At 70.7% G+C, this 57,307-nt stretch carries 48 protein-coding genes (2 of these 48 cut by a window edge); 8 read left to right on the top strand and 40 right to left on the bottom strand.

Annotated elements, in window-relative coordinates; all coding sequences use genetic code 11:
• The 4 genes from ABD169_RS12410 to ABD169_RS12395 all read right to left on the bottom strand — a co-directional run.
• Positions 1–1,889, bottom strand: partial view of a glycoside hydrolase family 3 N-terminal domain-containing protein gene (locus ABD169_RS12410; protein ID WP_344032647.1) — the 5' portion only. The gene continues 547 nt to the left of window position 1, outside the view; 1,889 of the gene's 2,436 nt are visible here — the first part of the coding sequence; the start codon lies at positions 1,887–1,889; its stop codon lies off the left edge, out of view.
• Positions 1,886–2,713 carry a carbohydrate ABC transporter permease gene (locus ABD169_RS12405; RefSeq protein WP_344032645.1) on the bottom strand — a complete coding sequence of 276 codons (828 nt, stop codon included), beginning with the start codon at positions 2,711–2,713 and terminating at the stop codon, positions 1,886–1,888. Before ABD169_RS12405 ends, ABD169_RS12410 begins: the two co-directional genes overlap by 4 nt.
• Positions 2,710–3,603, bottom strand: a complete 894-nt coding sequence (locus ABD169_RS12400) for a carbohydrate ABC transporter permease (RefSeq protein WP_344032897.1) — start codon at positions 3,601–3,603, stop codon at positions 2,710–2,712. The genes ABD169_RS12405 and ABD169_RS12400 overlap by 4 nt, the downstream gene beginning before the upstream one ends.
• 95 nt (positions 3,604–3,698) lie before the next feature.
• A complete protein-coding gene (locus ABD169_RS12395; protein WP_344032643.1) occupies positions 3,699–4,979 on the bottom strand; it encodes a sugar ABC transporter substrate-binding protein in 1,281 nt (426 codons plus the stop codon).
• Positions 4,980–5,125: 146 nt separating this feature from the next.
• Between ABD169_RS12395 and ABD169_RS12390 the strand changes: the two genes are divergently transcribed.
• Entirely contained in the window at positions 5,126–7,915 is a 2,790-nt protein-coding gene (locus ABD169_RS12390; protein ID WP_344032641.1) for an FAD-binding and (Fe-S)-binding domain-containing protein, read from the top strand.
• 23 nt (positions 7,916–7,938) lie between these two features.
• Here the strand turns inward: ABD169_RS12390 and ABD169_RS12385 are convergent, their stop codons facing one another.
• From ABD169_RS12385 to ABD169_RS12360, 6 genes are all read right to left on the bottom strand, one after another.
• Complete coding sequence (locus ABD169_RS12385) at positions 7,939–9,714, bottom strand: glycoside hydrolase family 10-like protein (RefSeq protein ID WP_344032639.1); 1,776 nt, start codon at positions 9,712–9,714, stop codon at positions 7,939–7,941.
• 109 nt (positions 9,715–9,823) lie between these two features.
• The gene (locus ABD169_RS12380; RefSeq protein WP_344032637.1) at positions 9,824–11,248 is read right to left on the bottom strand and encodes a serine hydrolase domain-containing protein; all 1,425 of its coding nucleotides are present in this window, start codon (positions 11,246–11,248) and stop codon (positions 9,824–9,826) included.
• On the bottom strand, positions 11,245–12,696 hold the full coding sequence (locus ABD169_RS12375) for a xylulokinase (protein ID WP_344032635.1): 1,452 nt from the start codon (positions 12,694–12,696) through the stop codon (positions 11,245–11,247). Before ABD169_RS12375 ends, ABD169_RS12380 begins: the two co-directional genes overlap by 4 nt.
• An 18-nt stretch (positions 12,697–12,714) precedes the next feature.
• Complete coding sequence (locus ABD169_RS12370; protein WP_344032633.1) at positions 12,715–14,127, bottom strand: aspartate aminotransferase family protein; 1,413 nt, start codon at positions 14,125–14,127, stop codon at positions 12,715–12,717.
• Positions 14,128–14,163: 36 nt separating this feature from the next.
• Complete coding sequence (locus tag ABD169_RS12365) at positions 14,164–15,615, bottom strand: M17 family metallopeptidase (RefSeq protein WP_344032631.1); 1,452 nt, start codon at positions 15,613–15,615, stop codon at positions 14,164–14,166.
• A 3-nt stretch (positions 15,616–15,618) separates the two neighbouring features.
• Positions 15,619–17,262, bottom strand: coding sequence for an ABC transporter substrate-binding protein (locus ABD169_RS12360; RefSeq protein ID WP_344032629.1), 1,644 nt, complete (start codon positions 17,260–17,262; stop codon positions 15,619–15,621).
• A gap of 145 nt (positions 17,263–17,407) precedes the next feature.
• Between ABD169_RS12360 and ABD169_RS12355 the strand changes: the two genes are divergently transcribed.
• Genes ABD169_RS12355 through ABD169_RS12345 form a run of 3 tightly spaced genes read left to right on the top strand, consistent with a single transcriptional unit; the run spans position 17,408 to position 21,030 of the window.
• Positions 17,408–18,370: an ABC transporter permease gene (locus tag ABD169_RS12355; RefSeq protein ID WP_046454603.1), complete on the top strand. Its 963-nt coding sequence runs from the start codon at positions 17,408–17,410 to the stop codon at positions 18,368–18,370.
• Between the two features lie 18 nt (positions 18,371–18,388).
• Complete coding sequence (locus tag ABD169_RS12350) at positions 18,389–19,411, top strand: ABC transporter permease (RefSeq protein ID WP_344032626.1); 1,023 nt, start codon at positions 18,389–18,391, stop codon at positions 19,409–19,411.
• Positions 19,408–21,030 (top strand): dipeptide ABC transporter ATP-binding protein, encoded by a 1,623-nt coding sequence (locus ABD169_RS12345; protein ID WP_344032625.1) that lies wholly within the window; start codon positions 19,408–19,410, stop codon positions 21,028–21,030. The genes ABD169_RS12350 and ABD169_RS12345 overlap by 4 nt, the downstream gene beginning before the upstream one ends.
• 27 nt (positions 21,031–21,057) lie before the next feature.
• Here ABD169_RS12345 and ABD169_RS12340 read toward each other — a convergent pair whose 3' ends face one another.
• Together ABD169_RS12340 and ABD169_RS12335 are read right to left on the bottom strand one after the other, a co-directional pair.
• Positions 21,058–21,909: a GntR family transcriptional regulator gene (locus ABD169_RS12340; RefSeq protein WP_084820990.1), complete on the bottom strand. Its 852-nt coding sequence runs from the start codon at positions 21,907–21,909 to the stop codon at positions 21,058–21,060.
• Positions 21,910–22,001: 92 nt separating this feature from the next.
• The gene (locus ABD169_RS12335; protein WP_046454606.1) at positions 22,002–22,472 is read right to left on the bottom strand and encodes an OsmC family protein; all 471 of its coding nucleotides are present in this window, start codon (positions 22,470–22,472) and stop codon (positions 22,002–22,004) included.
• Positions 22,473–22,544: 72 nt separating this feature from the next.
• Between ABD169_RS12335 and gabT the strand changes: the two genes are divergently transcribed.
• Positions 22,545–23,876, top strand: coding sequence for a 4-aminobutyrate--2-oxoglutarate transaminase (gene gabT, locus ABD169_RS12330; protein WP_344032622.1), 1,332 nt, complete (start codon positions 22,545–22,547; stop codon positions 23,874–23,876).
• 1,081 nt (positions 23,877–24,957) lie between these two features.
• Here the strand turns inward: gabT and ABD169_RS12325 are convergent.
• The 14 genes from ABD169_RS12325 to prmC all read right to left on the bottom strand — a co-directional run bounded on the left by ABD169_RS12325 (position 24,958) and on the right by prmC (position 37,227).
• Entirely contained in the window at positions 24,958–25,995 is a 1,038-nt protein-coding gene (locus ABD169_RS12325; protein WP_344032619.1) for a PP2C family protein-serine/threonine phosphatase, read from the bottom strand.
• A 29-nt stretch (positions 25,996–26,024) separates the two neighbouring features.
• On the bottom strand, positions 26,025–26,831 hold the full coding sequence (locus ABD169_RS12320; RefSeq protein WP_344032618.1) for a YaaA family protein: 807 nt from the start codon (positions 26,829–26,831) through the stop codon (positions 26,025–26,027).
• A 97-nt stretch (positions 26,832–26,928) separates the two neighbouring features.
• A complete protein-coding gene (locus ABD169_RS12315; RefSeq protein ID WP_046454610.1) occupies positions 26,929–27,192 on the bottom strand; it encodes a F0F1 ATP synthase subunit epsilon in 264 nt (87 codons plus the stop codon).
• Positions 27,193–27,194: 2 nt separating this feature from the next.
• A complete protein-coding gene (atpD, locus tag ABD169_RS12310) occupies positions 27,195–28,658 on the bottom strand; it encodes a F0F1 ATP synthase subunit beta (protein ID WP_046454611.1) in 1,464 nt (487 codons plus the stop codon).
• A 21-nt stretch (positions 28,659–28,679) separates the two neighbouring features.
• Positions 28,680–29,570: a F0F1 ATP synthase subunit gamma gene (locus tag ABD169_RS12305; protein WP_046454612.1), complete on the bottom strand. Its 891-nt coding sequence runs from the start codon at positions 29,568–29,570 to the stop codon at positions 28,680–28,682.
• A gap of 81 nt (positions 29,571–29,651) precedes the next feature.
• The gene (gene atpA, locus ABD169_RS12300) at positions 29,652–31,277 is read right to left on the bottom strand and encodes a F0F1 ATP synthase subunit alpha (RefSeq protein ID WP_344032616.1); all 1,626 of its coding nucleotides are present in this window, start codon (positions 31,275–31,277) and stop codon (positions 29,652–29,654) included.
• A 54-nt stretch (positions 31,278–31,331) separates the two neighbouring features.
• Positions 31,332–32,108 carry a F0F1 ATP synthase subunit delta gene (locus ABD169_RS12295; protein ID WP_046454614.1) on the bottom strand — a complete coding sequence of 259 codons (777 nt, stop codon included), beginning with the start codon at positions 32,106–32,108 and terminating at the stop codon, positions 31,332–31,334.
• Positions 32,108–32,653: a F0F1 ATP synthase subunit B gene (locus ABD169_RS12290; protein ID WP_046454615.1), complete on the bottom strand. Its 546-nt coding sequence runs from the start codon at positions 32,651–32,653 to the stop codon at positions 32,108–32,110. The genes ABD169_RS12295 and ABD169_RS12290 overlap by 1 nt, the downstream gene beginning before the upstream one ends.
• A gap of 33 nt (positions 32,654–32,686) precedes the next feature.
• A complete protein-coding gene (gene atpE, locus ABD169_RS12285) occupies positions 32,687–32,914 on the bottom strand; it encodes an ATP synthase F0 subunit C (RefSeq protein ID WP_046454616.1) in 228 nt (75 codons plus the stop codon).
• A gap of 54 nt (positions 32,915–32,968) precedes the next feature.
• Positions 32,969–33,775, bottom strand: a complete 807-nt coding sequence (gene atpB, locus ABD169_RS12280; protein ID WP_046454617.1) for a F0F1 ATP synthase subunit A — start codon at positions 33,773–33,775, stop codon at positions 32,969–32,971.
• 190 nt (positions 33,776–33,965) lie between these two features.
• Entirely contained in the window at positions 33,966–34,436 is a 471-nt protein-coding gene (locus ABD169_RS12275) for a Cg1360 family ATP-synthase-associated protein (protein ID WP_052961293.1), read from the bottom strand.
• The gene (locus tag ABD169_RS12270) at positions 34,433–35,599 is read right to left on the bottom strand and encodes an MraY family glycosyltransferase (protein ID WP_046454618.1); all 1,167 of its coding nucleotides are present in this window, start codon (positions 35,597–35,599) and stop codon (positions 34,433–34,435) included. The genes ABD169_RS12275 and ABD169_RS12270 overlap by 4 nt, the downstream gene beginning before the upstream one ends.
• Before the next feature lies 1 nt (position 35,600).
• Complete coding sequence (locus ABD169_RS12265) at positions 35,601–36,266, bottom strand: L-threonylcarbamoyladenylate synthase (RefSeq protein ID WP_344032612.1); 666 nt, start codon at positions 36,264–36,266, stop codon at positions 35,601–35,603.
• A 55-nt stretch (positions 36,267–36,321) separates the two neighbouring features.
• Entirely contained in the window at positions 36,322–37,227 is a 906-nt protein-coding gene (gene prmC, locus ABD169_RS12260) for a peptide chain release factor N(5)-glutamine methyltransferase (protein WP_344032611.1), read from the bottom strand.
• 231 nt (positions 37,228–37,458) lie between these two features.
• Here prmC and cysK point away from each other — a divergent pair, with 231 nt between their 5' ends.
• Entirely contained in the window at positions 37,459–38,394 is a 936-nt protein-coding gene (cysK, locus tag ABD169_RS12255) for a cysteine synthase A (protein ID WP_344032609.1), read from the top strand.
• A gap of 73 nt (positions 38,395–38,467) precedes the next feature.
• The gene (gene epsC / locus ABD169_RS12250) at positions 38,468–39,034 is read left to right on the top strand and encodes a serine O-acetyltransferase EpsC (protein ID WP_344032607.1); all 567 of its coding nucleotides are present in this window, start codon (positions 38,468–38,470) and stop codon (positions 39,032–39,034) included.
• A 214-nt stretch (positions 39,035–39,248) separates the two neighbouring features.
• On the opposite strand, the gene ABD169_RS12245 is transcribed toward epsC, so the two are convergent.
• Positions 39,249–40,640, bottom strand: a complete 1,392-nt coding sequence (locus ABD169_RS12245) for an MFS transporter (RefSeq protein WP_344032604.1) — start codon at positions 40,638–40,640, stop codon at positions 39,249–39,251.
• A 91-nt stretch (positions 40,641–40,731) separates the two neighbouring features.
• Positions 40,732–41,271, bottom strand: a complete 540-nt coding sequence (locus ABD169_RS12240; RefSeq protein WP_344032602.1) for a GNAT family N-acetyltransferase — start codon at positions 41,269–41,271, stop codon at positions 40,732–40,734.
• A gap of 80 nt (positions 41,272–41,351) precedes the next feature.
• Here ABD169_RS12240 and ABD169_RS12235 point away from each other — a divergent pair, with 80 nt between their 5' ends.
• Positions 41,352–42,047: a GntR family transcriptional regulator gene (locus ABD169_RS12235; RefSeq protein ID WP_344032600.1), complete on the top strand. Its 696-nt coding sequence runs from the start codon at positions 41,352–41,354 to the stop codon at positions 42,045–42,047.
• A gap of 89 nt (positions 42,048–42,136) precedes the next feature.
• Here the strand turns inward: ABD169_RS12235 and prfA are convergent, their stop codons facing one another.
• The 12 genes from prfA to ABD169_RS12175 all read right to left on the bottom strand — a co-directional run.
• Positions 42,137–43,210, bottom strand: coding sequence for a peptide chain release factor 1 (prfA, locus tag ABD169_RS12230; RefSeq protein WP_046454627.1), 1,074 nt, complete (start codon positions 43,208–43,210; stop codon positions 42,137–42,139).
• A 2-nt stretch (positions 43,211–43,212) separates the two neighbouring features.
• Positions 43,213–45,198: a transcription termination factor Rho gene (rho, locus tag ABD169_RS12225; RefSeq protein WP_344032597.1), complete on the bottom strand. Its 1,986-nt coding sequence runs from the start codon at positions 45,196–45,198 to the stop codon at positions 43,213–43,215.
• Between the two features lie 154 nt (positions 45,199–45,352).
• Positions 45,353–46,303, bottom strand: a complete 951-nt coding sequence (gene thrB, locus ABD169_RS12220; protein WP_046455135.1) for a homoserine kinase — start codon at positions 46,301–46,303, stop codon at positions 45,353–45,355.
• A complete protein-coding gene (locus ABD169_RS12215) occupies positions 46,303–47,610 on the bottom strand; it encodes a homoserine dehydrogenase (protein ID WP_046455134.1) in 1,308 nt (435 codons plus the stop codon). Before ABD169_RS12215 ends, thrB begins: the two co-directional genes overlap by 1 nt.
• Entirely contained in the window at positions 47,607–49,040 is a 1,434-nt protein-coding gene (gene lysA / locus ABD169_RS12210; RefSeq protein ID WP_344032595.1) for a diaminopimelate decarboxylase, read from the bottom strand. Before lysA ends, ABD169_RS12215 begins: the two co-directional genes overlap by 4 nt.
• 177 nt (positions 49,041–49,217) lie before the next feature.
• Positions 49,218–50,486, bottom strand: a complete 1,269-nt coding sequence (locus ABD169_RS12205; RefSeq protein ID WP_344032593.1) for an NAD(P)/FAD-dependent oxidoreductase — start codon at positions 50,484–50,486, stop codon at positions 49,218–49,220.
• Between the two features lie 55 nt (positions 50,487–50,541).
• Positions 50,542–51,720 (bottom strand): serine hydrolase, encoded by a 1,179-nt coding sequence (locus tag ABD169_RS12200; protein ID WP_344032591.1) that lies wholly within the window; start codon positions 51,718–51,720, stop codon positions 50,542–50,544.
• Complete coding sequence (locus ABD169_RS12195; RefSeq protein ID WP_046455131.1) at positions 51,713–52,648, bottom strand: S66 peptidase family protein; 936 nt, start codon at positions 52,646–52,648, stop codon at positions 51,713–51,715. Before ABD169_RS12195 ends, ABD169_RS12200 begins: the two co-directional genes overlap by 8 nt.
• Positions 52,635–54,440 (bottom strand): ATP-binding cassette domain-containing protein, encoded by a 1,806-nt coding sequence (locus ABD169_RS12190; RefSeq protein ID WP_344032589.1) that lies wholly within the window; start codon positions 54,438–54,440, stop codon positions 52,635–52,637. Before ABD169_RS12190 ends, ABD169_RS12195 begins: the two co-directional genes overlap by 14 nt.
• On the bottom strand, positions 54,440–55,357 hold the full coding sequence (locus ABD169_RS12185; protein WP_046455130.1) for an ABC transporter permease: 918 nt from the start codon (positions 55,355–55,357) through the stop codon (positions 54,440–54,442). The genes ABD169_RS12190 and ABD169_RS12185 overlap by 1 nt, the downstream gene beginning before the upstream one ends.
• Positions 55,354–56,415, bottom strand: a complete 1,062-nt coding sequence (locus tag ABD169_RS12180) for an ABC transporter permease (RefSeq protein WP_344032587.1) — start codon at positions 56,413–56,415, stop codon at positions 55,354–55,356. The genes ABD169_RS12185 and ABD169_RS12180 overlap by 4 nt, the downstream gene beginning before the upstream one ends.
• A gap of 4 nt (positions 56,416–56,419) precedes the next feature.
• Positions 56,420–57,307: the 3' portion of an ABC transporter substrate-binding protein gene (locus ABD169_RS12175; protein WP_344032585.1), read on the bottom strand. The gene runs 981 nt beyond the window's last position; the window shows 888 of its 1,869 coding nt (coding positions 982–1,869); its start codon lies off the right edge, out of view — the gene reads right to left on this strand; its stop codon occupies positions 56,420–56,422.

The raw sequence follows: 57,307 nt of genomic DNA, 5'->3' as shown, positions 1-57,307 counted from the left end.
CCCGCGATGATCACGGTGCCCGGCCGCCCGGCGAACGCGCCGGCGTGGGCGGCGTAGGCGTCGGAGATCACCGCGGCGGAGCCGCCGAAGCGCTCGCCGAGGAGCCGCGCGAGGCGCTGCGCGGCCTCGGGCGCGGACTCGGCTCCCGCGGCGCCGACGCCGATCGCGGCCGGCACTGGGTCGGCGTCTTCGTACACCGGGAGCGTCGGGAGGGATGCGACCGCGGCCGTGATCGCGGCGAACGCCCGTTCGACGCCGTCGGTCTCGCCGAGCCCGGGAGCACCGGTGCCCCGCGCCTCGGCAAGGACCCGAGCGCCCCGCCGGAGCTGCACGCGGCAGCTCGTCTTGCCCAGGTCGACCGCGAGAAACGTCCGTTCGCCGGCGGCCGTGCCCGGTTCCGCCTGCTCCGGGTCGAGCCGCGCGGCGAGCGCCCGGGCGACGGCGCGATTGCTGCCGCGGGTGCGGATCACCGGAGCCGGGATATCTCCCGGAGTGCCTGCGTCGAGCACGATCGCGTCCGCCCGGATCGCACGGACGTCCGCGATGAAGCGCCGCTGCGCGTCCGCCGAGGGCAGCGCGTCGCACAGCACGAGCACGGGACCGGGGTGGGCACCGATCCGCGCGAGATCGGCTTCGGAGGGGCCGTCCGCCGGATCGATCGGCAGCCGCTCGGCCCCGAGCTCGACGGAGAACGGTTCGTTGCGCGCGGCGATCGCGCCGTGCGCGGCTCGACGGATATCGAGCAGCAGTCGCGGCTCCCCCGGGCCGGAGGACGGGATCCCCTCGCTCTCGATCGCGCGGTCGGCGATGGCGATGAGTTCGCGATCGTCGAGCGGAGCGATCCCTGCGTCGCGCTCGGCCCGGGCGACCCGGTCGGCCTCGCGCCTCGCCCGGGCGATGCGCTCACCGGCCTCTTCCAGGCGCTCGACCGGCAGCGCGCCGCTGCGCAGCGCCTCCACGATGGCGTCGCGGGTGCTCGTGAAGTCGTGCTCGTCGTCCCCGGCCGATCGGCGGTAGACGGGAGCCGGATTGCCGAGGCAGAGCAGGTCCGCGCCGGCGGCGAGCGAAGCCACGGCGCCCGGTCCGACGCCCATGGTCTGCGAGATGGCCGCCATGTCGAGCGCGTCGCTCACGATCAGGCCGGTGAACCCGAGTTCGCGCAGCCGGCCCAGCACCGCCGGGTTGACCGTCGCGGGCGCCTCGCCGAACTCGGGGAAGATCACGTGAGCGGTCATCACCGCGTCAACGCCGGCCTCGATCGCCGCCAGGAAGGGCGGCAGGTGGATCGCGTCCATCCGTTCGCGCCCCAGCTGCACCCGCGGTGCATCGACGTGCGAATCGGCAATGGTGTCGCCGTGGCCCGGGAAGTGCTTGACGCAGCTCAGCACCCCGCCGGCGCGGAGCCCCTCGACGGCCGCCGCGGTGTGCCGGGAGACCGCCTCGGGATCGGAGCCGAAGGATCGCACCCCGATCACAGGGTTCCGCGGATTCGAGTTCACGTCCGCGACCGGGCCGAGCACCATCGTCGCCCCGCTGCGGCGCACGCGGTCACCGAGAGCGGTGGCGACCGAGCGGGTGAGTCCGGGGTCGCCGATGCGGCCGAGCTGAGCGGCGCCGGGGAACGACGAGCCGGTGGCGGCCTCGAGCCGGGTGACGTTGCCGCCCTCCTCGTCGATGCCGAGCAGCAGCGCGTCGCCGCCGGTGCGGATCGAGGCCGCGAGCCGCGAGGTCCCGTCTGGGTCCTCGGGATCGACGTTGTGCCCGAAGAGGACCGCGCCGGGCAGCCCGTCGTCGAGTCCGCGACGCAGCCAGTCGGGGGCGCGGGTGCCCAGGAAGCCGGGCCACAGCACCCCGCTCGCGAGACGCTGCAGGGTCGGATCGGCGCTCATCCCTTGACCGCCCCCGCGACGAGTCCTTCGGAGAGGCGCCGCTGCACCAGGACGAAGAAGATCATGACGGGGATCGTGATCACGGTGGACGCCGCCATGACCGCGCCCCAGTCGTTCGAGTGCTCGCCGAAGAACTGCTTCAGACCGATCGCGACCGTATAGTTCTGGGTGTTGCCGCCGAGCAGCGTCATCGCGAAGATGAACTCGTTCCAGGCGGTGATGAAGGAGAAGATGCTCGTGGCGACCAGACCGGGCATGACGAGCGGGAACATCACCGAGCGGAACATCCGCCACCAGGAGGCGCCGTCGAGATAGGCGGCCTCCTCGAGCTCGACCGGTACCGCGGCGACGAACCCGCGCAGCATCCAGATGCCGAACGGCAGGGAGATCGCGAGGTAGACCACCACGAGGCCGCTCAGCTGCCCGAGCAGGCCGATGTCGCGCACCTGCACGAAGAGCGGGATCACCAGGACCTCGAGCGGCACCATCTGCACCGCGAGGATCAGGAAGAGCACCGCCGTGCGGAACTTGAATCGGAACCGGGCCACCGCGATGGAGGCGAACAGCGAGAGCGCCCCCGAGGCGAGCACCACGATCACGGCGACGAGCAGCGAGTTCATGAGGAACACCCCGAACCGGCCCTGCTCGAAGATCATGACGAAGTTGTCGAGCGTGAACTCCCGCGGCACGAGCGACTGCCCGCCGCTGGAGGCGCGCTTGTCGACGGCGCTCATGAGCATCCAGTAGACGGGGAAGAGCGTGAACACGGCGAGCAGCGTGCCGAGCACGCCGCGCAGCACGGATCCGCGCAGCTTGCGGCTCATGCGTTCTTCTCCTCTGTGAGGATCGTGCGGACGTAGACGACGGTGATCACCATGAGGAACAGGGTGAGCAGCACCGCGATCGCCGCGCCGAAGCCGTAGCGGTTCTGGCCGAAGGACTCGACGTAGGACCACACGCCCATGTTCAGCACCTGCCGGTTCGAGCCGGCTCCGCCCGGCATCAGGTACACCTGCGCGAAGATCTTGAAGTCCCAGATGGTCGACAGGATGATGACGATCGCGAACACCTGGCGCAGCGAGGGGACGATGACGCTGAAGAAGCGGCGGATCGGGCCCGCGCCGTCCATCTCGGCGGCCTCGAGCATCTCCTTCGGGACGCCGAGCAGCCCCGCGAGCACGGTGACCGCGACGAAGGGGAACCCGTGGTGGATCACGTTCAGCAGGGCGATCGCGTAGAAGGTGACCGGGTTCGTGAACCAGTTGACGGGCTCCTCCATGAGCCCGAGCCCCATCAGCGTGCGGTTCACGATGCCGCCGTCGGCGTCGAAGATCCACACCCAGACGTAGGTGCCCGTGACCGCCGGCATCGCCCAGGCGACCATGATGACGGTGCCGAGCACACCGCGCCAGAATCCACCGAGGCTGCGGAGCAGCAGCGCCACGAACGTGCCGAAGACGACCGTCCCCACTACCGAAGCCGCGGCGAAGAGCACCGTGTTCGGGAGGGCCGCGGTCCAGAGGGTCGGGTCGCCCAGGATCTCGACGTAGTTGTCGAGCCCGATGTAGTTGGACTTGCCGCTCACGATCTCGCGCAGACCGTAGTCTTGCAGCGAGAACAGCACCACGCGGATGAGGGGCCAGAGCAGCAGGCCCGCGAGCAGCAGCAGCGCCGGGGCGAGCAGCAGCCAGGGGCGGAATCGCGACGCGAACATCGCGTTGCCGGGGGTGCCGATGGTTCCCACCCGCTCGGTGCGGGCGGGAACCGTCGGTCGTGTCGTCTGAGTCATGGTTCCTGAACGGTTCGGGACTACTTCTGGTTGAGCAGCTTCTGCATCTCGTCAGCGGCAGTGGTGCTGGCCTTCTCGACCGACTGCTGGCCCGAGAGGATCGACTGGATCATCGCGTTCGTGGTCTGCTTCGCCTGCACCGCTCCGAACTTCGGCGAGACGGGCAGCGCCGAGCCGCCCTCGACGAACTGCTTGGCGAACGGCGCGACGAGCGGATCCGTCGACTTCATGGTCTCTTCGACCAGCGACTTCTGGCCCGGGAAGTACCCGGACTGCGAGGCCCACTCCTTCGCGAACTTGCCCGTGGTCATGAGCTTCACGAACTCCCAGGCGAGCTCGGGCTTCTTGCTCGTGTTGAAGATGCTCAGGTGCGATCCGCCGAGCACGGACGGGCTGATGCCGCCGTCCTTGCCGGGGATCGTCGTCGCCGCGATCTTGCCCTTCAGGTCGGGAGCCTTCTCGATCATCGTCGCCGGGGTCCAGGATCCCTGGATCGCCATCGCGACCTTGCCCTGCACGAAGTTGTCGAGGACGTCGGTCTCCTTCCAGGTGGTGGCACCCGGCGAGGAGAACTGGTGCTGGGTCGCGAGACCCGTGTAGAACGAGAGGCCCTCGCGCGACTTCTCGCTGTCGAGTCCCGAGGTCCACTTGCCGTTCTTCTCGGTCGCGACCTCGCCGCCCGCGCCCCACACCCAGGGGTAGGCCGACATCTCGGCGTTGCCGGGAACCGCGAACGGGATCATGTCGGGCTTTGCCGCCTTGATCTTCTCGCCGGCGGCGACGATCTCGTCCCAGTTCTTCGGGGCCTCGATGCCCAGCTCGGAGAACACGTCGGCTCGGTAGACGAGCCCGCGCACCCCCGCATACCAGGGCATGCCGTAGAGCTCGCCGTCGTAGCTGCCCGACTTCTCGAGCCCCTCGACCAGGTCCTTCTCGAGACCGCTCTTCTCGACGTAGGAGGAGATCGGCAGGAGGCCGCCGGCGTCGGCGAACTCCGCGGTCCAGGTGTTGCCCGTCTCGGCGACGTCGGGGGTCGTGCCGCCCGCGATCGACGTGACGAAGCGGTCGTGGGCATCGGCCCACTGCACGAAGTCGATCTTGAGCTTCGCGCCCGTCTCCTTCTCGAACTCGGACTTCACGTCCGAGAAGAACGCGTCGGAATCGGGGTTCGTCCCCTCCATGATCCAGACGTTCAGCGTTTCGCCCTTCCCCGAGGCGCCATCGGTCTGACCCGATGCGCACGCGGACAGCAGCAGAGCGCCGGCGACCACCGCGGCGCCGGCCAGAACACGCTTTTTCATGGACACTCCTCCAGGGTTCGGATGCGGGGCTGCACTGCCCCGCAGCATTCCGGAAACAGTCTCCAGCATTTCCGACACTTCTGCAAATAATTTCCAGAACGGCTACGCTGGCCGGTATCCAGCCCCGTCCGACGAAGCAGGGAAGCATGCCAGCGCCAGACCCCCAGACCGCGATCGTCTCCCCCGAGATCTCCGAGCGCGCCGCCGACCGGCGGGTCCGAGCACACGATGCCTCCCACTACCTCCTCGTCCCGCAGGCCGTCGCGGAGCCCCGCGACGCGGACGAGGTCGCCGCGCTCTTCGTCGCCGCGCGGGAGCGCGGGACGACCGTCACATTCCGCTCCGGCGGCACGAGCCTGTCGGGCCAGGGCGTCTCCGACGGACTGCTCGTCGACACCCGCAAGCACTTCCGCCGGACGACCGTGGAGGACGAGGGGCGGACGGTGCGCGCCGAGCCCGGGGCCACGGTCCGCCAGGTCAACGCGCGGCTCGCGCGGAGCGGACGCAAGCTCGGCCCGGACCCCGCGAGCGAGATCGCATGCACGGTCGGCGGCGTCGTCGCCAACAACTCGAGCGGCATGGCCTGCGGCATCGTCGATAACGCCTACCGCACGATCGAATCGCTGTCGCTCGTCCTGCCGAGCGGCACGCGGGTCGACACCGAGGACCCCCGCGCGACGGAGCTCCTGGCCGAACGCGAGCCCGGGCTCCTGCCCGGCCTCAGCGCGCTCCGCGAGCGCGTGCTCGCGTCGTCAGCCGCGACCGCGCGGATCCGCCAGCAGTTCTCGATGAAGAACACCATGGGGTACGGCGTCAACGCACTCCTGGACTTCGAGGATCCCTTGGCGATCCTCGAACACCTCATCATCGGCAGCGAGGGGACGCTCGCGTTCGTCGCCGAAGCCCGGTTCCGCACGATCCCCGTGCGCCCGCACGCCGCGACCGCCCTGCTCGTGCTCCCCTCGCTCAGCGCGGCGACCGCGGCGCTCCCGGCCCTCGTCGCCACGGGCGCGGCCACGATCGAGCTGCTCGACGCGACCTCGCTCCGAGTCGCGCAGCGCTCCCCAGAGGCACCCCGGCAGATCGCCGCGCTCGACGTCGAGGCGCACACGGCCCTGCTCGTCGAGTTCCAGGCCGACACCGCGGAGGCCCTGGGCAGCGCGCTGGTCGCGGCCGAGCCCGTGCTCGCCGAGCTCCCGCTCACGACGCCCGCCGCGTTCACCCGCGACGGCGCGGAGCGCTCGGCCCTGTGGCAGGTCCGCAAGGGCCTCTACACCGCCGTCGCGGGCGCCCGACCCGCCGGGACGACCGGGCTGCTGGAGGACATCGTGGTCCCGGTCGAGCGGCTGCTGGACACCTGCGAGCGCCTGATCGCGCTCTTCGCGGCGCACGGCTACGACGACGCGGTGATCTTCGGGCACGCGAAGGACGGCAACCTGCACTTCATGATCAGCGAGGACTTCGAGGATCCCGCGCAGCTGGCCCGCTACGCGCGGTTCACCGACGACCTCGTCGAGCTGGTGCTCGCGCAGGGCGGATCCCTCAAGGCCGAGCACGGCACGGGTCGCATCATGGCTCCGTTCGTGAGGCGCCAGTACGGCGACGAGCTGTACGGGATCATGCGCGAGCTCAAGGCGCTGTTCGACCCGGACGGGATCCTGAATCCGGGGGTCCTGCTCTCCGACGACCCGGAGTCGTACCTGCGCCACCTCAAGCGCACGCCGAGCGTGCACGAGGCCGTCGACCGCTGCGTCGAGTGCGGCTACTGCGAGCCGGGCTGCCCGAGCCGCGACCTGACCCTCACGCCGCGCCAGCGGATCGTGCTCGAGCGCGAGATCGCGGAGGCGGAAGCGCTCGGCGATCCCGGGCTCGCAGCGGAGCTCGCCGCCGACCGCCGGTACCGCAGCGAGCAGAGCTGCGCGGTCGACGGCATGTGCGCGGTCGCCTGCCCGCTGAGCATCAACACGGGCGACCTCGTCCGGGATCTGCGCTCGCGGCGATCCGGGACGCTGGCGAACGGCGCCTGGGACCTCGCCGCACGGGCGTGGGCGCCCGCGACCCGCGCCGGTGGTGCAGCGCTCTCGGTCGCCGCCGCGCTGCCCGAGGCGCTGCCCCGAGGACTCACCCGGGCCGCCCGTGCGGTGCTCGGCAGCGAGGCCGTGCCCGAGTACGACGGCGCGCTGCCCCGGGGCGGCGCGCGTCGCCTCGCCTCGGGCGGCGATCCGAGCACCGCCGCGGCCCTGTTCTTCCCGGCGTGCATCGGCACCATGTTCGGTCCGGAGAACGGCGGCATCGGCGCGACCGAGGCGCTGCTCCGCCTCGCGGAGCGCGCCGGTGTCGAACTGATCGTCCCGCAGGGCATCGACGGCCTGTGCTGCGGGACTCCGTGGCACTCGAAGGGCATGGAGGCCGGCTACGAGCGGATGTCGGAGCGCGTACTCGGCACCCTGCGCACCGCGGCCCCGCTGCTCCCCATCGTGAGCGATGCGAGCGCCTGCTCCGAGGGGCTGCGCACCCTGATCGCCGAGGCGGGTGACCCCGCCGAGCTCCGCGTGATCGACTCGACCCGGTTCGCGGTGCGCCACCTGCTGCCCCGCCTGACCGTGACCAGCAGGGTCGGCCGCGTAGCCGTGCACCGCACCTGCTCGACGACCCACCTGGGCGCGAACGACGACCTGGACGCGCTGGTCTCGGCCGTGGCCGACGAGACGATCGTGCCCGTCGACTGGGGATGCTGCGCCTTCGCCGGCGATCGCGGACTGCTGCACCCCGAGCTCACCGCCAGCGCGACCGCGCGCGAGGCCGCCGAGGTGATCGCGGCCGACGCCGACTGGCACGTGTCTGCGAACCGCACCTGCGAGATCGGCATGACGCGCGCGACCGGCGCGCCCTATCGGCACGTGCTCGAGCTGCTCGAGTTCGCGACCCGTCCCTGAGGCCGGGCCGCGAACCCATCCCGTCAGCGGGCCGCGACCCGCGAACGCCGGCGCCGCAGCGAGATGAGGAGCAGCGCAGCCCCGGCTCCCAGCCCGAGCGCGGCGAGCGCTCCTCCGAGCGCCGGATCCGGTGCCCCCGTGCTCGCCAGCGCTCCGGTGCCGCGCCCGTCCGGGTGCCCGGCCTCGACCGAACCCGCGCCCGCGGTGCCGCCCGCGCTCCCCGAGTTCGCGCCCCCGGGTGCGGACGGCGTCGCCGTCGGCCGAGCGGTCGGGCTCGGACTCGGCGTGGGGCTCGGACTCGGCGTCGGAGTGGCCCGTTCAGCCTGGGCCGGCGTGGGCACCCGGTCCGCGTAGAAACCGCCGAACACGCGCTCGATGAAGCCGTTCTTGGCCTGCGCGGCGGCGAGCACCGCACCGTCGAGCCCGGTGATGCTGCTCGGGATCAGATCGTTGTAGCCGTAGTAGACGTCACCGCTCACGTTCGGGAGGGTCTGGTTGAACAGCACCTGGTTCGGGATCTCGTCGGGGTTGGTCCAGGAGGGGTCGCTCGGCCCGTTCTGCACGTGCTTGTAGTTCGCGTGCCCGATGTAGAGCCGGACGTCGGTGCCCGCGACCACGCCGTCCCACCAGCGGGCCAGCTCACCGTAGGGAGCTGCCGCCTGGTCGAAGCTCCAGTAGAGCTGCGGCACGATGTAGTCGACGAGCTCCTCCTTCACCCAGCGGTAGGTGTCCGCGAACACGGCCTTCGAATAGGTCGAGGACGAGGACGCCGGAGTGTCCGATCCGCGCGGGTCGACGGATCGGTGCTCCCAGATGCCGAACGGGCTGACGCCGAACTCGATCCGGGTCCCCCGCTCGGCGTTCACCGCTTCGATCCCATCATGGATGCCGCGGATCAGCGCGGTCACATTGTCGCGCCGCCACTGCGCGATCCCGTCCGCGGTATCGGCGTACCCCGCGGAGAGCCCGTGGGCTTCGAAGGTCGCGCGATCCTCTCCGGCATCGCCGAACGTCGTCGCGGTGCGGTAGGGGTAGAAGTAGTCGTCGAGGTGCACACCGTCGACGTCGTAGCGTTCCGCCACCTCGAGCACGCTCGCGACGACGTGCTCGCGCACCTCCGGCAGACCCGGATCCAGCAGCAGCATGCCGTTGAACAGCAGCACCCGTTCCGGGTGCGCGACGGCGTAGTTGTCGGCCGACAGCAGCCCCTTCTCGGCGTACCGTGCGACCGCCTGTGCGGCGGTGAGGCTCCGGGCCTCGTCCGCGGTGAGGTCGAGCGCGGCCAGCACGGAGGCGGTGGTGATCGGCGTCGCGGTGACCCGGAACGGGTTGAACCAGGCGTGGTACTCCATGTTCCGGGCGTGGGTCTGCTCGATCATCCAGGCGAGCGGATCGTAGCCCGGATCCTGGCCCTGCGCCGGTGCGAGGTACTGCGACCAGGGGTTGAGCGCGGAGGGATACCAGGCGTCGCCCGCGGGTCGCACCTGGAAGATCATCGCGTTGAGCTTCAGCGCGTCGAAGCGGTCGAGGATCCCGCTGTACTGGCGTTGGAAGTCGCTCCGATCCTGCGGTTTCGCCACGCTGATCTGGTTCACGGTCGGCACCCAGGCGGCCCGGAACTCGCTCCGCGGGGTCTCGTACATGTCGGGGATCATGACCTGCTCGGTCGACGCGGAGGTGTAGTGCACCGGCTGGGCGGGGTCGTAGCCGTAGTCGGAGCCCTGTCGGACCCACTTGACGAGGCCGGTCGTCGAGCGGACGTCGTCGGCCGCGGCGGCGGCGCTGCCGCCCAGGAGCATGAGTACCGCCAGCGCCAGTGCTGGGGAAAATTTCCGGGATCGAGTCGTGATCAGAAACTAACACCCAAATACGGCTTTGGCCAGCCCCGTCGCGCCGGGTGCGATCCGCTCAGCGATCGACCACCCTCGCGAACCGGCCCCCGTCGCGCACGAGCACGTGTGCGACCCCGTCGATCACCCCCTCGAAGCGGATCCGCTCGGGCAGTCTCGGATCCGAGCCGACCCGGAACGTCCGCGCGCCCTCACCCGGGAGCGCCACGAGCGGCACGTCCTCGGTCGGCGCCTCGACTCCGGCATAGGCGCGCAGCACGAGACGCCCTCCGGCATCCCGACCGACCTCCAGGTGGGGCACCCAGGGGCTGTAGCTCCGGTAGGTGCCGGCGACGCCTCCCGCGCTCACGGGATCGAGGTCGAGCGGCACCCGGGGCACCTGCAGGGCCCCGATCGGATCCGCGCCGCCCGGCGCGGCATCCGCGCCGACCGCCACCGCGTGGCATTCGCGCGCCAGCAGTTCGGCGTACGGACGCTCCCCCGGCCCGCTCAGCAGCACCGCGACCGAGATCCCGGCCTCCGGGTGGGCGACGAGGAACGCGCCGTAACCGGCCATGCCGCCGCCGTGGGTGAGCACCGTTCCGCGCGCGGTCGGCTCCGCGTTGATCCCGAAGCCGTAGCGGTCCCCCGGCGCGGGCAGGTGCGGACCGACGTCGAGCACGCCCTCGCCGCTCGGCGCCGACGGTGCGGAGGCGACGGCGACGGCCTCCGGCAGCCAGGGCGCGGAAGCCGCGAACGATCCCGGATCCGTGAGCGCTCGAGCGAAGCGCAGCAGCTCGCCGGCCGTCGCGGCGATGTTGCCGTCCGCTCCCGCCGGTTCGAGCCACGGCGCCTCGGCGATCCCGTCGGCCGGGCGCCAGGGCGCGTCGTCCCGGAGCGGCACGGTCCCCCGGCAGAGCTCGCCGCGCCGGGCTCCCGTGAGGTTCGTCACCGCGCCGTCGATGCCGAGCGGTTCGAGCACGAGCCGCCGCGCGATCTCGGGGTACGGCCGCCCGCAGGCGGCCTCGAGCGCCAGACCGAGCACGACGTACCCGATGTTGCTGTAGTGGAAGAACGCGCCGGGCCGGCTCCCGGCGACGGTCTCGCCGAGCGCCAGGGCCTGCGCCCGTTCGCCGGGCAGCGCATCGCTCCCGGCGATCCAGCCGGCGGTGTGCCCGAGCAGGTGCCGCAGGCTCGGTTCGCCGGCACCGAGCGGCAGCTCCAGCCATGGCAGGAGCGCGCGCACGGGCGCGTCGAGGTCGATCCGCCCTTCGACCGCAAGCCGGGCCGCGGCGAGCCCGGCGACGCTCTTCGAGATCGATCCGATCTCGAGGCGGGCGTCGACCGGCATCGGAGGCCCGCCGGGGCCCGCGGTGCCGAACGCCGCCACGCGCTCCCCATCCGAGGTCCGGATCGCCACCGTGCCGCCGGCCACGGGAGCTCGGAGCAGTAACTCCTCGCCCCGGGCGAGCGCCCTCTCGAGGCCGCGATCGAGCCCGCTCATCGGCCCGCCCCCGCGACGCGCTCCCGCTCGCGCAGGATCGCGCGCTCCTGCCGGGCCGCCAGCCCGCGCCAGAGCTCCTCGAGTTCGCGCCGCGGCTCGAACCGGCGGAGATCGCCGTGCCCGCGGGATCCGGGGGCGAAGCCGCAGGTCGAGGCGACGAGATCCGCCGCTCCGAGCGCCGAGTGGTCGGTCTCGAGCAGGTCGGCCTCGACGGCTCGCCCGCAGGCGTCCGCGAGATCCTGCAGCAGCAGCGGCGACCGCGCCGAGCTCCCCGCGACGAGGAGCCTGCCGTCGGCCGGCGGATCGATCACCGCGATGCAGCGGCGGGCCTCGAGCACGATCCCCGTCAAGAGTCCGCGCATGAGCTGGCCGCGGGTGCTCCCGAGCGTGAGGCCGGCGAAGCCGCCGAAGAGCCCCGGCTCCCAGAGCGCTCCCTGCTCCCCCGGTCCGAGGTACGGCAGAGTCTCGGGTGCTTCTGCGGGATGCACCGATCCGGCTTCCGCGAGCAGCGCCTCCACCGACGACGCGCCGGTCAGGTCCGCCAGCCAGGCGAACGCCGACCCTGTCGCCACGAGATCCATCTCCCAGCCGAATCCGCCGTCGGCGAGCGGGGTCACGAGCGAGCGCCCGCCGGGATCCGCTTCGGGGCTCGTCCGAGTCCCCAGGATCACGGTGCTCGTGCCCGAGATGATCGCGACGTCGCGACCCGGTCTCGCTCCGAGCGCGACGGCGCCCAGCACCGAGTCCGCGGCGCCCAGCGCGACCGGGATCCCGCTCGGCGCGCCGACCAGTCTGGCCACCCCCTCGACGAGCCCCCGCGTCTCGGTCGCCGGACGCACCTCCGGCAGCTCCGGCCAATCGCCAGAGGCGTGCACACCGTCCGCGACGGCGCTCACCCCTGAGCCCACCGCGGTGCTCGGGTCGGTGAGGAGGTGTCCGGTGAGGCGCGCGAACACGTAGTCCTTCGCCCCCGCGATCCGGGAGATGCGGCGGGCCGCCTCCGGATCCTGCCGCACGATGCGGCGGTGCATGGGCACCAGGTAGCGGGCGTCGAGGTGCTGCCCGGTGCGGGCGTACGCCGTGGCCCCGGGATGGCGCTCCGCGAGTTCGCGCGCGTCGACTTCCGCACGGATGTCCTCCCAGACGATCGCCGGCCCCACGGGCTCGCCCGCTTCGTCGAGGCAGACGAGCGTCGGCAGCATCGCGGACAGCCCGATCCCGATCCACTCCTGCGCGGGGGTCGCCTGCGCGAGCTCCCCCAGCGCGCCGACCACCGCGGCCATCCAGTCGCCCGGGGCCTGCTCGGCCGCCCCGGGTTCGGGGCGGGAGGTCGGGTACGGGCGCCGCACCCGCGCGAGCACCCGCCCCGTCGCCGCGTCCACCGCGAGCGCCTTCGCGCTCGAGGTGCCGAGATCGAGACCGATCGCGATCGCCCGTCCGCCTGCCATACCGTCAGCCCCTCCGCCTCACGCCTTCGCGAACTCCCGAGCGAGCACGCGCATGGCCCCCGAGGCCGCTTCGAGCGTGTCGTCGATGTCACGATCATCATGCACCAGCGAGACGAACAGGTTCTCGAACTGCAGCGGGTGGAAGAGCACCCCGCGCACGATCATCTCCTCGTACCAGCGGGTGAACACGCCCTCGCGGGTATGGGCGACCGCGTCGCGCCAGTTCTTGATCGGGCCGTCGGCGAACCACAGCTGGAACACGGTACCGAGACCGGTCACGTAGGCGTCGATGCCGTTGTCGTTGGCGATGGATTCGAGCCCTCGCGCCAGCCGGTCGCCGAGCGCGCGCTGCCGCTCGTACAGGCCGGGCTCCGCGAGCAGGTCCATGGTCGCCGACACCGCGGCGCACTGCACGACGTTGGCGTTGTAGGTGCCCGAGTGCGAGTACGTGCCGTCGGCGATGAGGCGCATGGCCTCCTTCGTGCCGCCGATCGCCGCGACCGGGAAGCCGCCGCCGATGCCCTTCGCGTAGGTGGTGAGGTCGGGGATCACGCCGTAGTACTCGTGCGCGCCGCCGCGGGCGATGCGGAATCCGGTGATGACCTCGTCGAAGATGAGCATCGCACCGTACTTCCGCGTCTCGGAGCGCAGCAGTTCCAGGTAGCCGGGCTCGGGCAGGATGCAGCCGGTGTTGAGCACGGCGGGTTCGGTGATGACGGCCGCGACCTCCTCACCGCGCTCCTCCATCAGCCGGACGAAGCTCTCCGCATCGTTCCAGGTGAGCACGACGAGGGTCTCGCCCAGTTCGGCGGGGACGCCGAGCCCCATCGCGACGGGGCGCGGACGGTCGGCGGGACCGGCCTGGTCGAGGTCGACGTGGTTCGACCAGTACACGCTGTCCTGCCAGCCGTGGTACAGCCCTTCGAAGCGCACGATGATGCGCCGCCCCGTCGTGGCGCGGGCGATGCGGACCGCCTGACCGACCGCCTCGGAGCCGGAGTTCGCGAAGCGGACCTGCTCCACGCCGGGCACGGTCGCCACGACCTTCTCGGAGGCCTCGATCTCGAGCTCGTACGGCAGACCGAAGCTCGTGCCGTGCTCGGTGATCGCCCGGGTCACCGCTTCGGTGACGACGGGGTGCCGGTGCCCGAGGATGTCCGGGCCGAGTCCGAGGAGGTAATCGACGTACTCGTTGCCGTCGACGTCGGTGATGCGGGACCCGAGCCCCTGCTCCATGAACAGCGGGTAGGGATTCCACCCGTTGCGGGGCAGGCGTGCGGTGCTGCCGGCACCGCCGGGGATCGTGAGCTTGGCCCGCTCGAAGAGCTCGCGGGAGCGCGGGGTGCGGTCGGAGAACGCCGAGGCGAAGGTGAGGTCCATATCGATGCCTTTCACGGGGAGGGACGAGTCGTCGGTTCCGAATGCGATCAACTTATCATACTAAGTATGCATTGAGAAGGAAGCGAGTCATCTCCGATGCGCGACACCATCGTGCGCGAGCAGCTCCGCGAGCATCAGCGCACCGGCGCCGGTCGGCCCCTCGCCGAACCCGGCGATCGGGAACTCCAGGTAGGCGGTACCGCCGATGTCGAGGTGCGCCCACGGGCGCGAGCCCGCGAATCGTGCGAGATAGGCCGCCGCGTGCCGTCCGGTATCCGGTCGGTCGAGCGGGGCGTTCCGCGAATCGGCCACCCGCGACTCCAGCGCCGCCCCCTCCCCGTAGGGCAGCGGCAGGATCCAGGCCGGATCCGCGACCCGCTCGCCGGCGGCGACCACGCGCGCCGACAGCTCCTCGTCGTTCGACCAGATCCCGGTCCGCCGCAGCCCCGCGCCGCCGTCGGTCAGCGTTCCCACGTCGATGAGGGAGTCGTGCCCGGCCTCCCGCAGCCAGGAGAGGCCGTCGGCCAGCACGAGCCTGCCCTCGCAATCGGTGTCGACGATCTCGGTCGTCTCCCCGCCCGGATGACGCACGACATCGCCCGGACGGGCCGATGAGCCCGAGACCGCGTTGTCGCACAGCGGGAGGATCGCCTCGATCGTCGGGCCGGACCCCGCTCCGCGCTCGTCCGCCGCGAGCCGGATCGCGGCGGCGACGGTCGCCGCGGCGGCCATGTCCGACTTCATCCACGACATCTCGCCGGCGTCCCGCTTGAGGTTGAGACCGCCGGAGTCGAATGCGATGCCCTTGCCGACGAGCCCGATGGACGGCAGCGCGGGATCCCCCGGCACTTTCAGGTGCGCGACCAGGGGCGGCCGGGAACTGCCGCCGCCCACGGCCAGCACCGCGCCGAAGTCGGCACGACCGAGCCGCACCGCGTCCCAGACCTCCACCTCGACCGCGGGGTTCTCACCGCAGTACTCGACGATCCGCTGCGCCAGTTCGGCGGGGCCCAGGAGGTTCGGCGGCAGTTCGACGAGCTCGCGGACCCAGCGGATCGCATCGGCCCGGCGCCTCCAATCGTTCGGCACCGGCTCGCCGACGGCGAAGACCGGCTCGGGCGCGACGCGCTCGGGCGACCCCGGACGCTGCTCGCCGATCCGGACCCCGCGCCAGAGCGCCTCGTCGAGCGAGGGCTCGCCCCGCTCCCACCAGATGCGGGCGGGCGATCCGTCGGCGACCTCGGCCGCCAGCCCGCCGAGGGCCAGCCCCGAGGCCCACGCCCGGGAGGCGCCGGACGGGGCGCCCGGACCCCGGTGCGGCGATTCGGCGCGGACCCCGATCACGAGGTGCGGGCCATCGGGAGCGGGCACGACCGCGCGAGCGTGCTCGGCCTCCCCCTTCGCCGCGGAGAGCCAGTCGGTGATGCTCGCGGGCTCCGCACCGAGCGCGGCGGCGAGCGCTTCGAGTCCGGCCGCAGCCGGCTCGTTCAGCGGGTCGGTCCGCTCGGGATCCGGGAGGACGACGAGTTCGATCTGCACGGTTCAGCCTTTCGTCCGGTGCACCTGGATGAGCGTCTGGGTCGACAGGTTGTTGATCGAGCCGACGAGGGGCGAGAGCACGAATCCCGTCCACGCCGGGTCGTGCGCCTCGATCACCTTGGGATAGGTGAGTACCACGTAGGGCCGGTCGTCGAAGAGGATCCGCTGCATGCGGTCGATCGTCGCACGTCGGGCCGCGGGATCGATCTGCGTCCCCTGCAGCGTGTAGAGCCGGTCGTACTCGGGGTTGCAGTAGCCGCTGTCGGAGTTGTGGCCGCGGGAGGCGCAGGTGAGGGTGCTGAGCAGGAAGTCGGGGTCGACCGGCGGGGTCCAGTTCCACATCGCGAAGTCGTAGTCGAGGTACTCGTTGTCGGGGCCGTTGATGGCGTCGGTCGCGGCGTCGGGATCCATCTTGCGCTGCACGAGCCGGATCCCGATGTCTTCGAAACCGCGCTGGATCGTCTGGAACGCGCGATCCCCGGATCCGTTCTCCTCCGTGGGGAACACGAGTTCGTAGTCCATGCGCGAGCCGTTCGCGACGCGGATCCCGTCGGAGCCCTTCGCGTATCCGAGGCCGTCGAGGATCGCGTTGGCCTTCGCGGTGTCGTAGGGCAGGCCCGTGATCGCGGGGTCGTGGTACCCGGAGGCCGGGGACAGCACGGTGGATCCGGGCTGCGCGTAGCCGAGCCAGGTCTGATCGACGATCTCGGTGCGGTCGATCGCGTACTCGAGCGCCTTGCGCACCTCGGGGTTCAGGAGTTCGCGATGCTTCGGCTTCTTCGGGTTGGTGTTGATGATGAGGTTCTTGATCGTGACGCTCGGCCCGATCTCGACGGTCATGCCCGCGCGCTTCAGGGTCTTGACGGCAGTCGGCGGCGTCATCTGTCCGATCATGTCGAGCTGATGGCTCTTCAGCGCGGTCACCATGGCGTCGTCGTTCGCGAAGAACTGGAATCCGAAGCCGTCGATCTTCGGCTTCTCGCCCCACCACTCCGGGTTCCGCGAGAACAGCATGATCTGATCCTTGCGGTAGGTGTCGAGCGTGAAGGGTCCGCCCGAGACGAGCGGCGCCTTGTTCTCGTAGGAGGTGATGCGCATGCCGTCCCCCGTCGCGAGCGGTTCCCAGATGTGCTTGGGCAGGATGTGCAGGGCTTGCATCTGCGTGAGCACGTTGCCCACGGGTGAGGCGTAGTGGAGCACGACGGTGTTCGCGTCAGGGGCCTCGGCCCGCTCGAGGTGCGCGACCCAGCCCGAGAGAATGCCCGTGGGGCCGTCCTTGTAGCGCAGGATCATGTTGGCGGTGAAGGCGACGTCCTCGGCCGTCAGCGGCTTCCCGTCGGACCACTTCGCGTCGGGCACCGTGCGGAAGGTCCAGGTCCGGCCGTCGGCCGAGGTCTCCCAGCTGCGGGCGAAGGACGGCACGATCCGCAACTGCTCGTCGTACTCGGTGAGGTGCGGGTAGATGTACTGGAACAGCACGCTCGAGTAGTCGGAGTCGGCGACGAAGGGGTTGAGCGAATCGACGAGCGAGGTGGTGCCGACTCGCAGCACGTTGCGGCTCGCACTGTTCCCGGTGCATCCCGTCAGCGCCAGTGCGGCGGCGACCAGCACCGCGCCGATCGCCAGCAGACGTCTTCTCAGTTTCATGGTTCCCCTGCTTCTCATCGTCGAGGGAGGTGGCAACACGGAAGAAATTGCAACTTCACTTATCTTAGTAGACTGAGCATACTAGGTGACAAGACCTCGCGATCGGATTCTCGATCGCACAGCCCCCTCGAGGAAGAGAGGCGAGATGCACCGCAGGAGATACGTCTGGCGGCGAACGATCTTCGCGATCGTCACCGTGTTCGTGGCCGTGACCCTCAACTTCGTGCTGTTCCGAGTCCTGCCCGGCTCCGCCGTGACCCGCATCTCGCGCGTTCCGAACGCCTCGCCCGAGCTGAAGCAGGCACTGACCCGCGAGTTCGGCCTCGACCGGCCGATGTGGGAGCAGTACCTGCTCTACCTCAAGGGACTCTTCACCGGGAACCTCGGGGTCTCGTACGCGAATCGGCAGCCCGTGACCGCGAACCTCGCCGACGCCTTCGCCAATACGCTGCCCCTCGTGCTCACCGGCACGGTGATCGCGCTCGCCATCGGGATCCTGCTCGGGATCCTGAGCGCGGTCCGGCGCGGCAGCCCCTTCGACCACGTCATGACCAACGTGTCGGTCGCGTTCTACGCGTTCCCCACCCAGTTCCTCGGCATGATGCTGCTCATCGCGTTCGCCGGGCTGCTGCCCTCCGCCGGCATGAGCGACCCGTTCGCCGAACTCGCGACCCCGTGGGAGCAGTTCGTCGACCGCGGTGCGCATCTCGTGCTCCCCGTCGCCACGCTCGCGCTCACCCTCTATGCCGAGAACCTGCTCATCATGCGGTCCTCGGTGCTCGAGACCCTCGGCGAGGACTACATCCTCACCGCGCGGGCGAAGGGGCTCTCCCGCGGCCGGATCATCCGCGCCTACGCGGTGCGCAACGCGATGCTGCCCACCGTCACGATGATCGCGCTCGCGCTCGGCAGCGTCGTGAGCGGCGCGATCCTCATCGAGGTCATCTTCTCCTGGCCCGGTATCGGACGCGCGCTCTACGAAGCCGTGCTGCACCGCGACTACCCGATGCTCCAGGGCGGCTTCCTCGTCATCACGATCACGGTCGTGGTATTCAACTACCTCGCCGACCTCGCCTACGCGTGGCTCGATCCGCGAGTCTCGGACTAGAAGGGCCAGGGCACCACCATGACGCATCCGGGAACCACCCTCGTCTCGCTCCCCCGCGGACGACGCCCCAAGAACCGCCGCAGGGGCGCCTTCGGGCGCGCGATCCGCGAACCGGGCGCCATCATCGGCCTCTCCGTGATCCTCGTCTTCCTGCTCCTGTCGATCTTCGCGCCGCTCCTCACGCCGTACTCGAGCCGCGAGGTCAGCTGCGGGGTCTTCGAAGCGCCCAGCGCGGCGCACTGGTTCGGCTGCGACGACGGCGGCGTCGACGTGCTGAGCCTCGTGCTCGAGGGCGGCCGCATCTCGATGTTCGTCGGATTCGCGGCGGCCGCGATCTCGATCCTCATCGGGGCGACGGTCGGAATCCTCTCGGGCTACTTCGGCGGCTGGGTCGACACCGTGCTCATGCGGATCACCGACTACTTCCTCGTGATCCCGCAGATCGTGCTCATGATCGTGGTCGCCGCGGTCTGGGGGCCGAGCCTCGACCACGTGATCATCGTGATCGGCGCACTGATGTGGACGAGCACCGCCCGCATCGTGCGCTCCCAGGTCAAGAGCCTGCGCGAACGCGCGTACGTGCGGCGGGTCGAGGCCATCGGCGCCGGTCACCTCCGCATCGTGCTCCGGCACATCCTGCCCCAGCTCGGCCCACTGCTCGCGGCGAGCGCCGTGCTCGCCGTCACCGTCGCGATCTTCAACGAGACCGCCCTCGCGTTCCTCGGCCTCTCCGACCCGAACGCGATCACCTGGGGCACGATCATGGAGCGCGCCTTCAACCGCGCGGCCGTCTCGACGGGCGCGTGGTGGGCGATCGTGCCGGCCGGCGTCGCCGTCGCGCTGCTCATCGTCGGCTGCTATCTGCTGGGCCGAGCGATCGAGGACGCGCTCAACCCGCGCCTGCGCGTCTCCCACCTCGGGCTGCGCACCTGGGCGCTGCGGCAGAGCGCCTCGGACGATCTCGAACGCGCCGCCGCACCGGCGCCGCGGAAGCGAAGCGCGGGCGATGGTCCCGCCGCCGGAACGGAGGAGCGACGATGACCCCCACCTCGACGGACGCGGCACGGCCCGCGCTCGAGATCCGCGATCTCCGGATCTGGTTCCGGACCGATGACGGCGCCGAGAACGAGACGGTCAAGGGGCTCTCGCTGAGCCTCGCTCCCGGCGAGCGCCTGGGTCTCGTCGGCGAGTCCGGGTGCGGCAAGACGACGACCATCCTCGCCGCGCTGGGACTGCTCCCCGCGAACGCGACCGTCTCGGGGCACGTGCTGCTCGACGGCGTCGACATCATCGCCGGCGGCGACCGCACCGTCCGCCCGCACCGATGGACCGATATCGCGATGGTGTTCCAGGGCGCGATGAGCGCGTTCAACCCCGTGCACACCGTCGGATGGCAGATCCTCGAAGCGCTCCGCGTGCATCGGCGCTTCGTCGGCGAGGAGGACGCCCGGGTGCGCGAGCTGCTGGACCTCGTCGGCCTGCCCGAAGGCACCGAGCAGCGGTTCCCCCACGAGCTCTCGGGCGGCATGAAGCAGCGCGCGGTGATCGCGATGGCGCTCGCCTGCGAACCGAAGGTGCTGCTCGCGGACGAACCGACGACGGCGCTCGACGTCGTCGTGCAGGACCAGATCCTGCGGCTGCTGGTGGAGCTCTCCGAACGCCTCGGACTCGCGCTGATCCTCGTGACCCACGACCTCGGGGTGGTCGCCCAGAGCTGCACTCGGGCCGCCGTCATGCGCGACGGCGAGATCCTCGAGGAGGGCACGGTCGAACAGCTCTATCGCGCACCCGCGCACCCCTACACGCGCACGCTCTTCGAGTCGACGCCCGACATCGCGCAGGTGGCGGCGAAGCCGATTCCCGATCCCTCGCCCGTGCTGCTCGCCGTCGAGGGCCTCTCGGTCGAGTACGCGGGTCGGGGCGGGACGCGGCGGGCGGTCTCCGACGTGTCGTTCGAGGTCGCCGAGGGCGAGCTCGTCGCACTCGTCGGCCAGTCCGGCTGCGGCAAGACCACGACTCTGCAGGCGATCATGGGCATGCTGCCCGGAGCGACCGGCTCGGTCTCGGTCGACGGCGCCCCCGCGCTCGGGATCCGCCGCGCGGACCGGCGGCGCCTCCGCGAGCGCGTGCAGATGATCTTCCAGGACCCGTACGAGTCGCTCGACGTGCGGTTCACCGTCGCCGACACCATCGAGGAGCCGCTGCTCGTGTTCCGCGCCTGCCGGGACCGCGCCGAGCGCCGCGAACGGGCGCTCGCGGCGCTCGAGGCGGTCGGGCTCTCCCCCGCCGAGCAGTTCATCGACCGCTACCCGCACCAGCTCTCCGGCGGCCAGCGGCAGCGCGTGGCGATCGCGGCCGGGCTGGTGCTGCGCCCTGCGCTGCTGCTCGCCGACGAACCGGTGAGCATGCTCGACGTGTCGGTGCGCACCGGAGTGCTGCGGCTGCTCGCGGAGCTGAAGGAGCGGGAGCGGATGGGGATCCTGATGATCACCCACGACCTCTCGACCGCGGCCGAGTACGCCGACCGGATCATCGTGATGCGGGATGGCGGGATCGTCGAGTCGGGCACCCCCGACGAGGTCGTGCACCGACCGCGGGACCCCTATACGCGACTGCTCATCGACAGCATCCCGAGCCCGGACCCCGCCCGGGCGGCGTGAGGCGGCTGCCGGACGCCGAGCGGCGGCTCAATCGGCGCTCGGCGCGCCGAACGGGCGCACGTCCCAGCGGCCGGCTCCGGTCGGAGGCGGCAGCAGGCGCGGCCCGCGCTTGCCCGAGACGTAGAAGACGAAATCGTCGGCCCGGTAGGTCTGCAGGTAGGAGTCGAACGGCACGTCGTCGTCGGAGTAGCTCACCCCGCGCACCCGCATCACCGTGTCGTCGGCCCCGATGCCCAGCCGCTCGCGCTCCCACGCGGTCGGGCGGTCCACCTGGAAGAACTGCTCGGCGTAGGCCTCGGTGATCCCCGTGCGCTCCTCGATGAGTCCGTAGAGGGATTCGCCCGCCGCGAGGCGGTCCTCGTCGAGCGCGGGCGCCAGGCTGAGCGGGATCGTCGCGAGCTCGGCGACCGCGCGCACGCCCCCGCGGGAGCGCACGCGCGCGATCTCCCACACCGGCTGGCCGCTCTCGATGCCGAGCGCTCGCACGTGGTCCGGGCCCGGGAGCCCGACCGCGATCCCGACGAGCTCGGTGCTGAACTCGACGGGCGAGACGCCGTCCGAGATCGTGCCGAGCAGCGTGCCCGGCGAACCGGGCTGGCTCACCAGCCGCCGCTGCGCGACGAAGGTGCCGACGCCCTGATGCCGCACGATGATGCCGTCGTGAGCGAGCTCGTCGAGCGCGCGGCGCACCGAGATGACGCTGACCTCGGCCATCGCCGACAGCTCCGCGGTGCTGGGCAGCTTCGCGCCCGCCTCGAGCCCCTGGTCGGCGATCAGCCCCGTCACCAGATCGTAGACGCGCTGATAGCGCAGTTCGCGTCCCGCTCGGGGCGCCCCGTCCTGGTTCACCGGCACCGCGTGCATCCTCTCGCTTGACATGATCAGTATGTCTGCTGCCGCGAGAATAGCACGCCCATCCGGTTCGCAGGAGTCGGGACGGACGGAGCGGACGCGCTCATCCGTCGGCGGGCTCAGCCGGCGACCCGGATGACCGGCTCGTGCCGCACCGGGAAGTTCACCGACGACGCGATGAAGCAGTTGCGGCCGGCCTCGGCGTGCGCCGCCAGGGCCGCATCGACCATCGACGCATCGGCGACCGTCACCTCGGGGTGCAGCACGACCTCGACGAAACCGCCGCCCTCGCCCTGCTGCCGCATGGATCCCGTGGCGCGATCGACGTAGTCCGTCACCACGACCCCGGCGCGCACCGCCGAGTGCAGGTAGGACAGCAGGTGGCACTGCGCGAGAGCGGCCACCAGCAGCTCCTCGGGATTCCAGCGATCGACGTCACCGTGGAAGGTCGGGTCCGCCGATCCTTCGAGCGGCGGCTTGTCGGTGCCGTACAGCAGCACCTGCCGACCGTACTCGCGATACCCGCTGGTGCCGGTCCCCCGATTGCCCGTCCATTCGACGCCGACCGCGTACTCGTGGTTCCCCATCATGCAGCGAGCGTACCGCGCGGCGCGGCCCCCGAGTAGGTCGACGTCGAGATACCCCGGAGTAGGATCGAAGCCATGAGCAATGACACCATCGTCCAGGAACGCCGCGTCGTAACCTCGATCCCCGGGCCCCGCTCGCAGGAGCTGCACGAGCGCCGCCGGGCGGTCGTCCCGCCGGGCGTGCACAGCGTTCTGCCGGTCTACATCGACCGCGCGCACGACTCGATCCTGGTCGACGTCGACGGCAACCAGTTCATCGACTGCGGCGGCGGCATCGGCGTCACCACCATCGGCCACACGGACGACGCAGTGGTCGCTGCCGCGACCGCGGCGCTGCAGAGCGTCACCCACACGCTCTTCACCGTGACCCCCTACGAGAGCTACGTGCGCGTCGCCGAGCACCTCGCGAAGCACGTTCCGGGCGCTGGCGAGAAGCGCACCGTGCTCGTCAACTCGGGCGCCGAGGCCGTCGAGAACGGCGTCAAGATCGCCCGCAAGTTCACCGGCCGTCCCGGCGTCGCCGTGCTCGAGCACGCCTACCACGGACGCACCATGCTCACCGCGACCATGAACCACAAGGCCGCTCCCTACGCCGCAGGCTTCGGCCCGCGCGCGGGCGACGTCTACAAGGCGCCCAACTCCTACCCGCTGCGCGACGGCCTCTCGGGCGCCGAGGCCGCGGCCCGCACCATCACCTACCTCGAGAAGGTCGCCGGTGCCGAGGATCTCGCGTGCCTCGTGGTCGAGCCGATCCAGGGCGAGGGCGGTTTCGTCGTTCCCGCCGACGGCTACCTGCCGGCGATCGCCGAGTGGTGCCGCACGAACGGCATCGTGTTCATCGCCGACGAGGTGCAGTCGGGCATCGCCCGCACCGGCACGGTCTTCGCGATCGAGCAGTTCGGCGTCGAGCCCGACCTCGTGCTCTCGGCCAAGGGCATCGCGGGCGGCCTGCCGCTCGCCGCGGTCACCGGCCGCGCCGAGATCATGGACGCCGCGCAGCCCGGCGGCCTGGGCGGAACCTTCGGCGGCAACCCCGTCTCGTGCGCGGCCGCGAACGCCGTGTTCGAGCAGATCGAGTCCGCCGACCTGCTCGCCGAGGCGAAGCGCATCGAGCGCGTGCTCGGCGACGGCCTGCGCGCCCTCGCTGCGAAGTACGACGTGATCGCCGAGGTGCGCGGCAAGGGCGCCATGATGGCGATCGAGGTCGTGAAGCCCGGCACGCTCGACGTCGATGCCGAGCTCGTCTCGCGCGTCATCGCCCGCGCGGCCCAGGCCGGCGTGCTGCTGCTCAACGCCGGCATCTTCGGCAACGTGATCCGCTTCCTGCCGTCGCTGAAGCTCACCGACGCGCTGGCCGCCGACGTGCTGTCCGTGCTCGACGAGGCGTTCGCAGCCGAGCTCGCGTAGCTCCGCGATCCCCCGTGTCGAGAGCGGGCGTCACTCCTTACGGAGGGCGCCCGCTCTCGGCGTTCCCGCGCAGTCATATTCTCCTCACCAGTCTCAACAAGCGCCGTACCAGCAGACGGAGCTGCTCGCTCAAAAGACGAGGAGAGGCCTGGGGCGGCAACCACAACATGTCATGCCAGGAGAATCAGTGGAGAATCCCGATTTCGATCCAGGCCCAATAGCCTGCCGTTAGACAGCCGAGTTTGACATGATTAGGTGATGTGGACTTGGGACTGGAGTCAGCCTTTCAGCGTTCCCGGATTGTTGTGGGGAGTACTCACAGATGTCCTGCTTCCCGCGATCGCCATCGTCACCGCTGCCTGGGTTGTATCCCGGCAGACCCGAGAGACGACTCGAGCTCAGCTAGAAGTCATGGAACGCGCCGATTTGGACCGACAGCGAGACCGCTGGGAAGAGGGAATCGGGAGAGCGGTGGAGGCAATGCATGAGCTGAACGCTGTTCCTTTTCGTAGCAGGCAGGAGAGGGCTCTCGCGCGTGCAAGAGCGGGATCCGCCCTGAGCACAATTTCGGTGAAGCTAGGGCCCGAAAACGCAGCGGTGTCGATATGGATCATGCGCGAGCTTTCTGTCGTGGGCGAGTCGCTCGACAATGAAGATGAAGATGGATGGCCGCTAGCAGGTGACCTCATCACAACTCGTGCAGCCTCATTTGTTCAGTGTTTGTCTGACTGGCTCATGGGAACACGTCCGGCAAGTTGGTTCGCGTCGCAGAACGAACTTCCCAGCACTTCAATCGAAGACACCACTCTCGCTACCCCTTTCGATGCCTCCGCAACCAATCAGAGCAAGACAACGTAGAACTAGTGCTTCGCAATCCCTTCATCCCATCCAGAGAAGAGAAGCTACGCGGCGCAAGACCACCAGCTGTCAAGAAATAATCGGGCAGCGGCGACGGGGATCCATCCATGTCCCGAGCAGCACAAATCCAAGCTCTTTGTCTCTCCGAGCCACGTATTCGGCCTACGCCAACGATCTTCCCCTCCAGCCGCATGGGCTCGTACAAGCTATGCGCGTGAGCCAGTCAGCCGAGCGGGACGCGCACGGGCACCGTGTCGGGCCCCTCGTCGTCCGGGTCCGAGCCCGTCGCACCCACGGCGGGAACTGCGTCCTCCGCGTCGGCGTCGGAATCGATCCCCATGACCTCGACCGGCTCCGTCTCGACCAGCTCGGTCGCCGCTGCCGCCTCGGCATCGGCCCGAACCTCGGCGGGGTTCTCCCCGACGACCGTGTCCAGGGAGACTCCGGCGATCGCGAGATCGCTCGTGTCCCGTGCCTCGCCCACGGCGTGCACGTCGATCACGACGACGGTGACGTTGTCGCGGCCCGCGTTCTCGATGGCGTGGTGCACGAGCTGCTTCGCCGCTTCCTCCGCGGTGTCGGTCGTGGCGAGGAAGTGCTGGATCCCGATCTCGGTGAGCTCCTTGGTGAGCCCGTCGGAGCAGATGAGGATCCGTTGCCCGGGGATCAGCGCGAGCGCCGTGTAGTCGGGCGAGGGCGCCTCGTTGAAGCCGACGGCGCGGGTGATCACGTTCGCGTGCGGATGGAACTCCGCCTCCTCGGGCGTGATCGCGCCGGTGTCGATGAGGTGCTGCACGACCGAGTGATCGACGGTGATCTGGCTGAGCGCACCTTTGAAGTACTGGTAGACGCGGGAGTCGCCGATGTTGAAGACGGTCCAGGTGGGCTCCTCGGCGCAGGATCCCAGCGTCACGCCGGTGACCGTGGTGCCGGCACCCAGATCGGTCTCGCCCGCGTCGAGTTCGATGTCCTCGACCGCGTCCTCGAGCGCGCCGTCGATGTCGCGCTCGCTGACGGTGCGGTTACCGCCGAGCTCGGCGAGCCTGCGCACGACCGCGGCCGATGCGACCTCGCCCGCGGAGTGGCCGCCCATGCCGTCCGCGACCGCGAAGACCGGCGGGATCACGACATAGCTGTCCTGGTTCACCTCGCGTCGGCGCCCGACGTCGGTGATGGCGTGCCACGACAGCTCGATCTCGAGATCCGAGCCCGGGCGGTAGCCGATGCGACGCCGAACGGCGTTCTCCCCACGTTCGGTCAACGTCTCTCCTCGGCAATCACTCGAACATCCTACCGTGCGGCCCGCTTGGAGCCCGCCCCGCCCGTCACCCCGGCAGGTGCGCCGAGCTCGGTCACGAGGGTCGCGCTGCCCGGCCGGTCGCCGAGCTGCAGTTCGAGCCCCTCCGCCAGCGCCCAACGGCCGAATGCCTCCGGACCGTCGAGTTCCGCACCGGATCGCGCCAGGCGCCGCACCAGGTCGCCCTTGGCGGTCTTGTTGAAGTGGTTGAGCGCGCGGACCGCCCCGTCCGCGCTGCGCTGCGCCACCTCGAGCTTGGTTCCGACGCCCTCGGGCAGCGGCGCGAGCGCGGCGTAATCGTTGGATCGCAGGTCGAGGATCCATCCGTGCGCCGCCCAGTCCATGTCGGCGTGGGCGCGGATCCAGCTCCGCTTGAGCGGCGCCTCGAGCGCGGCGAGGCGGCTGCCCGCCGACAGGCGGTAGGCGGGGATCCGATCCCCCGCGCGCACGAGCCCGAAGAGCGCGGACTGCACCGCCACGTGCTCGCGCATCCAGTCGCGCGCATCGGCATCGAGCGAGACCGCGTCGAGCGCGTCGTAGAGGACGCCCGTGTAGCGATCCATCGCCTCCAGCGCGCCCGAGGACTCGAGCACCCGATTGTGCTCGAGCTCGCCCCGCGCCTTCACGCCGAGCCCGAGCGCCTTCGCCGCGAGCTCCTCGTCGCGCGAGAGCTCCTCGAGCGCGGTGCGCACGGCGGCACGGGTGCCCGCGAGCTGTTCGTCATGCGCCAGGTCCTCGGCCCGGTAGGGCGCGCCTCCGCCGGTGCGCTTCGTCTCGGAGGGCGGGAGCAGGATCAGCATGGTGCGGCTTTCTGGTGGTGGGGAAACGCCGGGGCCGGCCGCTGCTTCGAGTGAAGCTGCGGCCGGCCCCGGCGTTGGAAGGTACGAACGGTCGGAATCAGGCGACCAGTTCGGCGCGACCCGCCACGATCGTGATCGTGTCGTGGTCGACGGAGAGGAACCCGTCCTCGGCGTTGACGGTGATCTTCTCACCGTCGGTGCCGGCGACGCGGACCGCACCCTCGGCGAGCAGAGCCAGAAGCGGCTCGTGCCCACCGTAGATGCCGATCTCGCCCTCGACCGTCTTCGCGCTGACGTTGGAAGCGGTGCCGCTCCAGATCTCGCGCTCAGCCGAAACGACGCTCACGTTGAGCGTGGCCATGATTACGCGTTCTCCTTCTGGATCTGCGCCCACTTCTCTTCGACGTCGGAGATACCGCCGACGTTGAAGAATGCCTGCTCGGCGACGTGGTCGAACTCGCCCTTGGTGATCGCATCGAACGACTCGATGGTCTCCTTCAGCGGCACGGTCGAGCCCTCCACACCGGTGAACTTCTTCGCCATGTAGGTGTTCTGCGACAGGAACTGCTGGATGCGGCGTGCGCGCGCCACGGTGATCTTGTCCTCTTCGGAGAGCTCGTCGACACCGAGGATCGCGATGATCTCCTGGAGCTCCTTGTTCTTCTGGAGGATCTGCTTCACCGAGGTGGCGACGCGGTAGTGGTCCGCGCCCAAGTAGCGGGGATCCATGATGCGCGAGCTCGAGGTGAGCGGGTCGATCGCCGGGTACAGACCCTTCGAAGCGATCTCACGCGAGAGCTCGGTGGTCGCGTCGAGGTGGGCGAAGGTGGTCGCCGGAGCCGGGTCGGTGTAATCGTCGGCGGGCACGTAGATGGCCTGCAGCGAGGTGATCGAGTGACCGCGGGTCGAGGTGATGCGCTCCTGGAGGAGGCCCATCTCGTCGGCGAGGTTCGGCTGGTAGCCCACGGCGGAGGGCATGCGGCCGAGCAGCGTCGAGACCTCGGAACCGGCCTGCGTGAAGCGGAAGATGTTGTCGATGAAGAGCAGCACGTCCTGCTTCTGCACGTCGCGGAAGTACTCGGCCATGGTGAGGGCCGAGAGCGCGACGCGGAGACGGGTCCCCGGCGGCTCGTCCATCTGGCCGAACACGAGGGCGGTCTTGTCGAAGACGCCGGCCTCTTCCATCTCGTGGATGAGGTCGTTGCCCTCACGGGTGCGCTCGCCGACGCCGGCGAACACGGACACGCCGCCGTGATCCTGCGCCACGCGCTGGATCATCTCCTGGATGAGGACGGTCTTGCCGACGCCCGCACCACCGAAGAGGCCGATCTTGCCGCCCTGCACGTAGGGGGTGAGGAGGTCGATCGACTTGATGCCGGTCTCGAAGAGCTGCGTCTTCGACTCGAGCTGGTCGAAGGCCGGGGGCGTGCGGTGGATGCTCCAGCGCTCGCTGACCTCGATGGTCTCGCCCTCGGGGAGGTTGAGCACGTCGCCGGTCACGTTGAAGACCTTGCCCTTGGTCACGTCGCCCACGGGGACGGTGATCGAGGTGCCGGTGTCGAAGACCTCCTGGCCGCGGACCAGGCCGTCGGTCGGCTTCAGGGCGATGGCGCGAACGACGTTGTCGCCGAGGTGCTGAGCGACCTCGAGGACGAGCTTGAACGGCTCCGAGCCCTCACCGAAGTCGATGGTGGTCTCGAGCGCGTTGTAGACGGCGGGGATCGCGTCGTGCGGGAACTCGATGTCGACGACGGGGCCGGTCACGCGAGCGATGCGCCCGGCGACCTTCGTGGTGGCCTCAGTCGCCACAGCGGCGGTTTCGGTCATGATTCTCTCTCTTCGCGTTTGCTAATCGGACAGCGCGTCAGCGCCGCCAACAATCTCGGAAATCTGCTGGGTGATCTCCGCCTGACGCGCATTGTTCGCGAGGCGGGTGTAATCGCGGATCAGCGCATCGGCGTTGTCGCTCGCCGACTTCATCGCCTTCTGCGTCGCAGCGTGCTTCGCCGCGGCCGACTCGAGCAGCGCGTTGAACAGGCGCGACTCGATGTAGGCCGGAAGCAGCTTGTCGAGCACGGTGTCGGCGTCGGGCTCGAACTCGTACAGCGGGTTCGCGCCGTCGCTCGCCTCGGCCACGCCCTCGACGACCTCGAGCGGCAGCAGACGGTGCACCTCGGGGGTCTGCGAGACCATGCTGACGAAGCGGTTGTAGACGAGGTGGATCTCGTCGACGCCGCCCTCTGCGGTCTCGGTGTTGAAGGCCTCGAGCAGCGCTTCGCTGATCTCCTGAGCCGTCTCGAACGCGGGGCTGTCGGTGCCGCCGGTCCACACGCGCTCGGAGGCGCGGGCGCGGAAGCTGAAGTACCCCTGCGCCTTGCGGCCGACCAGGTAGTACTTCACGTCCTTGCCCTCGGCGCGCAGCAGCTCGCTGAGCTGCTCGGCCTCACGCAGCACCTGCGAGTTGAAGGCGCCTGCGAGACCGCGGTCCGAGGTGAAGATGACCACCGCGGCGCGCTCGATGCGCTCCGGCTCGGTCAGCAGCGGGTGGTCGGTGTTCGAGTGCACCGCGACGGCGGACACCGCGCGGGTGATCGCCGTGGTGTAGGGCTCGGACGCCGCGACGCGGGCACGAGCCTTCTGGATGCGAGATGCCGCGATCAGCTCCATCGCACGGGTGATCTTCTTGGTCGTCTGGGCAGAACGGATCTTCTGCCGGTAGACCCGAAGTTGCGCTCCCATGTCTCTCCTGTGTCTGGTTGGGGCGGGCTGGTCGAAGTGGAGGAGGACCGGCGGGGGCGTGCGCCCCCGCCGGAGCCTCGACTACTTCTTGACGACCAGCTGCTCCTGCTTGATCTCGTCCTTGCCGAGCGACGCGAACTGCTCAGCCAGCGTGACGCCGGCCGAGGTGCGGAACTCGAGCTTGAACTCGGCGATCTTGGCCTCGAGCTCTGCGACGGTGTCGTCGTCGAGCACGTTGGTCTCGCGCAGCGTGGTGAGGACCTCGGAGTTGCGCTCGAGCGACTCCAGGAACTCGCTCTCGAAGCGGAGGATGTCCTCGACCGGAACCTGATCCATGTGGCCCTTGGTGCCGGCCCAGATCGAAACGGTCTGCTTCTCGACGGGGTACGGCGAGTACTGCGGCTGCTTCAGCAGCTCGGTGAGGCGTGCGCCGCGCTCGAGCTGACGGCGGCTGGCCGCGTCGAGGTCCGACGCGAACATCGCGAAGGCCTCGAGGGCGCGGTACTGGGCGAGCTCGAGCTTGAGCGTGCCGGAGACCTTCTTGATCGACTTCACCTGAGCGTCGCCGCCCACGCGCGAGACCGAGATGCCCACGTCGACCGCGGGACGCTGGTTCGCGTTGAACAGGTCGGACTGGAGGAAGATCTGGCCGTCGGTGATCGAGATCACGTTGGTCGGGATGTACGCCGAGACGTCGTTCGCCTTGGTCTCGATGATCGGGAGGCCCGTCATCGAACCGGCGCCGAGCTCGTCGGACAGCTTCGCGCAACGCTCCAGCAGACGGGAGTGGAGGTAGAAGACGTCACCCGGGTAGGCCTCGCGCCCCGGCGGGCGGCGGAGCAGCAGCGACACGGCGCGGTAGGCCTCGGCCTGCTTCGACAGATCGTCGAAGATCACCAGGACGTGCTTGCCGCCGTACATCCAGTGCTGGCCGATGGCCGAACCGGTGTAGGGAGCCAGGTACTTGAAGCCGGCGGGGTCGGATGCGGGAGACGCCACGATGGTGGTGTACTCCATCGCACCGGCGTCCTCGAGCGCGCCCTTCACCGAAGCGATGGTCGAGCCCTTCTGGCCGATGGCGACGTAGATGCAGCGCACCTGCTTGGTGGTGTCGCCCGACTCCCAGTTGGCCTTCTGGTTGATGATCGTGTCGATCGCGATGGCCGTCTTGCCGGTCTGGCGGTCGCCGATGATCAGCTGGCGCTGACCGCGGCCGACGGGGATCATGGCGTCGATCGCCTTGATGCCGGTCTGCAGCGGCTCGTGCACCGACTTGCGCTGCATGACGCCGGGAGCCTGGAGCTCGAGCGCGCGGCGGCCCTCGGCGCCGGCGATCTCGCCGAGGCCGTCGATCGGGTTGCCGAGCGGGTCGACCACGCGGCCGAGGTAGCCCTCGCCCACGGGGACCGAGAGCACCTCGCCGGTACGGGTGACCTGCTGGCCCTCCTCGATGCCGGTGAACTCACCGAGCACCACGACACCGATCTCGTCCTCTTCGAGGTTCTGCGCCAGGCCGAGCGTGCCGTCCGCGAAGCGGACGAGCTCGTTGGCCATCACACCGGGCAGGCCCGCGACGTGCGCGATGCCATCGGCTGCGTCGGTGACGGTGCCGACCTCGGTCTTCTCTGCCTGAGCCGGCTCGTACGACGACGCGAAGTCCTTGAGAGCGTCGCGAATCTCGTCCGGGCTGATTGAGAGTTCTGCCATTTCGTTTCCTCTGTCTGGTCCGGAAGCGCCGCCCCCGGGGTGAAAAGTTGAGCCCTAACCCGCGAGTCGCAGGCGGAGGTCCTCGAGGCGAGCGCGGACGCTGCCGTCGATCACGTTGTCGCCGAGCTGGACGCGCACGCCACCGACGAGCTCGGGATCGAGCACGGTGGTGATGCGGACCGGACGGCCGGCGCTCTGTTCGAGCAGAACCGCGAGGCGCTCCTGCTGGGCGGGGGCGAGCGGCGCGGCGACGGTGACCGTCGCGAGTGCGTTGCCGCCCTGGTCGGCTGCGACGTCGGCCGCGGCGCGGAGCGCTGCGTTGACGCGACGACCGCGGGGGTTCGCGACCAGGTGGGTGACGATGCCCAGGGCGGCAGCCGAGAGCTTGCCGCCGAACAGGCGCGTCGCGAGCGCGACCTTGGCCGCGGGATCGCCGAGCTTGTCACCGAGCTTCAGCTCCAGCTCGTGGCTGCTCTCGACGACCGAGGCGGCCGCGAGGAGCTCGTCGGAGAGCGAGGAGCTGGCGTTGGCCTCGGCACGGATGCCGAGCTCCTCGATGCCCTCGACGAACTCGCCGGAGTCGGACCAGGTGCCCGCCGCGGCGGCGCGGAGCACGCCGCGCGCGCCGCCCGAGACGCTGGCGAATACGCGATCCACCAGCTGCCCCTTCGCGGCAGCAGAAGCGGACGCATCGCCGAGCGCCTTGAGCAGCGCCGGGGTGCGGTCGAGTTCGGCCGCTGCACCCAGCAGCTCGGCCCCGACCCCGGCGCCGAGCACGGGGCTCAGCTCACCGCGGGCCGCGGCGAGTGCCGCACGAGACGCACTGCCCATTACTTGGCCGCCTTCTCGGATGCTTCGAGATCGGCGAGGAAGCGGTCGACCAGGGCCGAGGCCTTCTGATCGTCGCTGAGCGACTCGCCGACGACGCCCGAGGCGAGGTCGATCGCGAGGGTGCCGACCTCCTTGCGGAGCGAGACGGCAGCGCTCTGGCGCTCGGCCTCGATCTGCGCCTGAGCAGCCTGCGCGATGCGGGTCTGCTCGGTCGTGGCGTCTTCCTTGGCCTTCGCGACGATCTTCGCGGCGTCGGCACGTGCCACGTCGCGGATCTCGCCGGCCTCCTGGCGGGCGCCCGCCAGCTGAGCGGTGTACTCCTGCAGCGCGGCCTCGGCCTTCGCCTGAGCCTCATCGGCCTTGGCGATGTTGCCTTCGATGGCCTCCGCGCGAGCGTCGAGCATCGTCTGCATCTTCGGAAGGAACACCTTCCAGAACGCGATGAGGATGATGAGGAACGCGAGCCCAGACCAGACGATGTCGTAGGTCTCCGGGATCAGCGGATTCCGGGCTCCCTCGGCAGCTGCGATAACTGCGTTATGCATCAGTGCCTCCCTTCCGAGACGTAGGGAAGCGAATTAGTTGGTGAAGATGAAGTAGGTCGCGATACCGATGAAGGCGAGCGCCTCGGTGAACGCGATACCGATCCACATCAGGACCTGGAGGCGGCCGGCCAGCTCGGGCTGACGAGCAACACCCTCGATGGTCTTGCCGACGACGATACCCACGCCGATGGCGGGGCCGATGGCGGCGAGGCCGTAGCCGACGGTTGCGATGTTGCCCGAGATATCAGCGAGAACAGACACAGTATGTGTTTCCTTCCGTGTGTTGAGCGCGGCGGTTGCCGAACCCGGTTGGTTTTAGTGCTCTTCAGCCAGCGCGAGCTGGATGTAGACAGCGGTGAGAAGCGTGAAGACGTAGGCCTGCAGGACGGCGACGAGGATCTCGAAGAGCGTGAACGCGAAGCCGAATGCGAGGGTGCCGATGCCGAAGAGCTTCATGAGCCCCGGTGCCTCGATGAGGAAGAACCAGGAGGCGCTGAAGAAGAGCACCAGCAGGAGGTGACCGACCACCATGTTCATGAGGAGTCGGAGCGTCAGCGTGACCGGACGGATGATGAAGGTCGAGATGAGCTCGATCGGGGTCACGATGAGGTAGACCGGCCAGGGCACGCCTGCCGGGAACAGCGAGTTCTTGAAGAAGTTCTTCGGGCTCTTCTTGATGCCGGCGTAGATGAAGGTCACGTACGACACGAGCGCGAGCACGAGCGGCAGGCCCACCACGGCCGAAGCGCCGATGTTGAAGCCCGGGATGATGCCCGTGAAGTTGAATGCGAGGATCAGGAAGAACATCGAGGTCAGGATCGGCAGGAAGCGCTTGCCGTCGACCTTGCCCAGCAGATCCTCGGCGATGTTGACTCGAACGAAGTCGAGGCCCATCTCGATGAGGGACTGACCACGGGTCGGGATGACCCGCATCTTGCGAGTGCCCAGCCAGAAGATCACCAGGAGGAGCACGAGCATGATCACGCGGATGATCATGATGCGGTTCATCTCGAACGGAGTGCCGACGAACAGCACGCCCTCCGGGAAGAACTCCTCGATCGACGGCGGGTGGAACCCGCCGCCCTCCTGAGTTGCGAAAAGACTGGGGGCCACGAGTTGCATAGCGTTAGCGGACAGCGCCATTCTCCTGATTCGGGGTGCGAGCTCGGCTCACACAGCGTCGAACGATGATCGTGCCCCCGTCGCTCACGCGGCAGCCAGAAGCATGCCGCGGCAAGGGAACACTAGGATCCTATCAAAAATTCGGCCTCTGGCGAAACCGATCAGGCGCAGGATCCTGCCGGATTCAACCCTATCGTGGATCCGAGATGTACGGGATCCGCGACTTGGCGATCACGAGGACGTCGATGACGAGCGAGACGAGCACCGATGCCACGACGCCGAAGAAGAGCACGGTGGTGTCGAGCCAGGGCTGTCCCTTGAGCATGACGGTCGCGACGATGAAGATCAGGAACTTCAGCACCCAGCTGCCGAGCACCACGACGAAGAAGAGGATCACGTAGTTGGGGCTCTCGATGAACCGGTTGGCGAACGCGATGCTGCCGACGGTCAGCAGCAGGAAGACGCCGCCCATCGCGGTTCCGATGATTCCGCCGATGAGGCCGGGCGCGCCCGCCACCAGGAAGCCGATGCCGCCGAACAGCACGATGAGCACGACCGTCGCCAGGATCCCCCACTTCAGAGCGGTCAGGAGCACGGGCTGGGAAGCCGGCATCTGCGGCGCGGCGTCTGCCGTCGCGTCGTGGTCGGCGGTGCTGTTCACTCGGAGGTCCTTTCGTCGGCGGGGGTCTTCCCCGCCCTCAACGGTAGCAAGCCGCGCCGAGCCAGACCTGCGCGCAATCGCGAGGCGGGGACCAGCGTCACCACCAGGCAGAGCGCGGTCCCCGCGAAGAGCACCGCGAACGGCAGCGCGAAGCTCCGCATCGTGAACACGAGCAGACAGGCGAGCGAGATCACCGCGGTCCAGAGGTAGAAGATCGAGACCGCCTGCACCTGCGAGTGCCCCATGTCGAGCAGCCGGTGGTGCAGGTGCTTGCGGTCGGCCGCGAACGGGCTCTGCCCCGCCCGCAGGCGGCGCAGCACGGCGAGCGAGAAGTCCGCGAGCGGGAGCGCCAGCACGGCAACGGGCAGGATGATCGGGATGTAGCTCGCGAGCACGAGCTTCTGATCGAGCACCGCCGGGTTGAGCTGCCCCGTCACCGACACGGTCGAGGTCGCCATGAGCAGGCCGACCAGCAGGGCCCCGGTATCGCCCATGAACATCTTGGCGCGGTGCCAGTTGAACGGCAGGAAGCCGACGCACACGCCGACCACGATCGCGGCGATGAGCCCGGCGAGCGTCACCGCCGGCGTCTCCCCCGAGCGATCGGTGAGCAGCTGCGTGTAGAGGAAGAACGCCGAGTTCGAGATGATCGCGAAGCCCGCGACGAGGCCGTCGAGACCGTCGATGAAGTTGACCGCGTTCATGACCAGTGTCATGAGGAAGACCGTGAGCGCGAAGTTCATGGTCGCGGACGCCACGATCTGCGTGTCGCCGAACGGCAGCGAGACGATCTGGATGCCCTGCCAGGCGAGCAGTCCCGATGCCGCGAGCTGGCCTGCCAGCTTGATCATCCAGTCGAGGTCGAAGAGGTCGTCGAGCACGCCGACGGCCGCGATCAGCGTGCACGCCCCCAGGATCGCCCAGACCTGCGTCGACAGCGCGAAGAGCGTCGAGAAGTCGTCCTGCGTCGTCGCGAAGAGGCAGCCGACGATGATGCCGACGAACATCGCGATGCCGCCGAGCCGCGGCGTGGGCGTGCGGTGCACGTCCCTCTCGCGCACCTCGGGTGCCAGACGGAATCGCCGGCTGAGGCGCAGCAGTGCCGCCGAGGCGACCGCGGTCACCGCGGCGGCGGCGAGCGCGACCAGCAGGAAGGAGAGCATCTCAGTCCTCGATGGTCACCTGCGGGAGCAGCTCCGCGATGGCCTCCCGGCTGATGCCCCCCTGGCGCAGGATCCGCAGGGTCCCGCCCTCGTCGTCGAGGCGGGTGGCGTCGACGATGGTGGAAGCGGTGCCGTCGCCGTCCACCGGACCGGCTTCGAGGTAGATCGCGACCGAGTCGCCGAGCATGCCCTGCGCTTCGGCGGCGGTCGTCGCCGCGGGATCCCCCGTGGTGTTCGCCGAGGACACGGCCAGCGGGCCCGTCTCCTGCAGCAGTTCGATGGTGAGCGGCTGGTTCGGGATGCGGAGCGCCACGGTTCCGGCGGTCTCCCCCAGGTCCCAGCTCAGCGACGGCTGGGACGGCAGCACGATGGTGAGCGGCCCGGGCCAGAAGGCCTCGGCGAGCGCCAGCACGGGCTGCGGGACCGCCGCGGCCAGCGCGTGCAGGGTGTCGGTGCCGGGAATCAGCACGGGCGGGGGCGACTGGCGCGTGCGGCCCTTCGCGTCGAGCAGGCGCTGCACCGCGGCCGGGTTGAACGCGTCGGCGGCGACGCCGTAGACGGTGTCGGTGGGGAGCACCACGAGCTTGCCGAGCCCCAGTGCCTGTCGGGCGCTGCGCGTCCCCGAGAGGAGCTGTGCGCTGTCGCTGCAATCGAAGACGTCGGCCATGAGGAACGATTCTAGTCCTCGGGCCGGGCCTCCCGCCCCGGCACTCCGCGGGTTCTCAGCGGATCGCGGTGGTCGCGCGATCGCGCAGCGTCAGGTCCTGGTGCGTGGCGGCGGCGCGCCACCCGCCCGTCGCGAGCAGTTCGCGGATCGCGCGCCCCTGCCCCTCCGCGTGTTCGAGCACCAGCAGCCCTCCGGGGACCACCAGTCGACGCGCGGCACGGCTGATGACCCGGATGAGGTCGAGTCCGTCGGTCCCGCTGTAGAGCGCGAGCTCGGGATCGTGGTCCCGCACCTCGGGATCCCGCGGCACCATGCCGCTGGGGACGTAGGGCGGGTTCGAGACGAGCACGTGCACGCGACCGGCCAGCGGGTCGAACGCCGCCGCGAGCGGTCCCGGCGCAGGGTCGCCGGCGTCGGGATCGAGGTCGGCGACGTCGCCGAGCAGCAGCTCGACGCGGCCGTCGCCGAGACGCGCGACGTTGCGCGCGGCCCAGGCGTGCGCCTCGGGGCTCTTCTCGACGGCGCGCACGCGCGCGGTCGGCACCTCGTTCGCGAGCGCCAGGGCGATGGCCCCGCTGCCCGTGCAGAGATCCACCGCGAGCGGTTCGGGATCCGGCACGGCGCGGAGCGCATCGATGGCGAACTGCGCGACCGTCTCGGTCTCGGGCCTCGGCACGAATACGCCCGGGCCGACCTCGAGCTCGATCCCGCGGAACGGCGCCCGACCCGTGAGGTGCTGGAGCGGGACCCGGCGCGCCCGCTCGTCGGCGAGGTCCCGGATCCGGGCGAGCTCGTCCTCCCCGAGCTCGGTGCCGAGGATCGCGAGCGCCTGAACCCGGCCGCGGGCGACGTCGAGCACGTGCGCGACGATGAGCTCGACGTCCGCGCCCGGATCCTCGATCCCTGCCGCTTCGAGCTGCGCGCGCAGCTCGCTCAGAACCGCTGCGACGGGTGCGCCCACGGGGACCTCCTGGATTCGGGTCGGATCGGATCCGACCGGATCCGGACCGAACCACTCTGGCACAGGATTCCGGGGGCGGGTTCGCGGCCCCCGGAGCCGGTTTGAGAGGCCCGTCACAATTCATAAGCAAGGATGACATCTCAGATAATGCTTGGATATGCTTCGGTGGGGCGCCGGAGGCGCCGCGCAACATCCGGGTCCGCAGGACCCGCACGCTGAGAGAGGGAGCCCATGGCACGCACCTACGAGAACATCACCCAGGCCTTCGGCAACACTCCCCTGGTGCGCCTCAACCGCGTCACCGACGGGGCCGGCGCCGAGGTCTTCGCGAAGCTCGAGTTCTACAACCCGGCCGGCAGCGTCAAGGATCGCATCGGCATCGCGATCATCGACGCGGCCGAGGAGTCGGGCGCGCTGCAGCCCGGCGGCACCATCGTCGAGGGCACGAGCGGCAACACCGGCATCGCGCTCGCGTTCGTGGGCGCCGCGCGCGGCTACCGCGTGATCCTCACGATGCCCGAGACCATGAGCATCGAGCGCCGCAAGCTGCTCGCCGCCTACGGGGCCGAGATCGTGCTCACCGAGGGCCCCCTCGGCATGAAGGGCGCGGTCGCGAAGGCCGAGGAGATCGTGGCGAGCACCCCGGGCGCGGTCCTCGCGAACCAGTTCGGCAACCCCGCGAACCCCGCGATCCACCGGGCGACCACCGGCCCCGAGATCTGGAACGACACCGACGGCCAGGTCGACATCTTCGTCGCGGGCATCGGCACCGGCGGCACCATCTCGGGCGCGGGCGGCTACCTGAAGGAGCAGAACCCCGGCGTGCGCGTCGTCGCCGTCGAGCCGGTCGACTCCCCGCTCCTCACCGAGGGCAAGGCCGGCCCCCACAAGATCCAGGGGCTCGGCGCCAACTTCGTGCCCGAGATCCTCGACCGCGAGGTCTACGACGAGGTCATCGACGTGGCGCTGCCCGACGCGATCGCGAAGGCCCGCGCGCTCGGCACCGACGAGGGCATCCTCGCCGGCATCTCGGGCGGCGCGGCCGTCTGGGCCGCGACCCAGGTCGCGCAGCGACCCGAGAACGCCGGTAAGAAGATCGTGGTCATCGTGCCCGACTTCGGCGAGCGCTACTTCTCGACCGTGCTCTACGAGGACCTCAGCGTCTGAGACGCTCCGACCGGCGGGTCGGCGGCTCCCCGGCACGGGGAATCGCCGACCCGCCGATCGGGTTGCACCGAACATGGCAGCCTTCTCACGCGTCCGCGAGGACATCGCCGCGGCTCGCGCGCACGATCCCGCAGCGCGCGGGCCGTTCGAGGTGTTCCTCATCTATTCGGGCCTGCACGCGGTCTGGTGGCACCGCGCGGCGAACGCCCTGTGGCGGCGAGGATTCCGGTTCCTCCCCCGCGCACTCTCGCAGTTCGCGCGGTTCCTCACCGGCGTCGAGATCCACCCGGGCGCGACCATCGGTCGACGGCTCTTCATCGACCACGGCATGGGCGTCGTGATCGGCGAGACCGCGGTCGTCGGCGACGACGTCCACCTCTACCACGGCGTCACCCTCGGCGGCACCGGTCACGACCGCGGCAAGCGGCACCCGACGATCGGCGACCGCGTGGTCGTCGGCGCCGGCGCCCAGGTGCTCGGCGACATCGAGATCGCCCACGACAGCGCGGTCGGCGCGAACGCCGTCGTCGTGCGCTCGGCCGGTCCCTGGACCACGCTCACCGGGATCCCCGCCACCGGTCGCCCGCGCCGCGGAGCTCCGCTCGAGGTGCCCGACGAGGCCGACTTCTACGTGATCTGAGGTTGCGGCGGCACCTGACTCCGTCTGCCGCTGCACGTGCGACCAGTGGACGCTCTCTCGACGACTGGACGCTTTGTCGCCGACTGGACGGCGTGTCGCGCGCCGAGACGGCGTCCATCCGTCGACAAGGGGTCCATTCGTCACCGCGGGTCGAGGTCGACGTCGACGTCGACGTCGACGTGGGCACGGTCGAACGGCACGGCCGGACCCGGCCTCAGCGCAGCCGTCGCCCCTGCTCGTCCATCCAGCGCTTCGTCTTGCGGTATTCGATCCCCATGAACACGAGCCCGAGCACCCAGAACGGCAGCTGCACGGCGAACGCCACGCGGAACGCGTCCAGCGAGTAGTTCTCGGGCGAGCCCGCTCCCTGCACGTCGAGCACGAGGCCGATCAGCAGGATCACGAGCAGCGTCGCGGTGAAGCCAGCGGTGTTGACGAGCCCGGTCCCGAAGCCCGAGAAACTGCGCGGGGTGTGGGACCGCCCGACCTCGAAGGAGATCATCGACGCGGGCCCGCCGATCGGCATCACGACCATCAGCAGCACGAGCAGCCAGGTCGGCGGGGTCCCGGGCCAGAGCAGCACCGCGATCCAGACGAGGGCGATCGCGACCGTGATGCTCGCGGCGATGCCGACGCGGCGCTCGAGGAACCGGGAGGTGAGCGGGCCGAGCAGGAACCCGGCCGCCATCGACGACAGGATCGTGAGGCTCAGCAGCCCCGCGGCGGTGCCGCGGGAGAGGCCGACGCCGCCCACCAGGAACGGCGTGCCCCAGAGCAGGATGAAGGTGTTCGACGCGAAGGGCGACGTGAAGTGCACCCAGTACGCGAGCCGCACGCCGGGCAGCCGCAGCAGCCGGCGGGCCCGCTGCCAGAATCCGAGCCCCCGGCGGACCCGGCCGTGCGGCATCTCGATGAGCCCCGTCGCGGGCGGTGCGATCTCGACGGATGACGCGCTGCCCTGCGGCCGGTAGGCGGCGGAGCGGCGCGTGATCCCGCCGGTGCGCCCGATCATCCGCTCGAACGCGGTGCCCGTGCCCGGGCTGTCGCGCAGCACGAGCGCCGCGAGCAGCGTCACCAGGAAGCCGAGCGCGGCGACGGCGAGGAAGCCGGAGGCCCAGCCGAAGCCGGAGACCATGAGGGCGAGCGGCGTCACGGAGACGAGCTGGCCCGCCTGACCGACGAGGCCGGTGAGCTGGCTGACGGTCGGGAGCTGACGCGCCGGGAACCATTCGGGCAGCATCCGCATGACGCTGATGAAGCTGCAGGCGTCGCCGGCGCCCACCAGGACGCGCGCGAGGATCGCGAGTCCGACGTCCGGCACGGTCGCCATGGTCACCTGGCCCACGATCATCAGCACGCCGCCGATCAGGATCATGGTCGTCGCGCCCACGCGGTCGAGCAGAATTCCGACGGGGATCTGCAGGCCCGCGTAGACGATCAGCTGGATCACGGGGAACGCCGACAGCGTGGTCGCGTCGATGCCGAAGTGATCCTGCGCGGCGGGTCCGAGCGCCGCGAGGGAGGATCGATTGATGATCGCGACCGCGTAGGAGAGCGCGGCGACCGTCCACACCGCCCAGGGAAGCAGGGAACGGGCGCGGGTCATGGGCGCAATGCTACTCCTGCCCCGGGGTCGCTCCGGGCGTGTCCGAGTCACCCCGGGCCACCGCACGCCCGGCCCGGGCCGGGCTCCGACGCTAGGCGCGCGGCGGCAGCGGCGGCCCGTCGGGGAAGTCGCTGCGGGTCAGATCCATGAAGAGCGCCGCCTCGAGGTGCCCGCCGGGTCGCACCTGGTAGTCGCGCAGCACGCCGATGCGCTGGAAGCCGAGGCGTTCGTAGCTGCGGATCGCGCCCTCGTTGTTGATGTTGGGGTCGAGCGTCACGCGCGTGATCCCGTCGGCGAACTCCGCGCGGATCGCGAGGGCGAGGGCCTCCTCGCCGATGCGGCGTCCGCGGAACTGCGTGCCGATGAAGATGTGGATCACCGTGGTCGGGTACTCGGGATCCTCGCCGCGCAGCACGTACATGGCGCCGGCGCACTCCCCCTCGACCTCGATGATGCGGGCCGTGCCGGGAGCCTCTACGAACTCCTCGCGCACCCGCTCGAGCGAGTAGCCGACCCACCACTCCGAGACCTCGGGCTGCTGCAGGATCGCGAGCAGCGGTTCGGCGTCGGCCTCGCGCGGGAGGCGGAGGGTGACGAGGGGGCCTGAGAGGGGCAGTGCGGCATCGGACATGGATCCAGCGTATCGGTGGGTCGAGGCCCGCGGGAGAGCCGATGAGCCGGGCAGTGTCCGGCGGGCTACGCTTGGACTCTATGAGGCAGGAACACAGCACCGCCGCACCGTCGGGAGCGGCGACGCCGGACGACGCGAGCACCAGGCACCACCAGGTCGCCGCGGTGCTCAGGGAACGCATCCTGCAGGGCGATTTCGTGCCGGGCCAGCGTCTCGTCGAGCGCACCCTCGCAGCCGAGCTCGGCGTCTCGCGGATCCCCGTCCGCGACGCGCTGAACATCCTGCGCGGCGAGGGGTTCGTGTCGGCCTTCCCCAATCGCGGCATGGTGGTCACTCCCCTGACCCAGCAGGACGTCGAGGAGCTCTTCGAAGTGCGGACCGCGCTCGAGGTGCTCGCGGCACGACGCGCCACTGAGCGCGCGACGCCGGAGGAACTGAACGGCCTGGCGCGGGCGATCGCCGACTCGGAGGACGCGGCGGCCCGTTCGGACGCACAGGCGGTCGGACGCTGCAACCAGAGCTTCCACGACCTGCTCACCGCGAGCGCGCACAACTCGCTGCTGACCTCGCTCATGGAGCCGCTCGAAGGCCGGCTCCACTGGCTGCTCCGCCAGAACGACGACCCGCAGCCGCTGCACACCGAGCACGTCGCGCTGCTCGAGGCGATCCGCAGCGGCGACCCCGATCTCGCCGCCGAGCGCGCCCTCGCCCACGTGCGGACCAGCCGCCGGATCTGGCTGGAGACCGAGGCCCGCAAGAGCGTCGCCCAGGCCTGAGGGCCGCAAGAACGCGAGAACCCCGCGCAGTGAACGCCTCGGCGGTTCACTGCGCGGGGTTCTCGCGTTCGCGCGATCCTCCGCGGGTGCTACTGGCCGAGGTCGGCCAGGCGGCTCTCCTCGTCCATACGGATGCAGGACTCGATGACCGCGTCGAGCGCGCCGTTCATGACGGCGTCGAGGTTGTAGGCCTTGAACCCCGTGCGGTGATCCGCGATGCGGTTCTCCGGGAAGTTGTAGGTCCGGATCCGCTCGGAGCGATCCATCGTGCGGATCTGGCTCGAACGGTGCGCGCTGGCCTCCGCAGCGGCCTCCTCCTGCTGCCTCGCGAGCAGGCGGGCCCGCAGCACGCGCATTGCCGCTTCGCGGTTCTGCAGCTGCGACTTCTCGTTCTGCATGGCGACCACGATGCCGGTCGGCAGGTGCGTGATGCGCACGGCGGAGTCGGTCGTGTTGACCGACTGGCCGCCGGGGCCGCTCGAACGGTAGACGTCGATCTTGAGGTCGTTCTGGTTGATCGCGACCTCTTCGGGCTCGTCCACCTCGGGGTACACGAGCACGCCCGTGGTCGAGGTGTGGATGCGTCCCTGCGACTCCGTGACGGGAACGCGCTGCACGCGGTGCACCCCGCCCTCGTACTTGAGGTGCGCCCAGACGCCCTGAGACGGATCGGTGGCGTTCGACTTGATCGCGACCTGCACGTTCTTGTAGCCGCCGAGGTCGCTCTCGTCCTTCTCGAGGATCTCGGTCTTCCAGCCCTTCGACTCCGCGAAGTGCATGTACATCCGCAGCAGGTCGGCGCCGAACAGCGCCGACTCGGCCCCGCCCTCGCCGCCCTTGATCTCGAGGATCACGTCACGGGCGTCGTCGGGATCGCGCGGGATCAGCAGTCGACGGACCTTCTCCTGGGACTCGGCGAGGTGCTCCTCGAGCGCCGGGATCTCCTCGGCGAACGCGTCGTCCTCCTTCGCGAGCTCCCGAGCGGCCTCGAGGTCCTCTCCGGCCTGGATCCACTGCTCGTGCGCGGCCTTGATCTTGCTCAGCTCGGCGTAGCGCCGGTTGACCTTCTTGGCGCGCGCGGGGTCGGCGTGCAGTTCGGGATCGGCGAGCTGCTCCTGCAGATCGGCGTGCTCGACGAGCAGCCCCTCGACCTGTTCGAACATGCTCAGGACAGCCCCTGCGACTTCTGCATGAGCAGCAGGAACTCGGCGTTCGACGAGGTCTCGCCCAGCTTCCGCAGCACGCTCTCGAGCGCCTGCTCGCGACCGGTGTCGCCGAGGGCACGACGCAGCTTCCAGGTGGCCTGGAGCTCGTCGGCGCCCATCAGCACCTCTTCGCGGTGGGTGGACGACGCGTTCAGGTCGACCGCCGGGAAGATCCGCTTGTCGGCGAGCTCGCGCACGAGACGCAGCTCCATGTTGGCGGTGCCTGCGAACTCCTCGAGGATGACCTCGTCGGCCTTCGCACCGGTCTCGACGAGCGCGGTCGCGATGATGGTCAGCGAGCCGCCGTTCTCGATGTTGCGCGCGGCACCGAAGAACTTCTTCGCCGGTGCGAGCGTCGCAGCGTCCAGCACGCCGCCGAACGAACGACCCGAGGCGGGCGATGCCGCGCCGTAGGCACGTCCGAGGCTGGTGAGCGAGTCGAGCAGCACGACGACGTCGTGGCCGAGCTCGACGAGGCGCTTCGCGCGCTCGATCGCGAGCTCCGCGACCGTGGTGTGGTCCTCGGCCGGACGGTCGAAGGTCGAGGCGATGACCTCGCCGTTGACCGAGCGCTGCAGCTCGGTGACCTCTTCGGGACGCTCGTCGACGAGCACGACCATGAGGTGGGCCTCGGGCGCGTTCTTCGAGATCGCATCGGCGATCTGCTGCAGCACGACCGTCTTGCCGGACTTCGGGGGCGCGACGATCAGGCCGCGCTGGCCCTTGCCGATCGGCGCGACGAGATCGATGACGCGCTGCGTCAGCTGATCGGCGCCGGTCTCGAGCCGCAGGCGCTCCTGCGGGGCGAGCGGGGTCAGATCGGCGAACTCGACGCGGTTCTCGTTCTCCTCGAGCGTGCGCCCGTTGACCGAGTCGATCTTGACGATCGCGTTGTACTTCTGACGGCCGCCGCCCTCGCCGTCGCGCGGCTGGCGGATCGCGCCGACGATCGCGTCGCCCTTGCGCAGGTGGTACTTCTTGACCTGGCCGAGCGAGACGTAGACGTCGCCGGTGCCGGGCAGGTAGCCGGTGGTGCGCACGAACGCGTAGTTGTCGAGCACGTCGAGCACGCCGGCGATCGGCAGCAGGACGTCGTCCTCGGTCAGCTCGGGCTCGAGGTCGTCGCCCTGGCCGCGGCGCTTGCGCTCGCGCTGGCGGGTACGGCTCGAACGGGCGTTGCCGTCGGCGTTCGCACCGTCGTTGCCGTTGCGGTTGCCGCCCCGGCCGTTGCCGCGGCCGTTCGACTTCTCGGCCTCGTCGGAGGACTCGGCCTCGGCCTCGGCGCTCTGCGCGTCGTTCTTCGCCGCGTCGGCGTTCTGCTTGTTGCGGCTGCGACGGTTGCGGCTGCGGGTACTTCCGCCCTCGCCCTCGCCGGTCTTGGCCTCGCCGGCGTCGGCCTGCTCGTTCTTGGGCGCTTCGGCCTGAGCGGGCTCTGCGGCCTCTGCCGGCTTCGCCTCGGCGGCGGGAGCCTCTGCAGCGGGCGTCTCGGTCGGAGCCTCGGTGTCCGCGACCTTCTTGCGGCTGCGGGTGGCGCGCTTCTTCGGCGCCTCCTCGGCGGGGGCGGCCTCGGCAGCGGCGTCGGCCGCGGGGGCCTCTGCGGCGGGCGCCTCTGCCGCGGCAGCGGCCTTGGTGGCGCGGGTGCGGCGGGTCTTGGCCGGTGCGGCCTCGGCCGCGGGTGCCTCGACCGCGGCGGTCTCGGCGGCGGGCGCCTCGGCCGGGGCCTCGGTGTCCGCGACCTTCTTGCGGCTGCGGGTGGCGCGCTTCTTCGGCGCCTCCTCGGCGGGGGCGGCCTCGGCAGCCGGAGCCGCCTCGACGGGCGCCTCGGCCGGAGCACCGGCCGCTGCGCTCACGCGCCGCGAGGTGCGGCGACGTGCGGGTGCCGTCGCCTCTGCGGGCGCGGCGTCGGCTGCGGGCGCAGCCGTGGTCTCTTCGGAGTTCTGCTCCACGGGTTTTCCTTTCGGGAACGTGATGCGGGGGCCGCTGGGCGAACCCAGTTCCTCCCGCGAAATGCGCACGAGTGTGCTTCAAGGACACCGGACCGTGGTCTCGGTGGGGAAAACGATCCTCGGTTCGCGATGCGAACCTCGTAGTTCTGCGTGGCTATGCCGCCGCTGGAACCGCCGGGATCTCCTCCACTGTAGCACCCTTGATGTCGACGGCCAGGAGCAACCGCTGCCACTCGGGCCCGTGCTCGGCGGCGAGCTCGGCCGCCGCGAGGCGCTCGGCGGGACCGGGCGAGAGTACGAGGATCGAGGGGCCGGCTCCCGAGACGACCGCCGCGTGCCCCGCCGCACGCAGGGCGCGGATCAGGTCGCGGGTCTGCGGCATGGCCTCGCCGCGGTAGTCCTGGTGCAGCCGATCCTCGGTGGCGGCGAAGAGCAGCTCGGGGCTCTGCGTGAGCGCCGCGACGAGCAGCGCCGAACGCGACACGTTGAACACGGCGTCGGCGTAGGGCACCTCCTTCGGCTGCAGGCTGCGCGCGAGCTCCGTCGACATGGTGAAGCTCGGCACGAGCACCAGCGGAGCGACGCCCCGGTGCACGAGCAGTCGCTTGAACCGCGGGCCCTCGTCGGTGGTCCACGCGATGGTCAGGCCGCCGAAGAGCGCGGGCGCGACGTTGTCGGGATGCCCCTCGAGCTCGGTCGCGAAGGCGAGCAGCTCGTCCTCGCTCAGGTCGAGCGGCGACTCGGGGTCGCTCGCGAGGAGCCCCGCTGCGATCATGACGCCGGCGACGATCGCCGAGCCCGACGAGCCCATGCCGCGCCCGTGCGGGATCCGGTTGTGCGCGACGATGTCGAGCCCGGGCAGTTCGCGCCCGAGGCGGGAGTACACATGGGCGGCCGAACGGGCGACCAGGTTGCTGGCGTCGGTCGGGACCTCGCCCTCCCCCACACCGGAGACGGCGACGCGGATCGCGCCGTCGGGGCGGGTCGTCGCGGTCAGCTCGTCGCCGTGCGCCAGCGCGAGCCCGAGCGTGTCGAAGCCGGGGCCGAGATTGGCGCTCGTGGCGGGGACGCGCACGCGGACGGCGCGCGGTGCAGCTGCGGTCATCAGTTTCCCTCGAGTCGGAGCACGCTGGTCACGGCCGTCACCACGTCGCTGTCGCGGAGCGCGTCGACGGTCGCCGCGAGATCCGCCTCGCGCGCCGTGTGCGTGCCGATGACCAGGGTAGCCGTGCCCGCGGCGTCCTCGGGCACGGACTGCTCGACGCTCGCCGCCGAGACGCCGTGATCGGCGAGGATCCCGGCGATCGCCGCGAGCACGCCGGGCTCGTCGCGCACGTCGAGCATGACCTGGTAGCGCGTGCGCACCTCGCCGACGGGCAGGATCGGCAGATCGGCGTGCGCCGATCCCGGGATGCCGGGGCCGCCGACCACGTGCCGGCGCGCGGCCGAGACGAGGTCGCCGAGCACGGCGGACGCGGTCTCGACGCCGCCGGCGCCCGCGCCGTAGAACATGAGCTCGCCCGCGGCCTCGGCCTCGACGAACACGGCGTTCTTGCCGCCGTGCACGGCCGCGAGGGGGTGATCACGGTCGATCAGCGCCGGGTAGACCCGGGCCGAGACGCCCTGGGTCCCGTCGGTCGCGGTGACCCGCTCGGCGATCGCGAGGAGCTTGATGACGGCGCCGGCGTTGCGGGCGGCCTGGATCTGCTCGGAGGTGATGCCCGTGATGCCCTCGCGGTGCACGGCGTCGACCGGCACCTCGGTGTGGAACGCGATGCTCGCGAGGATGGTCGCCTTCTGCGCGGCGTCGTAGCCCTCGACGTCGAGGGTCGGGTCGGCCTCGAGGTAGCCGAGCTCGCTCGCGACGCGCATCGCGTCCTCGGCGCTGTCGCCGAAGCGATCCATGCGGTCGAGGATGTAGTTCGTGGATCCGTTGACGATGCCGAGGACCCGCGTGATGTGATCGCCGGCGAGGCTCTCGCGCAGCGGGCGGATGATCGGGATCGCGCCGGCGACGGCGGCCTCGTAGGAGAGCTGCGCGCCGACCTGCTCGGCGGCGTCCGCCAGCTCGGGGCCGTGCGCCGCGATGAGCGCCTTGTTCGCCGTGACCACGTCGGCGCCGGCCTCGAGGGCCTGCAGGATCAGGGTGCGCGCGGGCTCGACGCCGCCCATGAGCTCGACCACCACGTCGGCGCCGAGCACGAGCTGCTCCGCGTCGGTGGTGAAGAGCTCCTGCGGCAGCTCGACGTCGCGCTTGGCGTCGAGGCTGCGCACGGCGATGCCGGCGAGCTGCAGGCGGGCGCCGACCCGAGCGGCGAGCTCGTCGCCCTGCTCGAGGATCAGCCTGGCCACCTGCGCCCCCACCGAGCCGCAGCCCAGCAGTGCGACGCGGAGATCGCGGTATCCGTTCACTTGCTTCCTCCGTTCGGGAGCGGCTCGAACACGCTTCGCGCGAGCAGCTCGTCCTCCGTCTCGCCGCGCACGATCGTGCGGGCATCGCCTTCGCGCACCGCGACCACGGGGGGCCTGGGCACGTAGTTGTAGTTGCTCGACAGCGACCAGCAGTAGGCGCCGGTCGCGGCGACCGCGAGCAGATCGCCCGGGGCCACGTCGCCCGGCAGCAGGTCGCGCTGCACGACGATGTCGCCGGACTCGCAATGCTTGCCGACGACGCGCACGAGCGCGGCCTCGGCCTCGCTCCGCCGATTGGCGAGGCGCACGTGGTAGTCGGCGCCGTAGAGCGCGGGCCTCGCGTTGTCGCTCATGCCGCCGTCGACGCTGACGTACAGGCGCTCGGCGTGCCCGAGGTCGGCCGGATCCGCGTCGGCGTCGCTGCCGCGCAGAGAGACGGGCTTGGTCGTGCCGACCGTGTAGAGCGTCACACCGGCCTGACCGATCACGCTGCGCCCGGGCTCGAACGCGACCCTGGGGATCGGGATCCCCGCCTCGGCGCAGCTCGCGGCGACGATGTCGGCGAGCTCGCGCGCGATCGCCGCGACCTCGGGCTCCTCCTCGGCCTGGGCCGGGGTGTAGGCGATGCCGAAGCCGCCCCCGAGGTTCAGCTCGGGCACGGGGGCGCCGAGCACCTCGGCCAGCGCACCGTAGACGCCGACGAGGCGGCGGGCCGACTCGCGGAATCCGTCGGTGGCGAAGATCTGGGATCCGATGTGGCAGTGCAGCCCGGCGAAGTCGAGGGCGGGCTCAGCCGCGATGAGGCCGACGACCTCGACCGCGCGATCGAGCGGCAGCCCGAACTTCTGGTCCTCGTGGGAGGTCGCGAGGAAGTCGTGGGTGGAGGCGTGCACGCCGCTGTTGACGCGCAGGCGGACCCGCTGCCGGATCCCGGCCTCGGTCGCCGCGTCGGCGACCCGCGCGATCTCCTGCACCGAATCGAGGATCAGCGTGCCGACGCCGGCCGCGACCGCGCGCGCGATCTCGCGCTCCGACTTGTTGTTGCCGTGGAACCCGATGCGTGCGGGATCGACTCCGGCCGCGAGCGCGACGGCGAGCTCGCCGCCGCTGGCGACGTCGATGTTGAGGCCCTCTTCGCTCATCCAGCGGGCGACCTCGACGCAGAGGAACGCCTTGCCCGCGTAGTAGACGGTGGCCTCGGTGCCGACCCGGGCGAACTCGCGCTGCAGCGCCCCGCGGATCTCACGCGCCCGGGCGCGGGCGGCGTCCTCGTCGACCACGTAGAGCGGCGAGCCGAAGCGCTCGACGAGTTCGGTGGCGCGGATGCCGCCGAGCTTGAGCTGGCCGCACTCGCTGCCGCGCCGCGCGGCGGGCGGGAACACGCGCTGGTCGATGGCGTTCAGGTGGTCCGATCGCATCGCATCGGTCATCGTTCGCTCCTGGGGGTGGATCTGGATGGTGCTCGTCGGCGCTCGCTCACCAGCGTCTTCTGGTGGTGGCGAGCGGACCCGGATTGGCCCCTGAAGCCGTGCGAACGGAGAGCATCTCTCAGAACGAACTCGTCCAGCCTAGCGGGCCGTGCCGGGGTGTGGCGGCATGTGACGCGGTCAGCGCCGAACGGTGAACGGCGCGAGGTCGAGGGGCGCGCCGTCCGCGGTCGGCTCGCGTCCGGCGACGAGGTCGGCGACGACCTCCCCCGTGACCGGGCCGAGCGAGAGTCCGTGCATGTTGTGCCCGGCGGCCACGATGGTCTCGGGGCGCCCGGGGACGATGCCGAGCAGCGGCATGCCGTCGGCGGTCATGGGTCTCGCCCCGACCCACTCGTCGGTCCGATGCTCCCAGTCGGCACCCGCGATGAGGCCGCGCGCGGCTCGCGTGAGCACTTCCAGGCGGTCCCGGTGCAGCCGTTCCGGATGCCCGTCGAACTCCATCATGCCGACGATGCGGAGCCGGTCGTGCATGGGGATCGCGACGCAGTGCCGGTCGATCGAGTGCACGAGGGTCGCGGGCATCCGTTCGACCGGCACGGTGTAGCTGTAGCCCTTGCCCGAGACGATGCCCGCCGACCGGATCCCGGATCGGCGCAGGATCGGCGTGGTCCAGGCCCCCGCCGCGATCACGACCCGGTCGCCCGAAACCCGGATCTCCGCGCCGTCCCGGTCGATGCAGACGACCTCGGCGCCGTCGCCGAGCCGGCGGGCCTCGAGCCCGAGCCGGACCTCGGCGCCGGCCGCGATCACGTGTTCGGCGAGGCTCGCCACGAAGGTCACCGGATCGAGCGAGAACTCCTCGGGCAGCAGGAACCCCGCCTCGGTCCCGGGCGCGAGAGCCGGCTCCTGCGCGCGCAGCGCTTCGCCCCGCAGGATCGGACCGGGTGCGACGCCCCAGCCCCGCGCGGCGCGGGCGCGGTACTTCTCGTGCGCCGCGATCAGTTCGTCACCGTCCGCGCAGGTCATGAGGTATCCGCTGCCGCCGCCCGAGAGGTCGACGCCGTCCGCGCCGAGACGGTGCAGCGACGGCAGGATCGCCCGCGAGAACTGCGCGAGCGCCTCGGCGCCCCGCGCCGCGCGCTTCCGCCCGGATGCGCGGAGGAATCCCAGCCCGAACCCCGCGAGCGCGGGCAGCCTGGGGATCGCGATCGACAGGTAGGAGGACCGGGTCAGGACTCCGGCGACGACATCCCGGGCGGTGTTCGGCGACGCCAGGGGCGCGACCTGCTGCGGGGTCAGCTCCCCCGCGTTGCCCGTCGCCGCGCCGGCTCCCAGATGGTCGCGTTCGACGATGGTCACCCGATGCCCGTCGCGGAGCAGGGCGTGCGCCGAGCAGAGGCCGATCAGGCCCCCGCCGACCACCACCGCGTGCTGGATCTGCTGCATGGTTCTCGTCTTCTCCGTTTCGTGTGCGATGTCGTGTCTGCGGGCGGCGCCCGGATCAGCGGCCGGTGCCGAGCAGCGCTCCGGCGGCCCGCGATTCGCGCAGGATCCGGTGCTCCACCGCGGATCCGACCGCGCGGATGGTCTCGAGCGCGGCCGAGGTCTCGAGACCGGCGGTGCAGACGGCGAGCACGCTCGGGCGCTGCTGCCCACCGTGCCGGAACCAGGCGACGTCGTGCCGGATCCCGGTCACCCAGCCGCTCTTCGATCCCCAGTCGTCGCTCTCGTCCAGCCCGTCGGCGATGACGGGGAAGCGCTGCCGCGCGAGGTGCGCCGCGAGGAGGCCGGCGGATGCCGCCGACAGCGCATCGCCGGCGACGATCGTCCGCATCACGGCGGCGAGGTCCGCCGCGCTCGCCTCGTGGGTCTCGCCCGCATCACGAGCCGCGTAGTCGCCGATGAGCCGGGTCATGCGGGCGGTGCGGGCACCGGTCGCGGCGAACGCCTCGGCCACCGCGGGGAGCCCGAGTCGCCGGACCAGCAGGTTGGTCCCCTCGTTCGACGAGACCTCGATCATGCGGGCGAGGCACTCGCCCAGGGTGACCGGAGCGCCGTCCGCGGGGAACCCGGCATCGACCTCGTCGGGGGTGAACCCGAAGTCCCCCGCTCCGGGGATCGCGCTCGGGAACCGGTGCCGGCTCACGACGGTCTCGGAGAGATCCAGCACGCCGCGATCCACCGCGAGCAGCGCGGCCACGGCGACGCCGAGCTTGATCGTGCTCGCCGCGTAGCGGACGAGCTCGGGACCGCGCTCGGCGAGGATCCCGCCGTCGGCGTCCAGCGCGCGGAAGGTGACCGCCGGTTCGCCCCGCTCCGCAGGCGCGGAACCGCCGAACAGCGCCGCCGAGATCGCGGCCGCGGCCTCGGCGGCGTCCGCGGCCGAGAACGCGCGGGCGATCACCGCCAGCCGGACCTCCTGCCCGTCGGCGACGGCGCGGGATGCGTGGAAGCGCACCCCGCCGTCGCCCCCCGTGCCCGGTTCCGCCCCGTCTCCGAGACTCGCGGCCAGAGCACGCGCGGTGAGCGTCTCGCCCGGTCTCCCGAGGGCTCCGCCGTCGAAGGGGCGATCCGCACCGCGCCCGAACACCTCGCCGTCGGCCCCGATACCGCACCAGCTCAGCACCGGCACCCCGTCGGAGTAGGGACCGTGCACGCCGGAATCCGGCCGCTCACTCAACAACGTCGATCCTCGGGTTCGCTCCCTCGGCGACGAGTCGTCCCCGCAGACCGAGCGGTACGCAGTCCACGCCGAAGCCGTGTCCGAACGGCAGCCCCCAGAGCAGCGGGATCCCGAGCGGCGCGAGCATCTCCTCCGCGATCGCACGGATCTCGGGCAGCGGCCCGCACTTCACCCAGGTGCCGAGCGCGATGCCGCGCGCGCCCGCGAAGTAGCCGGAGCGCAGGAGCGTGAGCAGGAATCCGTCGATCCGGTAGGGATCCTCGGTCACGTCCTCGAGCAGCACGATCCGCCCGTCGGCGCGCACCCGGTCGACCGGATGCGCGCCCGCGGTCATGACGAGCAGGCTGAGGTTGCCGCCCGCGAGCCGTCCCTCGACGGTGCCCGGAACGATCGGATCCGCGCCCGGAGCGGTCAGCACGCGACCCCGGGTCGGGGTGAACAGCGCCCGCTTCAGCGCGGCGACGTTGCCGGGATCGTCCATCAGGTCGCCGGTGCCGAGCATCGGAGCGAAGAGGGTCGGCGTGCCGATCTCGTGCTCCCAGTACTCGTGCAGCGCGGTGATGTCGGAGGACCCGATCAGCAGCTTGGGCCGCGCCGCGCGCAGCTCTTCGGGATCGAGCAGGTCGAGCACGCGCGCGGCACCGTACCCGCCGCGCATGCAGAACACCGCGGAGAGCGAGTCGTCGGTCCACGCCCGGCGCAGGTCCTCGGCCCGGTCGCGGTCCTCGCCCGCGAGATAGCTGCCCGCGCGCGGGTGCTTGTCGAGGGCGTGCTCGCCGATCACGGGCACGAGCCCCCAGCTCTCGAGCAGGGCCACGGCCTCGCGCAGGCGGCGCTTGGGCACCGCGCTCGAGGGCGAGACGAGCCCGACCCGGTCGCCCGGGCGCAGCGGTTCGAGCGGTACGGCGGTCTCAGCGGTCGGCACGTGCGGTCTCCTTCGGTCGTTCGGTGTCGGTGGGTTCGCTGTCGATCTGCTCGGCGCCGGCCCGGTCCGGGCCGGGATCCTCGGTCTCGCGCAGCTGCCGGGACGGCACTACCGAGAGCAGTCGACGCGTGTACTCGTGCTGCGGGTCGAGCAGCACCTGTTCGACGGTGCCGTGCTCGACGATCTCGCCGCGGTACATGACCGCGACGCGGTCGGCGATGTTCCAGGCCAGGCCGAGGTCGTGCGTGATCACGAGCGCGCCGAGTCCCAGCTCGCAGCGCAGTCGGAGCATGCGCGCGAGCACCCCCGCCCGCACCGAGGCGTCGAGGCTCGCGACCGGTTCGTCGGCGACGAGGAACTCCGGTCCGAGCGCGAGGGCGCCCGCGATCACGACGCGCTGCCGCTGGCCGCCCGAGAGCTCCTGCGGGATCGCTTCGAAGTACCGCTCGGGCGGGGTGAGCTCCGCGTCCGCCAGCGCGCGGGCGACGAGCTCCCGCTCGTCTCCGGGCATCCGGTGCAACCGGGGCCCCTCCGCGACCGCTTCGTAGACCGTCTGCTTGGGGTTCAGCGCTGCCGACGGATCCTGCAGCACGAACTGCACCCGTCTGCGGTACTCCTTCAGGTCGCGGCGCCGGGTCGGCAACGGATCGCCGCGGTAGAGCAGCTCGCCCGAACTGGGCTGTTGCAGTCCGAGCACGGTGCGGGCGAGCGTGGTCTTGCCCGAACCCGATTGGCCGACGAGCGCGATGATCTCGCCCGGGCGACAGGTGAGGTCGACGTCGCGCACGGCCGTGTGCGCCCGCGCACCGCGGCCGAACACCACGTTCAGCCCGCGGGCCGCGATCACGGCGTCCTCGAGCGGCAGCACCCGGGTCGGTGTCGCCGAGGCGCCGCCGGGCTCCGGCCGGGGACGCGATCCGGGACCGCCGGGCCCGGGCGCATCCGGCGCGGTGAAACCGGGCAGCGAGAGCCGCGACGACCAGTCGCCGATGGTGGGGAACGCGGCGGCGAGCGCCCGCGTGTGCGGGTGCCGGGGATTCGCCATCACCTCGGCCGAGGGCCCCTCCTCCACGATCTCGCCGTGCTGCATCACCGCGATGCGTTCGCAGGTCGATGCGAGCACCGAGAGGTCGTGGCTGATCATGAGGAGCGAGAGCCCGCGCTCGCGCACCATGCGGCGCAGCAGTTGCAGGATCTGATCCTGCACGATCACGTCGAGCGCCGTCGTGGGCTCGTCGGCGATGATGATCTCGGGTTCGCAGGCGAGCGCCATCGCGATCATGACGCGCTGCTTCTGCCCGCCCGAGAGCTCGTGCGGGTACGCGGCGGCCTTCGCCGCCGAGAGGTCCACCTGGCCGAGCAGCTCGGCGACGCGGGCGCGCCGGCGATCGGCGTCTCGGTACGCGGCGCGGTCGCCGCTCGCGTGCAGCCGCAGCGCCTCGCCGATCTGGTCGCCGACGCGCTGCACCGGGTTGAGCGAGTGCATCGCCCCCTGGAACACGATCGCCGCCTCCGTCCAGCGCACCGCGCGCAGTCGGCCCCAGCGCATGTCGGCGACGGACTCGTCGCCGATCAGGATGCGGCCCTCGATGCGGGCGTTGGCCGGCAGCAGGCGCAGCACGCTCATGGCGAGCGTCGACTTGCCGCAGCCGGACTCGCCGGCGAGGCCGACGGTGGATCCGGGCTCGAGCGCGAGGCTCACGCCGCGCACGGCCTCCACCGTGCCGCGGCCGCCGCGGTCGTCGTGCGTCGTGTAGCTGATCCGGACGTCTTCGAAAACGAGCTGGGGCATCATCGACCTCGCAGGGTGGGATTGATCACGGACTCGAAGGCGCGGCCCACCAGGGTGAAGGCGAGCACCACGACGGCGATCGCGATGCCGGGCGGCAGCACGTACCACCAGTACCCGCCGGTCGCGGCGCCGGTGTCGAGCGAGAGCTTGAGCATGGAGCCCCACGAGATCGTGCTGGGATCGCCGAGCCCGAGAAACGACAGCGTCGACTCCGAGATGATCGCCGAACCGACCGTGAGGGTCGTATTCGCGAGCACGAGCGGCAGCACGGCGGGCAGCACGTGGCGGCGCAGCACGTGCCCGTCGCCGGCGCCGAGCGCCCAGGCCCGCTCGATGTAGCCGCGCGACTCGACGGTGAGGGTCTGCGCGCGCACGAGCCGGGAGGTGGCCGCCCACGAGGTGACGCCGATCGCGACGATGATCGTGACGACGCCCGGCCCGAGCACGCTCGACAGCACGATCGCGAGCACGAGCGAGGGCACGACCAGGAAGAAGTCGATCACGCGCATGAGGACCGCCTGGGTCGCGCCGCCGAAGTGCCCGGCGGCCATGCCCATCGCCGTGCCGATGACCATCGAGACGAGGGTCGCGGCGAAGCCGACGAGGAGCGAGGCGCGAGCGCCCCAGACGAGCAGGGCGAGCACGCTGCGGCCGAGCGGGTCGGTGCCGAGCGGCAGCGCCCACGTGGGCGGCTGGTTCGGCGCATTCGAGATCCGGGTGACGTCGAGCGTCTCCGCGGGGAACAGCAGCGGGGCCGCGAGCGCGAACGCGATCACGACGACGAGGACGGCGAGCCCGAACAGGCCGGAGCGCTGGGCGCGGAATTCGCGCCAGACCTCGGCGGCGCGGGCGCGCCTGCGGGATGCGGCGACGCCGCGGGCGGTGAGCGGCGTGGAGAGCCGTGGTGATGCGGTCATGCGGTGCGCAGCCTCGGGTCGAGCGACCGGTACAGCAGGTCGGCGATGAAGTTCATCAGGATGACGATCGCGGAGAAGACCACGAAGGTGCCCTGCAGAACGGGGAAGTCGGGCGCGCGGAGCGCCTGGAAGGTGAGGTAGCCGAGGCCGGGCCACGAGTAGACGGCCTCGACCGTCACCGCGCCGCCGATCAGCCCGCCGAGCGCGAGGAAGATGAGGGTCACGGTCGGCAGCAGCGCGTTCGGCACCGCGTGGCGCCGACGCACCCCGTCCTCGTTGAGCCCCTTGGCCCGGGCGGTCACGAGGTAGTCGGAGGTCATCTCCTCGAGCAGCGAGGCGCGCATCACCAGCAGGTACTGCGCGTAGATCACCGCTGCGAGCGTGAGCACGGGCAGCACCAGGTGGTGCGCGACGTCGAGCACGAGCGCGAGGCCCGTCGCGCCGGATCCGACCGAGACCATGCCGCCCGTCGGGAACCAGTGCAGCGTGCCCGCGAATACGAGCAGCAGCAGGAGCCCGAGCCAGAAGGTGGGCACCGACCAGAGGGTCAGCGCGGTGCCCGTCTGCGCGCGGTCGAAGAGGGATCCGCGCCGCCAGGCGGCGCGCTGCCCGAGCCACAGCCCGAGCAGCACCGAGATCGCGAACGCGGTGCCGGTGAGCAGCAGCGTCGGGAGCAGGCGCTCGCCGATGAGCTCCGAGACGGGCTGGTTGTAGGTGTACGAGTACCCGAGGTCGCCGCGGAAGAGGTCGGTCAGGTACCGCCAGAACTGCGCCATGAGCGGCTGATCGAGTCCCATCTCGATGCGCATCGCATCGAGCTGCTCGGGGCTGACCCGGCGGCCGCGGGCGAGCGAGCGGACGGGATCGCCGGGCAGGATCCGGAACGCGAAGAAGCCGAGCACGACGACCATCACGAGCGAGACGAGGGCTCCCCCGGCCTTCGTCGCGGCGAAGCGCAGCCAGCTGCCGCCGCGGTGCGGCTCGTCGGTGTCCGGTGCGGGCGCGGGTTCCCCGGCGGGGCCCGTGCGGGCCCCGCCGGTCAGGACGACATCGGTCATGGTCCTACTCCCGATCGTCCGAGGCCGCGGAGCGTCGTCGGAGCACGAGGAATCCGCCCGCGGCGAGCACGACGACGGCCCCGCCGACGATCCACCAGACGGCCCCGCCGTCGGAACCGGCTCCGTCGCCCGCGTCCGCCGACACCGGCGTCGCCGAGTACAGGCCCCACGGGCCGTTCTGCGCCAGGATCACGCCGGTCTTCGCCGGCTGCTTCTGGATATCGGTGAAGCGATCGGAGCGGTAGGCCTGGAACGCGTCGCCGTAGTACATGACGTTGTTGACGGCCGCCCCGTAGATCGTCTGCTGCAGCTCGGTCACCATCGCGGCGCGCTTCTCGGGATCGAGCTCCGAGTGCTGCTTCGCGTAGAGCGCGTCGAACTCGGGCGAGCACCAGTTCGACTCGCTCGTCGCCCCGGATCCGTCGGCGTTCGGTCGCGATTTGCAGGTGTTGAGCGACATCATGAAGTCGGGGTCCGGCCCCATCGTCCACCCGGTGAAATACAGGTCGTAGCGCCCCATCACCGACTCGTCGTTGACCTGCGCGGCCGAGAGCATCGTGGTCGTGATGTCGATCCCGATGTCCTTCATCCAGGGCTTCAGGAAGTCGGCGACCTGCTGGTGGCTCGCGCTCGAGGCGTCCCCCATCAGCCGGAGCTTGATCGGCTTGCCGGTCTTGTCGAGCCGGATGCCGTCGGCCCCCTTCCGATACCCGGCCTCGTCGAGCATGCGGTTGGCCTCGGCCTGGTCGAAGGCCAGCGGCAGCTTCTCGGGCGCCACGTCCCAGTGGTACTTCGGATAGATCGGGGGCACCTCGCCCGTGCCCGGAGCCCCGTGCCCCTGGAACACCTTCTTGCGCAGCGTCTCGTTGTCGATCCCCCGCACGATGGCCTG

The sequence above is a fragment of the Leucobacter iarius genome (assembly GCF_039530105.1).
GTDB classification, from domain to species: Bacteria; Actinomycetota; Actinomycetes; order Actinomycetales; family Microbacteriaceae; genus Leucobacter; species Leucobacter iarius.
The sequence above is the reverse complement of the archived record's forward strand: the minus strand, read 5'-3'. Positions and strand labels throughout refer to the sequence as shown.

Excerpts from the sequence above, each read along its gene's own strand:
- ABD169_RS12395 (WP_344032643.1), bottom strand. The coding sequence starts at position 4,979 with ATGAAAAAGCGTGTTCTGGCCGGCGCCGCGGTGGTCGCCGGCGCTCTG.
- ABD169_RS12400 (WP_344032897.1), bottom strand. The coding sequence starts at position 3,603 with ATGTTCGCGTCGCGATTCCGCCCCTGGCTGCTGCTCGCCCCGGCGCTG.
- ABD169_RS12390 (WP_344032641.1), top strand. The coding sequence starts at position 5,126 with ATGCCAGCGCCAGACCCCCAGACCGCGATCGTCTCCCCCGAGATCTCC.
- ABD169_RS12360 (WP_344032629.1), bottom strand. The coding sequence starts at position 17,262 with ATGAAACTGAGAAGACGTCTGCTGGCGATCGGCGCGGTGCTGGTCGCC.
- atpD (WP_046454611.1), bottom strand. The coding sequence starts at position 28,658 with ATGACCGAAACCGCCGCTGTGGCGACTGAGGCCACCACGAAGGTCGCC.
- prfA (WP_046454627.1), bottom strand. The coding sequence starts at position 43,210 with ATGTTCGAACAGGTCGAGGGGCTGCTCGTCGAGCACGCCGATCTGCAG.
- atpA (WP_344032616.1), bottom strand. The coding sequence starts at position 31,277 with ATGGCAGAACTCTCAATCAGCCCGGACGAGATTCGCGACGCTCTCAAG.
- atpB (WP_046454617.1), bottom strand. The coding sequence starts at position 33,775 with ATGCAACTCGTGGCCCCCAGTCTTTTCGCAACTCAGGAGGGCGGCGGG.
- cysK (WP_344032609.1), top strand. The coding sequence starts at position 37,459 with ATGGCACGCACCTACGAGAACATCACCCAGGCCTTCGGCAACACTCCC.
- ABD169_RS12295 (WP_046454614.1), bottom strand. The coding sequence starts at position 32,108 with ATGGGCAGTGCGTCTCGTGCGGCACTCGCCGCGGCCCGCGGTGAGCTG.
- ABD169_RS12245 (WP_344032604.1), bottom strand. The coding sequence starts at position 40,640 with ATGACCCGCGCCCGTTCCCTGCTTCCCTGGGCGGTGTGGACGGTCGCC.
- ABD169_RS12315 (WP_046454610.1), bottom strand. The coding sequence starts at position 27,192 with ATGGCCACGCTCAACGTGAGCGTCGTTTCGGCTGAGCGCGAGATCTGG.
- thrB (WP_046455135.1), bottom strand. The coding sequence starts at position 46,303 with ATGACCGCAGCTGCACCGCGCGCCGTCCGCGTGCGCGTCCCCGCCACG.
- ABD169_RS12265 (WP_344032612.1), bottom strand. The coding sequence starts at position 36,266 with ATGGCCGACGTCTTCGATTGCAGCGACAGCGCACAGCTCCTCTCGGGG.
- ABD169_RS12405 (WP_344032645.1), bottom strand. The coding sequence starts at position 2,713 with ATGAGCCGCAAGCTGCGCGGATCCGTGCTGCGCGGCGTGCTCGGCACG.
- ABD169_RS12380 (WP_344032637.1), bottom strand. The coding sequence starts at position 11,248 with ATGAGCGGGCTCGATCGCGGCCTCGAGAGGGCGCTCGCCCGGGGCGAG.
- ABD169_RS12340 (WP_084820990.1), bottom strand. The coding sequence starts at position 21,909 with ATGTCAAGCGAGAGGATGCACGCGGTGCCGGTGAACCAGGACGGGGCG.
- ABD169_RS12270 (WP_046454618.1), bottom strand. The coding sequence starts at position 35,599 with ATGCTCTCCTTCCTGCTGGTCGCGCTCGCCGCCGCCGCGGTGACCGCG.
- ABD169_RS12180 (WP_344032587.1), bottom strand. The coding sequence starts at position 56,415 with ATGACCGATGTCGTCCTGACCGGCGGGGCCCGCACGGGCCCCGCCGGG.
- ABD169_RS12335 (WP_046454606.1), bottom strand. The coding sequence starts at position 22,472 with ATGATGGGGAACCACGAGTACGCGGTCGGCGTCGAATGGACGGGCAAT.
- ABD169_RS12350 (WP_344032626.1), top strand. The coding sequence starts at position 18,389 with ATGACGCATCCGGGAACCACCCTCGTCTCGCTCCCCCGCGGACGACGC.
- gabT (WP_344032622.1), top strand. The coding sequence starts at position 22,545 with ATGAGCAATGACACCATCGTCCAGGAACGCCGCGTCGTAACCTCGATC.
- ABD169_RS12385 (WP_344032639.1), bottom strand. The coding sequence starts at position 9,714 with ATGCTCCTGGGCGGCAGCGCCGCCGCCGCGGCCGACGACGTCCGCTCG.
- ABD169_RS12290 (WP_046454615.1), bottom strand. The coding sequence starts at position 32,653 with ATGCATAACGCAGTTATCGCAGCTGCCGAGGGAGCCCGGAATCCGCTG.
- ABD169_RS12185 (WP_046455130.1), bottom strand. The coding sequence starts at position 55,357 with ATGACCGCATCACCACGGCTCTCCACGCCGCTCACCGCCCGCGGCGTC.
- ABD169_RS12235 (WP_344032600.1), top strand. The coding sequence starts at position 41,352 with ATGAGGCAGGAACACAGCACCGCCGCACCGTCGGGAGCGGCGACGCCG.
- ABD169_RS12375 (WP_344032635.1), bottom strand. The coding sequence starts at position 12,696 with ATGGCAGGCGGACGGGCGATCGCGATCGGTCTCGATCTCGGCACCTCG.
- ABD169_RS12205 (WP_344032593.1), bottom strand. The coding sequence starts at position 50,486 with ATGCAGCAGATCCAGCACGCGGTGGTGGTCGGCGGGGGCCTGATCGGC.
- epsC (WP_344032607.1), top strand. The coding sequence starts at position 38,468 with ATGGCAGCCTTCTCACGCGTCCGCGAGGACATCGCCGCGGCTCGCGCG.
- ABD169_RS12345 (WP_344032625.1), top strand. The coding sequence starts at position 19,408 with ATGACCCCCACCTCGACGGACGCGGCACGGCCCGCGCTCGAGATCCGC.
- ABD169_RS12355 (WP_046454603.1), top strand. The coding sequence starts at position 17,408 with ATGCACCGCAGGAGATACGTCTGGCGGCGAACGATCTTCGCGATCGTC.
- ABD169_RS12305 (WP_046454612.1), bottom strand. The coding sequence starts at position 29,570 with ATGGGAGCGCAACTTCGGGTCTACCGGCAGAAGATCCGTTCTGCCCAG.
- lysA (WP_344032595.1), bottom strand. The coding sequence starts at position 49,040 with ATGACCGATGCGATGCGATCGGACCACCTGAACGCCATCGACCAGCGC.
- ABD169_RS12190 (WP_344032589.1), bottom strand. The coding sequence starts at position 54,440 with ATGCCCCAGCTCGTTTTCGAAGACGTCCGGATCAGCTACACGACGCAC.
- ABD169_RS12320 (WP_344032618.1), bottom strand. The coding sequence starts at position 26,831 with ATGCTGATCCTGCTCCCGCCCTCCGAGACGAAGCGCACCGGCGGAGGC.
- ABD169_RS12240 (WP_344032602.1), bottom strand. The coding sequence starts at position 41,271 with ATGTCCGATGCCGCACTGCCCCTCTCAGGCCCCCTCGTCACCCTCCGC.